The sequence below is a fragment of the Lacticaseibacillus suihuaensis genome (assembly GCF_054785075.1).
In genome coordinates this window covers 1-57,671 of the sequence record NZ_BAAGBJ010000005.1, presented here as the reverse complement: position 1 = coordinate 57,671, position 57,671 = coordinate 1, and the positions used below count along the sequence as shown (strand labels likewise).

Annotated in this window: 36 protein-coding genes (1 of these 36 running past the window's edge); 10 read left to right on the top strand and 26 right to left on the bottom strand. The window is 61.5% G+C overall.

Annotated features, from left to right (window positions below; translation table 11 throughout):
- The 7 genes from ACYVRZ_RS05895 to ACYVRZ_RS05865 all read right to left on the bottom strand — a co-directional run.
- Positions 1 to 469, bottom strand: partial view of a hypothetical protein gene (locus tag ACYVRZ_RS05895; protein ID WP_461225583.1) — the start only. 620 nt of this gene lie to the left of the window's left edge; the window shows 469 of its 1,089 coding nt (coding positions 1–469); it begins with the start codon at positions 467 to 469; its stop codon lies beyond the left edge, outside the window.
- Positions 462 to 1,355 (bottom strand): ATP-binding cassette domain-containing protein, encoded by an 894-nt coding sequence (locus ACYVRZ_RS05890; RefSeq protein ID WP_461225581.1) that lies wholly within the window; start codon positions 1,353 to 1,355, stop codon positions 462 to 464. Before ACYVRZ_RS05890 ends, ACYVRZ_RS05895 begins: the two co-directional genes overlap by 8 nt.
- On the bottom strand, positions 1,352 to 1,720 hold the full coding sequence (locus tag ACYVRZ_RS05885; protein WP_461225579.1) for a GntR family transcriptional regulator: 369 nt from the start codon (positions 1,718 to 1,720) through the stop codon (positions 1,352 to 1,354). The genes ACYVRZ_RS05890 and ACYVRZ_RS05885 overlap by 4 nt, the downstream gene beginning before the upstream one ends.
- Before the next feature lie 1,126 nt (positions 1,721 to 2,846).
- Positions 2,847 to 3,098 (bottom strand): Veg family protein, encoded by a 252-nt coding sequence (locus tag ACYVRZ_RS05880; protein ID WP_262315595.1) that lies wholly within the window; start codon positions 3,096 to 3,098, stop codon positions 2,847 to 2,849.
- A 134-nt stretch (positions 3,099 to 3,232) separates the two neighbouring features.
- Positions 3,233 to 4,111, bottom strand: coding sequence for a 16S rRNA (adenine(1518)-N(6)/adenine(1519)-N(6))-dimethyltransferase RsmA (gene rsmA / locus ACYVRZ_RS05875; RefSeq protein WP_461225577.1), 879 nt, complete (start codon positions 4,109 to 4,111; stop codon positions 3,233 to 3,235).
- The gene (gene rnmV, locus ACYVRZ_RS05870; RefSeq protein WP_461225575.1) at positions 4,104 to 4,670 is read right to left on the bottom strand and encodes a ribonuclease M5; all 567 of its coding nucleotides are present in this window, start codon (positions 4,668 to 4,670) and stop codon (positions 4,104 to 4,106) included. Before rnmV ends, rsmA begins: the two co-directional genes overlap by 8 nt.
- 174 nt (positions 4,671 to 4,844) lie before the next feature.
- The gene (locus tag ACYVRZ_RS05865; RefSeq protein WP_461225573.1) at positions 4,845 to 5,615 is read right to left on the bottom strand and encodes a TatD family hydrolase; all 771 of its coding nucleotides are present in this window, start codon (positions 5,613 to 5,615) and stop codon (positions 4,845 to 4,847) included.
- A 500-nt stretch (positions 5,616 to 6,115) separates the two neighbouring features.
- On the opposite strand from ACYVRZ_RS05865, the gene ACYVRZ_RS05860 reads away from it, so the two are divergent.
- A complete protein-coding gene (locus tag ACYVRZ_RS05860; protein ID WP_461225571.1) occupies positions 6,116 to 6,349 on the top strand; it encodes a phosphoribosylaminoimidazole carboxylase in 234 nt (77 codons plus the stop codon).
- A gap of 156 nt (positions 6,350 to 6,505) precedes the next feature.
- On the opposite strand, the gene ACYVRZ_RS05855 is transcribed toward ACYVRZ_RS05860, so the two are convergent.
- From ACYVRZ_RS05855 to ACYVRZ_RS05835, 5 genes are all read right to left on the bottom strand, one after another.
- On the bottom strand, positions 6,506 to 11,143 hold the full coding sequence (locus ACYVRZ_RS05855) for a KxYKxGKxW signal peptide domain-containing protein (protein WP_461225569.1): 4,638 nt from the start codon (positions 11,141 to 11,143) through the stop codon (positions 6,506 to 6,508).
- Positions 11,144 to 11,392: 249 nt separating this feature from the next.
- A complete protein-coding gene (metG, locus tag ACYVRZ_RS05850) occupies positions 11,393 to 13,372 on the bottom strand; it encodes a methionine--tRNA ligase (RefSeq protein ID WP_461225567.1) in 1,980 nt (659 codons plus the stop codon).
- Between the two features lie 442 nt (positions 13,373 to 13,814).
- The gene (locus ACYVRZ_RS05845; protein WP_461225565.1) at positions 13,815 to 14,189 is read right to left on the bottom strand and encodes a nucleotide pyrophosphohydrolase; all 375 of its coding nucleotides are present in this window, start codon (positions 14,187 to 14,189) and stop codon (positions 13,815 to 13,817) included.
- Positions 14,190 to 14,214: 25 nt separating this feature from the next.
- Positions 14,215 to 15,033: a DUF72 domain-containing protein gene (locus tag ACYVRZ_RS05840; protein ID WP_461225807.1), complete on the bottom strand. Its 819-nt coding sequence runs from the start codon at positions 15,031 to 15,033 to the stop codon at positions 14,215 to 14,217.
- A 179-nt stretch (positions 15,034 to 15,212) separates the two neighbouring features.
- Positions 15,213 to 15,686 (bottom strand): NUDIX hydrolase, encoded by a 474-nt coding sequence (locus ACYVRZ_RS05835; protein ID WP_262315587.1) that lies wholly within the window; start codon positions 15,684 to 15,686, stop codon positions 15,213 to 15,215.
- Positions 15,687 to 15,830: 144 nt separating this feature from the next.
- Between ACYVRZ_RS05835 and ACYVRZ_RS05830 the strand changes: the two genes are divergently transcribed.
- The 5 genes from ACYVRZ_RS05830 (at position 15,831) to ACYVRZ_RS05810 (ending at position 23,459) form a co-directional block, all read left to right on the top strand.
- A complete protein-coding gene (locus tag ACYVRZ_RS05830; RefSeq protein WP_461225563.1) occupies positions 15,831 to 16,988 on the top strand; it encodes an ABC transporter ATP-binding protein in 1,158 nt (385 codons plus the stop codon).
- 595 nt (positions 16,989 to 17,583) lie between these two features.
- Positions 17,584 to 18,606: a pilin N-terminal domain-containing protein gene (locus ACYVRZ_RS05825; RefSeq protein WP_461225561.1), complete on the top strand. Its 1,023-nt coding sequence runs from the start codon at positions 17,584 to 17,586 to the stop codon at positions 18,604 to 18,606.
- Between the two features lie 12 nt (positions 18,607 to 18,618).
- Positions 18,619 to 21,735: a collagen binding domain-containing protein gene (locus ACYVRZ_RS05820; RefSeq protein WP_461225559.1), complete on the top strand. Its 3,117-nt coding sequence runs from the start codon at positions 18,619 to 18,621 to the stop codon at positions 21,733 to 21,735.
- 1 nt (position 21,736) lies between these two features.
- Positions 21,737 to 22,318, top strand: coding sequence for an LPXTG cell wall anchor domain-containing protein (locus tag ACYVRZ_RS05815; RefSeq protein WP_461225557.1), 582 nt, complete (start codon positions 21,737 to 21,739; stop codon positions 22,316 to 22,318).
- An 85-nt stretch (positions 22,319 to 22,403) separates the two neighbouring features.
- Positions 22,404 to 23,459, top strand: coding sequence for a class C sortase (locus ACYVRZ_RS05810; RefSeq protein ID WP_461225555.1), 1,056 nt, complete (start codon positions 22,404 to 22,406; stop codon positions 23,457 to 23,459).
- A gap of 179 nt (positions 23,460 to 23,638) precedes the next feature.
- On the opposite strand, the gene ACYVRZ_RS05805 is transcribed toward ACYVRZ_RS05810, so the two are convergent.
- The 4 genes from ACYVRZ_RS05805 to ACYVRZ_RS05790 form a co-directional block, all read right to left on the bottom strand.
- Positions 23,639 to 24,574 (bottom strand): LysR family transcriptional regulator, encoded by a 936-nt coding sequence (locus ACYVRZ_RS05805; RefSeq protein WP_461225553.1) that lies wholly within the window; start codon positions 24,572 to 24,574, stop codon positions 23,639 to 23,641.
- A gap of 109 nt (positions 24,575 to 24,683) precedes the next feature.
- Entirely contained in the window at positions 24,684 to 25,226 is a 543-nt protein-coding gene (locus tag ACYVRZ_RS05800; RefSeq protein WP_461225552.1) for a hypothetical protein, read from the bottom strand.
- A gap of 42 nt (positions 25,227 to 25,268) precedes the next feature.
- Complete coding sequence (locus ACYVRZ_RS05795; RefSeq protein WP_461225551.1) at positions 25,269 to 25,817, bottom strand: hypothetical protein; 549 nt, start codon at positions 25,815 to 25,817, stop codon at positions 25,269 to 25,271.
- A 17-nt stretch (positions 25,818 to 25,834) separates the two neighbouring features.
- The gene (locus tag ACYVRZ_RS05790) at positions 25,835 to 26,302 is read right to left on the bottom strand and encodes a hypothetical protein (RefSeq protein ID WP_461225550.1); all 468 of its coding nucleotides are present in this window, start codon (positions 26,300 to 26,302) and stop codon (positions 25,835 to 25,837) included.
- A 397-nt stretch (positions 26,303 to 26,699) separates the two neighbouring features.
- Here ACYVRZ_RS05790 and fba point away from each other — a divergent pair, with 397 nt between their 5' ends.
- Positions 26,700 to 27,581 (top strand): class II fructose-1,6-bisphosphate aldolase, encoded by an 882-nt coding sequence (gene fba / locus ACYVRZ_RS05785; RefSeq protein ID WP_225048003.1) that lies wholly within the window; start codon positions 26,700 to 26,702, stop codon positions 27,579 to 27,581.
- 225 nt (positions 27,582 to 27,806) lie between these two features.
- Here the strand turns inward: fba and ACYVRZ_RS05780 are convergent, their stop codons facing one another.
- Complete coding sequence (locus ACYVRZ_RS05780) at positions 27,807 to 38,630, bottom strand: mucin-binding protein (protein WP_461225549.1); 10,824 nt, start codon at positions 38,628 to 38,630, stop codon at positions 27,807 to 27,809.
- 366 nt (positions 38,631 to 38,996) lie between these two features.
- Here ACYVRZ_RS05780 and ACYVRZ_RS05775 point away from each other — a divergent pair, with 366 nt between their 5' ends.
- Positions 38,997 to 39,965, top strand: a complete 969-nt coding sequence (locus tag ACYVRZ_RS05775) for a DUF916 and DUF3324 domain-containing protein (protein WP_461225548.1) — start codon at positions 38,997 to 38,999, stop codon at positions 39,963 to 39,965.
- Positions 39,966 to 40,304: 339 nt separating this feature from the next.
- Here ACYVRZ_RS05775 and ACYVRZ_RS05770 read toward each other — a convergent pair whose 3' ends face one another.
- From ACYVRZ_RS05770 to ACYVRZ_RS05740, 7 genes are all read right to left on the bottom strand, one after another.
- Entirely contained in the window at positions 40,305 to 43,421 is a 3,117-nt protein-coding gene (locus tag ACYVRZ_RS05770) for a WxL domain-containing protein (RefSeq protein WP_461225547.1), read from the bottom strand.
- Complete coding sequence (locus ACYVRZ_RS05765; RefSeq protein WP_461225546.1) at positions 43,418 to 43,705, bottom strand: hypothetical protein; 288 nt, start codon at positions 43,703 to 43,705, stop codon at positions 43,418 to 43,420. Before ACYVRZ_RS05765 ends, ACYVRZ_RS05770 begins: the two co-directional genes overlap by 4 nt.
- A 247-nt stretch (positions 43,706 to 43,952) precedes the next feature.
- Entirely contained in the window at positions 43,953 to 44,711 is a 759-nt protein-coding gene (locus ACYVRZ_RS05760; protein WP_461225545.1) for a class A sortase, read from the bottom strand.
- The gene (locus tag ACYVRZ_RS05755) at positions 44,704 to 45,261 is read right to left on the bottom strand and encodes a DUF5067 domain-containing protein (RefSeq protein ID WP_461225544.1); all 558 of its coding nucleotides are present in this window, start codon (positions 45,259 to 45,261) and stop codon (positions 44,704 to 44,706) included. The genes ACYVRZ_RS05760 and ACYVRZ_RS05755 overlap by 8 nt, the downstream gene beginning before the upstream one ends.
- A 70-nt stretch (positions 45,262 to 45,331) precedes the next feature.
- Positions 45,332 to 45,745, bottom strand: coding sequence for an LPXTG cell wall anchor domain-containing protein (locus ACYVRZ_RS05750; RefSeq protein ID WP_461225543.1), 414 nt, complete (start codon positions 45,743 to 45,745; stop codon positions 45,332 to 45,334).
- The gene (locus ACYVRZ_RS05745) at positions 45,723 to 46,778 is read right to left on the bottom strand and encodes a DUF916 and DUF3324 domain-containing protein (RefSeq protein WP_461225542.1); all 1,056 of its coding nucleotides are present in this window, start codon (positions 46,776 to 46,778) and stop codon (positions 45,723 to 45,725) included. Before ACYVRZ_RS05745 ends, ACYVRZ_RS05750 begins: the two co-directional genes overlap by 23 nt.
- Before the next feature lie 95 nt (positions 46,779 to 46,873).
- Complete coding sequence (locus ACYVRZ_RS05740) at positions 46,874 to 47,719, bottom strand: WxL domain-containing protein (RefSeq protein ID WP_461225541.1); 846 nt, start codon at positions 47,717 to 47,719, stop codon at positions 46,874 to 46,876.
- An 863-nt stretch (positions 47,720 to 48,582) separates the two neighbouring features.
- Between ACYVRZ_RS05740 and ACYVRZ_RS05735 the strand changes: the two genes are divergently transcribed.
- Positions 48,583 to 49,689, top strand: coding sequence for an SLC13 family permease (locus tag ACYVRZ_RS05735; protein WP_461225540.1), 1,107 nt, complete (start codon positions 48,583 to 48,585; stop codon positions 49,687 to 49,689).
- Between the two features lie 208 nt (positions 49,690 to 49,897).
- Here ACYVRZ_RS05735 and ACYVRZ_RS05730 read toward each other — a convergent pair whose 3' ends face one another.
- Positions 49,898 to 50,701 carry a LysR family transcriptional regulator gene (locus tag ACYVRZ_RS05730; protein WP_461225539.1) on the bottom strand — a complete coding sequence of 268 codons (804 nt, stop codon included), beginning with the start codon at positions 50,699 to 50,701 and terminating at the stop codon, positions 49,898 to 49,900.
- Positions 50,702 to 50,810: 109 nt separating this feature from the next.
- On the opposite strand from ACYVRZ_RS05730, the gene ACYVRZ_RS05725 reads away from it, so the two are divergent.
- Positions 50,811 to 51,992 carry a YeiH family protein gene (locus ACYVRZ_RS05725; RefSeq protein WP_461225538.1) on the top strand — a complete coding sequence of 394 codons (1,182 nt, stop codon included), beginning with the start codon at positions 50,811 to 50,813 and terminating at the stop codon, positions 51,990 to 51,992.
- A gap of 748 nt (positions 51,993 to 52,740) precedes the next feature.
- On the opposite strand, the gene ACYVRZ_RS05720 is transcribed toward ACYVRZ_RS05725, so the two are convergent.
- On the bottom strand, positions 52,741 to 57,671 hold a 4,931-nt coding region (locus tag ACYVRZ_RS05720; RefSeq protein ID WP_461225537.1), incomplete at its 5' end, for a S8 family serine peptidase.

Genomic DNA, 57,671 nt, shown 5'->3' with positions numbered 1-57,671 from the left:
CAAGCACCGCGGCGGCGCCGAGGCCGACCTTGCCCCAGTAGAGCTTGCGGCGAGCGAAGCGGGTGCCGAGCACGAAGCGGTCGAACTTGCCGAAATGGTCCCAGCCGGCCAGCACCAGGCCGAACACGAAGGCGGCGAAGAGGTAAAGCGTGTTGACCCCGAGGTTACCGACGCTTTGCGGCAGCATCGGCGTGTGGTCGCCCTTGGGCAGCTCGTCTTGGTAGACGTTCAGCGTGTCTTGCACGAATTGCGCGTAAGACACCTCCTTGTAAACCTTGCCCTTGTTTTTGGCCAAGTCCTTGGCCAGTTCCTTGTTGTAGGTCTTTTGCGACACCATGTTGGTTCTGGCCTCGTGGTAGGATTCGACCGCGTCGGACACCATGGTGCCGGTGGTGATGGCCGCCACCGCGAACAGCGCCACGATCAACCAGCGGTAGCGCCGCCCGTACAACCTGAGAATTTCACGCATGTTCAAGCCCTCCTTGCATGTGGTCGAACTCGCTTCTGAACAGGTCGGTCAAGTCAAGCGGCCGCTGCTCCATGTAAACCGGCGCGAGGTCCCGCAGCTGGCGGTCCAGTGCGGCGGTGTAATCGACGAACAGCACCGTCACCACGCGGCCTTGCACGTTGAGAATGCGGCCGTTCTCGCGAATCAGGGCCGGCAGCTCGGGCGTTTTGAACACCAGCTGCAGCTTGACCGCCTTCTCCCGCACGTCCTCCAGCCGGTAGTCGTGGCTGATGGTGTGGCGCTTGAGAAAAAGGATCCGGTCGGCGATGCCGTCGAGCTCCTGCAGGTTGTGCGACGCGATCAACAGGCCGCGCTTGCCGTCGGCCACGGCGTCGACGACCAGCGAGACAATCGCCTCGCGAATGAACAGGTCCAGCCCGTCGAACGGCTCGTCCAGCATCACGAACGGCGCGTTGCTGCACAGGCTCAGCAGCACGACCACCACCGCCTGGTAGCCCTTGGACAGCTCGCGGAAGCGCTGTCTTGGTGCTAGGTCGTAATCGGCAGCCGCGGCGAAGAAGTGCTGGCGGTCAAAGCCCGGATAAGCCAGCGCGTAATCGGCCACGATGGCGGCCAGCGTGTTGCCAGCGAAAAACACCTGGCTGGGATCGATGTAAATCAGGTCGGCCCGCTGCCCCGGTGCGGTTGCGAGGTCCCGACCATCCACTGCGACGGTGCCGCCATCCGGCAGGTACTGATTGATCAGCGTTCGCATCAACGTGGTTTTGCCGGCCCCGTTCTCGCCGACCAACCCGATGATCTCACCCGGCTGCCAGGCGAACCCGACGTCTTGCAACACCGGCCGCCCGGCGATGCGCTTGGTCAAATGCTCAACCGTTAACTTCATGATTCATGCCCCATTTCTTCCATTACCCATTGTTGCACCGTCGCCTGGTCGACCCCGGCCGCCTGAATGGCGACCATCAAGGCGGCGAAGCGCTGGTGCAGCGCCGCCACCTCGGCCTGCTGCGGCGCCTTTTGCCCGGCCGCGATGAACGACCCCAGCCCCGGTCGGACCTCCACCACCCGGTCTGCCTCCAACTGCTTGTAGGCCTTGGCCACCGTGTTGGGGTTGAGCTGACTTCGCTTGGCCATCTCCCTCACCGACGGCAGCTTCTCGCCCGGTGCCAGGATGCCGGCCGTGACTTGTTGCTTGATCTGCAGCACCAGCCGCTGGTAGTAAGCGAGGTGCGTGAACCGCGCATCATCCATGAGACTGCCTCCTCGAACCGCTTTTGTATTACGTGTACTATTATACACAGTACACCAACGAAAACAAGCCCCGAGAAAAAAAGCGGCAGTCCGAGCTTAAAATTTGCCAGGTAACCGCTTACCTGATAAGCTAAACTCAAGTGATCACTAGGATAGGGGTCGGTGGCCGGCCACCGTGACAAACCCTTCTTCGGCGGCGATCCAGTGGCAAGCGCCACGCTACCTCACGCAGACCAGGCCCCAGCCCGGCCCCGTCATCGATGATATCAGTGGAACCCGTCGCATTAGAGTGGGCGGGAATCATTAATCGTAGTGGATAACCGGTTGCAGTGTTATCAAACGCCCAACTCCAAGTACGGAGGTAGCTGCGGGCGGGCGAGGCGGCCGGGACGCGTACCGGCCAGCACGACCAAACCATTCCGGCGGCCCGGAAGGTGTGCTGGCTCAGGCGGCGTAACCTGTTTGAGATTCAAAGCACGACCGCCTGCTCAGGCGTGTGGATGTCACCGCACGGCGCAGTCCTGAGTCAGGAGGGTACGACCCCAGCCCCCGCGAACCACAAGCGCGGCCTGGGACGGCGGCACCGCCAGGCAGATCTAGGTCTGCCAGCCGGTGCCGGACAGGTGCGGGACCTGGTTTTGGCCCCGGCGCGGCGCTGCAGCGTCGTGCTGGGGCAGGAGTCTGGCCACCCAACGCCTTGTCGACACCCACGTGACCACAACGCCCAGATCCGCTGATGGGGTACTTCCCGCCGGCGGATTTGGTGCGTCCTGAAATGGGGCATCGCGGTTGGGCCAACGCAAAGGGCGGCGCGAAGTCTTGTCAACTTCACGCCGCCCTGTCGTCATTCAACTCGGTTGGCCTGCTTCTGCCAGCAACGCAAGCTACTCGGTTCGCTAGCGCCTCCGGCCTGCGCTCTGGGCACGTCGCGCTGCGAAGCGCGACGCGGGAGCGGCCTGCTGCGCTCTGGGCATCGTCGAGCTGCGGCCGGCAACGCGAACTCGATTAGCTTGCGCCACGCCTCGAAGCATAACCCGCTTCGAGCCGTGGTGCAGCGCTACTCGGTTCGCTAACGACGCCGGCCTGCGCTCTGGGCACAAAAAAAGACGACACCCAGTTCGTCTTTCTAAGAAGCCTTTTCTTCGTCATCAAACTTGATCTGAATCGATTTGGTGAGGAGGTCTGCATAACTGTAGGATACCCGCTCGAAAGAATTCTCGTCTTGATCAAGGTCGACCACGAAAATTGCTGGGTAAGTTTCTTTGAGGGTTCCCTTGCGACGGGTCACTTTCTTGCGACCCGCTTGGGCAACGACGGTCAAATTCTCCCCGATTTTTTTATCGAGTTGTTGCTTGATGCTTGCTAATGTAATGGGCATGCACTTCACCTCTTACAAAAGATTATAGCACGAACACAAGAAATTTGCAATTATACCATTCAAAGTTCTTGTCTGCAACTCTTTGAACCGCGCTGTGACGCACTTTTAACCGATTTCTCATCAAAAAATGCGGCTCAGAGCCCGGCGGCGGCCAGGGCATCGGTCAAAGCGGCGAATGTGGCGATCGACAGCTGCTCCGCACGGTTGTTCGGGGCGACGTCAACAGCCGCCAAAGCCGCGGTGAGCTTGGCTTTGGTCACCTCGTCCTTACCGAAAAGATTGGTCAAATTATTCCACAAAGTTTTGCGTCTGGCGACAAAACTGCCGCGAACCAACTTGTCGAACGCCGCCTGGTCGGCCACCGCCACCAGCGGCTGCTCGCGCCGGCGCAGCGTGACGATCGCCGAGTCGACGTTCGGCGCCGGCACGAAGGCGGTGCGGCTGACGGTGAAGGCCACGGCGACGTCCATGTTCTGCTGGACGCCGATCGACAGGCTGCCGTAATCCTTGCTGTTGGGCTGGGCCGTCAGGCGAGCGGCCACCTCTTTTTGCATCATGACGGTGATGCTGGCGAAGTCGATCGGCGTGTCGATCAGGTGCATCAGAATCGGCGTCGTGATGTAGTACGGCAGGTTGGCGACGACCTTGACGCGATGCTGACCGTCAAAATGGTCGGCGATCAACGTCGCCAAGTCGGCCTTCAGCACGTCGGCCTCGACCACGTCGACGTTGGCGTAAGGCGCCAGGGTCTCGGCCAAAACCGGCAAAAGCCGCGGGTCGATCTCAAGCGCCAGCACCCGATGGGCGGCTTCGGCCAAAAACTCGGTCAACGCGCCGATGCCGGGGCCGATTTCGATCACGTCGTCGTCTTGCCCGACCTCACCGGCGGCCACGATGTTGGCCAGAATCTTGGGGTTGGTCAGGAAGTTTTGGCCGAGGCTCTTCTTGAAGCGAAAGCCGTGGCGGCGCAGGATGTCGTTGGTGCGAGCTGGGGTTGCGATGTGTTCAGGCATAAATGTCCTCCGAGTTGAGTTGGGCCAGCGCCTCGGCGAAGGCGGCCGGCGTGATCTGAAACTGCGCCAGGCGCTTTTGCAGCTGCTTGCCGTTGGTGTAGCCGATGTGCAAAAGCTCGCCGAGCCGCTCCCGGCGGTGGCGCGAGCCGGCGCCGCCGATCAGCCCGGCCACCAGCAGGTCGCCTTGGGGAATCAGCTCCGGCGCGTCGGTCTGCTCGGTCACCAGATGCGCCAGCGCCTTTTTCAAAGAAGCCGGCGTCGCGTGTTCCACGCCGAGCGACCCCTGCCCGTCCGGCACGGCCTCGCCACGGGGCAAAAAGGCGTGGGTGACGCCTGGCACCGCGCGGCTGATGGTCTTGCGAATTTTTTCCCCCGGAAAATCGGGATCGGTCAGCACGATCACCCCGCGGGTGGCCTGGGCCTTGGCGATCAGCGCCAGGGTCTCCTTGGAAATCGCGCTGCCGCGGGTCTCGATGGTGTCAATCGGCCCGAACGCCTCAAACAGGCGCTTGGTGTCGTCGCGGCCCTCGACCACGATCACTTGCTTGAATGCTGTCACGAAAAATCCTTTCCTGCGCCGGCTGGGCCGGTGCGTGTCCATGGGTGGTGGCGCGGCTGCGGCGGTGGTCTGCGGCCGCCAACGTGCGGTTGTGGCGACTATGGCTGCCGACTGCGGCGATGGTCTGCGGCTGCCGAACGACCGCCGCTGGCAAACGGCGGCGCCTGTGCCGGGCTACTTCAGCCCGAACACCCGATGCGCATTGGCCCGGGTGATCGCCGCGATGTGTTCCGGGGCGTCCTCGCGCCACTTGGCGACGGCCTCGACCACGTAGCGGGTGTAGCCCGGCTGGTTCGGCTTGCCGCGGTAGGGTACCGGCGTCAGGTACGGCGCATCGGTTTCGACCAGCAGCCGGTCTTCGGGGATCAGCTGAACGCTTTCGTGTTCCTCCGGCGCGTTTTTGAAGCTGACGATGCCGGAAAACGACACGTACATCCCCAGGTCCAGAAACTTCCGCGCCCATTCCCCATCGCCGGTGAAGCTGTGCATGATGCCGCCGAAGTCTTCGAGGTGAGCGGCCTTCAAAATGTCGTAGGTGTCTTCGAACGCGTCGCGCGAGTGAATCGACACCGGGATGTGCAGGTCACGCGCAATCGCCAGCTGCCGCCGAAAAACGCGGCGCTGAATCTCGCGGGGGCTGGTGTCCCAGTGGTAATCCAGGCCGATTTCGCCCAGCGCTACCGTTTTGGCCGAAGCCAGCTGCGTGATCATCAGGTCCTCGGCCGCCTGGGTGTAATCCTTGCTGGACTCAGGATGCCAGCCGACAATCGCGTAAAGGTTGGGAAAACGCGCGGCCAGTGCCATCGCGCCGGCGTTAAGCGCCGTGTCCGACCCCACAATGGCCATCTCGGTGACGCCCAGCGACGCGGCGGTTGCGACGTAGGCCGCCTCCTCCCCGGCGTAAGGCGTGTCGTTCAAATGCGTGTGTGAATCAAAGATCTCCATGTGACGTCGTCCTTTCCAATCATTCCTATCCAGTATACGCGGAGTTGAGGGGAGGAACAAACAGAGGGTGGAACCGAGCGTATTTAGCGAACCGGCTAGCGTAGGTCAGACGCTTGAAGCGGGCTTTGCTTCGAGTGTCTGACCTAGCTGGACGCGTTCGCGTTGCGCGGTGGAACCCGTTTAGAGGGTGGAAAAGCGCGATTTAGCGGGACGGGTAGCCTAGCGCTGGCGTTGGGGCGGGTTATGCCCCAGCGACGGTGCGTAGCTAGCCGCTCCCGCGTTGCGCTTTGGAACCCGTTTAGAGGGTGGAAAAGCGCGATTTAGCGGGACGGGTAGCCTGGCGCCGGCGTTGGGGCGGGTTATGCCCCAGGTTTCGCATCCCTGGCACAAGTCAGCTTGGTCACAATTCCGCTTCCGCCCAATTTTTTCACCTGCAACGACACCCACAGCTAACCAGTCTGATATAATGTATTCGTAAGAATTGATATGGAGGAGCATTCATGTCTACTGTTGATTTGATCGTGCGAGCTTACACGGACCTCGACCACCACAGCGTCATCGAGGTCATTTTCGCCAGCGCCGATCACGACCGGGCGGCGGCCAAGCTTGCCGAGCTGCGCCAGGGTAGCCCGGCGCATATCCACTACATGTCCTACACGGTGCCTTTGGACACCGACCTGACGGCGCTTGCCACCTACCCGATGTTCGAGACGGCGCCGAACAACATGCCGTAATCACGCGAAAAGCTGCCAGTGGCAGCTTTTTTTGATTGATGCAAAAACGCGGTGCGTCTACTGCGACGCACCGCGTTCCTCAGTTCAAAGCCAGTGTTTCATGTTTCGACCGGCGGTTCCAACCACCGGTCAACGTTGCTAATTCATTCTCGGCTACTACTTGCCGGCCAGGCGCTTGCGTTCGGCCAGCGCGGCCAGACCTAACAGGCTCAAAAGCCCAACACCGGCCAGTGCCAATGCACTGCGGGTGGTTTCGCCGGTTTGCGGCAGCTGCCCCGTTGCTTGGGCCGCTGCGGCCGCGGTTGGCGCCAGCGTGGCAGGGGTCGCCGCGCCGTTCCGCGGTCCGGTCACCGGCAGGCTGGCCGGGGTGGTCGAAGTCGCCGTCCCGGCGCCGGTGGTCGGCTGCTTGCCTGCGGTCAGCGGCGTCACCGCCGGCGTCGTCGTGCGGTGATCGTAGTAGCCGGTCTTCGTCACGCTTGGCGCAACGTCCGGCACCTGGTTTTGGACCCGAACGCCTGCGTCAAGCTCACCCGGAATCTGGTTGTTGTAGTAGTCTTCCCCCGTCACCGTTGGCGCAGCGTCCGGCACCTGGAATCGGGCCCGAACGCCTGCGTCAAGCTCACCCGGAAGCAGGTTGTTGTAGTAATCCTCCCCCGTCACCGTTGGCGCAGCATCCGGCACCTGGTTGCGAACCTGAACACCTGCGTCCAGTTCGCCTGGAACCTGATTATTGTAGTAATCTGCCTCGGTCACACTCGGCGCAACATCCGGTACCTGGGTCTTCTCGTAGACGTGAATGCCATCCGCCGGTTCGCCCGGGGTCTGGTTGTTATAGTAGGCTTCCTCGGTCACGCTCGGCGCAACGTCTGGCACTTGATCCTTCTCGTAGACGTGGATGCCATCCGCCGGTTCGCCTGGTGTCTGGTTGTTGTAGTAGTCTGCCTCGGTCACACTCGGCGCAACATCCGGTACCTGGGTCTTCTCGTAGACGTGAATGCCATCCGCCGGTTCGCCCGGGGTCTGGTTGTTATAGTAGGCTTCCTCGGTCACGCTCGGCGCAACGTCTGGCACTTGATCCTTCTCGTAGACGTGGATGCCATCTGCCGGCTGTCCTGGTGTCTGGTTGTTGTAGTAGTCTGCCTCGGTCACCGTTGGCGCAACATCCGGCACCTGGGCCTTCTTGTAGACATGGATGCCATCCGCCGGTGTACCCGGGGTCTGGTTGTTATAGTAGGCTTCCTCGGTCACCGTTGGCGCAACGTCCGGCACCTGCGTCTTCTTGTAGACGTGAACGCCATCTGCCGGTTTGCCCGGGGTCTGGTTGTTGTAGTAGTCTGCCTCGGTCACGCTCGGCGCAACGTCTGGCACCTGGGTCTTCTTGTAGACGCGGATGCCATCCGCTGGCTGTCCGGGTGTCAGGTTGTTGTAGTAGTCTTCCTCTGTCACCGTTGGCGCAACATCCGGTACCTGGGTCTTCTGGTAGACATGGACGCCGTCTGCCGGCTGTCCTGGCGTCAGGTTGTTGTAGTAGTCTTCCTCTGTCACACTCGGCGCAACATCCGGCACTTGGATCTTCTGGTAAACGCGAATGCCGTTACCCGGCGTCCCCGGAATCAATTTATTGTAGTAGTTCTCCTTCGTCACGCTCGGCGCAACGTCTGGCACCTGGGCCTTTTGGTAGGCGTGAACGCCGCCGCCTGGAAGGCCGGCAATCGGCGTCACCGCCTCGAACTTGACGACGAAGTACTGATCGGTGGCTGGGTCCTTGTCGAAGGTCGCGCCAACCGTGCCGTCGGCGACCAGGTTGTAGCCGTCGCTGATCAGTTTTTGGATGGTGGCGACGAACTGGGTGTGGGCCACCGCGCTGCCGCCGGCGCCTTCGATCTGCATGGGCGCCACCAGCGGGGCCCCGCCTTTGCCGACGAAGTAGACCGAGGCTTTTTGCACATCTGGGGTGTAGGTGACCGTGACCTCTGGTTGGATCAGTAGCGGCTGCATCGTGATGGTTTCGGAGTTCAGCTCCATCAAGTTCAGGGCAGGAATGTCTGCAACGTAACCCGGAATGACCGGCGAGGTGACATCCGGCAAATCCGCCTGGCGGTGCCACTTCAAAATCCACCCGCCAATCAAATCGACTTCCGGAATGTAGGTGAACGTGATTTCCCGGTCATCCAGCAGTTTTTCGTGCGTATCCGCCCGTTGGTAGTGAACGATCCGGTGCGTCGTGATGGCCTTATCCGGCTGAAGTGCGGTTGGGTGCTTGACCATCACCTGGTAGGTCTGCCCCGCCGCCACGTCAATGCTGGTGGTGTCGGGATCGACCAGCTGGTAAATGCTGGTGTCCAGGCCACCGTCGGCCAGGTCGATCTTGTATGTCCCTTCGTCGAAAATGGCGGAGCCAAGGTGTGCGGTCCCCACCGGTGCGGTTACGCCTGCCCCGTTATCGAAGACAAACTCGATGGTGTAAGGCTGCGCGTCGTACCGGATGACAATCGGCGGTAGATCCACTGACGGGGCCCAGCTCGTGTCTCCGTCTTGCGCCTCGATTTCCAAGAGATTCGGCTGCTCCGCCACCATCCCTGCGACCTGCGGATTCGGCCGGTCCAAAATGGGATTTTGCAGGTGATACATCACCACGGTGCCGGTCACCAGGTCGACCTCCTTGAAGTAGGTCTGGTCGATCACAAAGCCCGGTGCGACCTCGACGCTTTCGTCGTCGGCCCGGACGTAGCGAACCGGCCGGTGCGTCACCAACGGGTCGTCCGTCAGGAGTTGCGTCCGGTGCTTGACCTCAATCCGGTAGGTCTGATCGGCCGCCACCGTGATGCTCGTGGTGGCCGGGTCGCTCAGCTCGTACTGCGCCGGGTCCAGCCCGGCATCGGCCAGGTCGATCTGGTAGGTGCCGTCCTTGGCCTGACCGAGGTACGGCTTGCCCTCAACCACCTGGTGGCCGCGGTCGTTGGTGTAGAAGAATTCAATCGTGTAGGGATGGTTGTCGTACACCACCGTGACCTCCGGCGCGTCGTGCGGGATGCCGTTTTCATCGAGGTACGACACGGCCGCCAGCTCGGTGGTCGCCACGCCATCGATGGTCGAGATCGTGCCGGCAATTTGTTGGATGGGCCGCTCCTTTTGCCCCGTCTCGCCCATCGGGGTGTAGGTCGGGGCATACGTGCCGTTGTGGCGCTTGGAGCCGAAGTCGCGAACCAGGTCGGTGTCCGTGTCCCAGCCCAGGTTCCATTGTTGGTCGGGGGCGACGATGTTGCCATCCGCATCTTTAAAATGGACAACCTGCGTGAAAAGCACCGCACCCGTTTTGTGCCGGTGCCGCAGCTCAATGGTGATCTGGCTGCCGGCGGCCACTTCGCCGTCAATCACCTCGCCTTGGGCGGCCGTCCCGTCCTCGTTCAGCCCGTTGGCCTTGCCACCTTCCGCCGCAAAGCCGGCCGGGTCGTAGTCGTAAAGCGCCGCCAGCTCCGCAATCACACCGCCCATGGCCACCCCGTCGGCGCCGTAAGTCAGCATGTCCGGGCGGCTGAAAAAGCCCGTCGCGTGGCCGATGTAAGTGGCGACCTCGTCGCCGCCATTATCAAGGTCGATGAAGCGGTACCGCACGATGCCTGCCGCCGCGTCATCCGGGTCAATGGTCGGGGCCGCGTAGGTGAGCGTCTCTTTGTCCCCAACCCGGTGGTACGGCACGTAGATGTCCATGTCTCCAGTCGCGTAGTTGTGGCCGCCCATCCGCAGGTCGCCCGTCGGGTAGGTCGCCACGGCCGGGACCATCCCGTCAACCGTCGGCGACGTGACGGCCGGGAAAAGCGCCTTGGGTTCGTACCACACGCCTTCGTCTCTCGCCAGATCCCAGGTGACGGTGAATTCCTCGGTCACGACGGCGGGATCGGCCACAACCGGGTTATCTGCAAGCTTGCTGAACCCACCTGCTGCCACGAAATCGTAATCCGAGAAGTTGTCCCCGGCCTCGGCCGCAACGTAGTGAATCGTGGTGGTGACCACCAGCGGTTCGTCGAGCACCACGGTTTTGTCCTGCACCTGAACCTGGTACGTGCCAGCCGCCGCAACGTCGAGGCTGGTCGGCTGCGCATCGGCCAGCTCGTACTTCTCTGGATCCAAGCCGGCCGCCTTCAGGTCGACCTGGTAAGGCCCATCCGCCGCGTTGCCCTCGACGGTCGCCAAGACCGCGTTGTTACCGGTGTTCTTGGTCACGTTCACGTACTCGACGCGGTAAGACTGCGCCGCGTCGGTCGGCGGGTCACTCGGCTCGGCGGTCGCGGTCTCAGCGGCCACGGGCGCCGGCGCAGTGGTCGCAGTCACATCAGCCGAGGCAGCCGGGGCCTCGGTCGCGGCAGTCGCCCCTGTGGCGTCGCCGGCGGTGGTGCCGCTCACGCTGACCGTTGCACGCTCGGTTTCGCCTTGGGTTGCGGTCGCCTTCGTGGTGGTCTCGGTTCCGGTTGTGGTGGTTCCGGTTACGGTTGTGGCGGTTACGGCGGTCTCGGTTCCGGTCGCGGTTACCGCGTTCGGCGCCACCGCCGCGATGCCCTCGTCGCTGGCAGACGCGGCCGCACTGCCGGCCTCACCGGCGGTCGCCACCACGCTGCCAGTTGCGTCGGTGGTCGCCGCGGCCTGCACCGGCTGACCGCCGACCGCCAGCCCCAGCGTCACTGCCGCGATGCCGGCGATCACCCACTGGCCCCCAGCCTTGTACAACTTGAAGCGCAGCCGCCGCTGTGCCGTGGCCGCCATCATCTTTGCCCTGTCTTGCTCGTACTTTGCCATTCGTGTGCCTCCCAAATCCTCGTCGCTGCCCGTCTTAACGATTAACACCATTGCCTATATCAGAAAAATAATAGCATGTGACCACACCGGAAAAACGTCACGATTTGTAAATATTAATTGATGAAAATGTCCGTTTTCATTCGTCAGGATGCGTATTCACGCCTTGTTCAATTCATATTCTCAAATATTTTTTGGGTAAACCAAAAAAGCCACCGCAATCTGCGGTGGCTCTCGCGAGTCTGTGTTCGGTTAGCCGATCAGGCTGCCATTCTCCAGGTCAGCGGCGACGGTCAGCAGGGTGATGTGCCCTTCGCTGTCCTCGGCCGACAGCAGCATCCCCTCGCTCATTTCACCGCGCAGCTTGCGCGGCTTGAGGTTGACGACGGCCATGACCTTTTTGCCCTTCAGTTCTTCGAAGTGCGGGTAGTACTTGGCGATGCCGGAGAGAATCTGGCGGGTGCCTTCGTCGCCGGCGTCCAGCGTGAACTTCAGCAGCTTGTCGGCACCCTTGACCTTTTCGACGTTCAGGATCTCGGCGACGCGAATCTCCGACTTGTCGAAGGCGCCGAACTCGATTTCGTCCTTGCGGGTCGCCGGGTCAACCGTCGCCTGCTTCTTAGGCGGCTGCATCTGAGACTTGATGTAGGCGACTTCCTCCGCGGCGTCGAGCCGTGGGAAAATCGGCGTCCCCTTCTCGACGATCTTGGTGCCGGCCGGCAGGTGACCCCACTCGAGGGTTTCCTGGGCGGCGATGGCGGAATCCAGGCCCAGCTGGCCGAAGATCTGCTTCGGCGCGTGGGTCATGACCGGCTGGATCAACAGCGCAATCAGGCGCAGGCTTTCGGCCAGGTGGCCCATGACGCTGGCCAGCTCTGAGGCCTTGGCCGGGTCCTTGGCCAGGTTCCACGGCTCGGTTTCGTCGATGTACTTGTTGGCCCGGGCGATCAGCTTCCAGGTCGCGTCCATCGCGTCGGAGAACTGAAGCGCGGCCATTTTTTCGTGGTAAGCCGCGATGCTCGAGGCCGCGGTGGCCTCAAGGTCGGCGTCGAACGGCGTGGCCGCAACCTGCGACAGGTCAGGCAAAACGCCGCCGACGTACTTGTTGATCATCGCGATGGTCCGGTTCAGCAGGTTGCCCAAGTCGTTGGCCAGGTCGAAGTTGATCTTGTCGACGAAGTCCTCGGGCGTGAAAATGCCGTCGTTGCCGAACGGAATCGCCCGCATCAGGTAGTAGCGCAGCGCGTCGAGGCCGTAACGCTCGACCAGCATCTCCGGGTAGATGGCGTTGCCCTTGGACTTGCTCATCTTGCCGTCCTTCATCACCAGCCACCCGTGGCCGTAAATCTTCTTGGGAATCGGCAGCCCCAGCGCCATCAGGATGATCGGCCAGTAAATGGTGTGGAACCGCACGATTTCCTTGCCGATCAGCTGTAGGTCGGCCGGCCAGTACTTGTCGAACAGGTCGTGGTTGTCGGAGCCGTAGCCCAGCGCCGTGATGTAGTTGAGCAGCGCGTCGACCCACACGTAAACCACGTGCTTCGGGTTCTCCGGCACCGGAACGCCCCAGTTGAAGCTGGTGCGGCTCATCGCCAGGTCTTCCAGGCCCGGCTTGATGAAGTTGTTGAGCATCTCGTTTTTGCGCGAGGCCGGCTGAATGAAGTCGGGGTGGTCGGCGTAAAACTGCACGAGCCGGTCGGTGTACTTGCTCATACGGAAGAAGTAGGACTCCTCCTTGACCAGCTGCACCTCGTGACCGGACGGCGCCTTGCCGCCGATCACCTTACCAGCCGCATCGCGGTAAACCTCGGCCAGCTGCGGCTCGGTGAAGTACTCCTCGTCTTCCACCGAGTACCAGCCAGTGTATTCGCCCAGGTAGACATCGCCCTGCTTGATCAGACGTTCGACGATTTTCTGGACGGCCTTGACGTGTTCTTCATCGGTGGTACGGATGAACTTGTCGTTGGTGATCTCAAGCATTTTCCACAGCGCCTTGATCTGCGACACCATGCCGTCGACGTAGGCCTGCGGGGTGATGCCCAGCTTGTCGGCCTTTTGCTCGATTTTCAGCCCGTGCTCATCGGTTCCGGTCAGGAAAAAGACGTCGTAGCCCATCAGGCGCTTGTAACGCGCGATGACGTCTGCGGCGATGGTCGAGTAGGCGTTGCCGATGTGTAGCTTACCGCTTGGGTAATAAATCGGCGTCGTCACGTAGAACGTTGGTTTTGACATGGTTAATGTGCCTCCTGAAGCGACTTGAATTATTTTAGGGTACCCGCGACGTTCCGCGAGCCAAAAAAGTGCCTAAACTGGTATCAGTATACCATACAGAAGGCACTTGGGGAGCTGTTTAGAGGGCGGAGCTCGGCGGGTTTAGCGGGACGGGTAGCCTAGCGCTGGCGTTGAGGCGGGTTATGCCTCGGCGTCAGTGCGTAGCTAGCCGCTCCCGCGTTGCCGAACGGAGCCCATTTAGAGGGCGGAGGCGAGCGTTTAGCCGGCCGGCTAGCGTGGGACTGGCACTTGAAGCGGTCTTTGCTTCGAGTGCCAGTCCTAGCTAGACGCGGCGGCGATGCTCGGTGGAGCCTGTTTAGCCGGCTAAGCTCGGCGGGTTTAGCGGGACGGGTAGCCTAGCGCTACCAGTTGGCGCCGAGTGCCGGTGCAAGCTAGCCGCTCTTCAGCTGCGCTGGTCGCGGTGGCGCGGCGCGTTGATTACCTGCTTGGCCGCAATCAGCTTCAGCGGATCCAAGTCGAGCTTCGCACACATGTCGAAGACGAAAATCAAAACGTCAGCCAGCTCTTCGGCGACATGAGCCGTCTCTTGTTCGCTCAGCGGCTCGCCGACGTCCTTCCAGGTGAAAATCTCAAGCACCTCGGCGGCCTCGACGTTCAGGGCCGTCGCCAGGTTCTTCAGGTGGTGGGTCCAACCGCGTTCGTCGCGGTCCTTGACCAGCGCCGCCACCGTCGCGCGAATGGCCGGGGCGGAGGCGACGTCCAGGCGCAGCGCGGCGCCGTGGTGTTCAGGGTCCAGGTCGTGGAAGTCTTTGCTCATGGTTTTTCTCCTATTTTTTATCCTATTAGAATAAACTCAACTGGCTGGGACCCAGGCCGGTGAAATCAAGCCCCAGCAGGCGGCAAAACGTCTGCGCGTTGCCGGCCGCGTCGTGGTTCCCGTTGTTGTTGAAGCTGACGATCACCCGGCGGGAGGCGAGGCCCGTGGCCACCGCGCCGAGCTGCGTGAGCTCGGCTTCCGAGTAGTCGTAGGCGGTGCGAAGGTGGCGCAGCTCGGGCCGCCGCTCCAGCCAACCGGCCACGTTACGACCGTGCAGCCGCAAAATGGTCAGCTCAGGCGTCGTCGCGGCCGGCACCAGGGCGACGCTGCCGGCCGCGGTTTGCGGCTCGTCGACCACCACGTGGATCAGGTGCAGCTCCCGCATCAGGCTGAGGGTCTGCTCGCGGTACTCGGCCGCATACCAGCCGTTGTTGCGAAACTCCAGCGCCACCGGCAGGTCCGGGTAGAGCCGGCGAATCCGCCGCAGGTACCGCACGTTTTCAAGCGTCACCCCGAAGTACGGCGGCAGCTGAAACAGCACGGCGGCCAGCTGACCGGCCGCCGCAAGCGGCGCCAGAGAACGGCGCAGCGCGGTGAACTCGGCCACCAGCTCGTGTTCCGGGTCATCCTTGTGGCGGGTCATGTACTGCGTCGCCTTGACGATGAACTGAAAGCCGGCCGGCACCTGGGTCTGCCAGCGCTGCACCACCGCCTCGCTCGGCACGGCGTAGAAGCTTGAGTCGATCTCGACCACCGGAAAATGCCCCGCCAGCTCCCGCAGCGTCGACGCGCGACCCACGGCCAGGCTGGGGTGATCGGCGACGGCGGTCAACCCGACCAGAATCTCGGGTCGCGGCGCCGGCTGACCGGCGGCCGGCTGCGAATGCGAGCTGGACCTGGCCACTGCCGAATGCTCCGACGGTGGTTGCGACCCAGGCGAAGCCACTGCCGGCTGCAACTGCGACCCTAGCCCGGCTGCGGTCGGCCGTCTCAGCTCGCGGCCACGCGGCGCCTTTTCGCCGCTCACCCGCGGGGCCCCAGAATCTCGAGCCACTTGAAGTCCTGGCCCTCGAACCAGGCGTTGTAGACCAGGTCCTCGCCGGCCAGCACGTGCGGCAAAAGCGCCTTGAGGTCAGCGACCAGCCCGAGGTTGTCCGGCGCCTGCAGCCAGTCAAGCGGCCGCGTCGCCAGCAGGCCCTCGCGGGTGTCCTGAGCGGCCACCGCGGCCTTGGTGTGGGCGTAGTAAAGGTACAAGTCACCTTCGAGCTTGCCGTCGACGTGCCAATGCACTAGGCCGGCTGGGACCGTGTCGGCCAGCGCCAGCGCAACGCCGCTTTCCTCTTTCACCTCACGAACGGCGCCTTCAAGCGGCGTCTCGCCGGGCTCGACCTTGCCGCCCAGCCCGTTCCACAGGCCGCGGTACGGCGGCTTGCGTCGGTTGATCATCACGATGCCGGCGGGGGTCGCCACCAGCACAACTGTTAACTTCTGAACCATTTTTCTCACCTCGCTTGCAGTTTACCAGATTGGCGACTTTGGTCAATCCGCCAAAAAATGGCCGGCATCTTTGTTCACTTTGGCAAGGGAACGTGAACCGCTTACATTTATACTGAAATAGTAATCAAGATAGGAGTGTGTCAAATGGTAGAAATCGCACTGGACCACATTTACAAGCGTTACCCTGATGCTAAGGAAGGCGAAAAAGACGCCGTTATGGACTTCAACCTTCACGTTCGCGACAAGGAATTCATCGTGTTCGTCGGCCCTTCTGGCTGTGGTAAGTCCACGACCCTGCGCATGATCGCCGGCCTTGAAGACATTACCCAAGGCGACCTGAAGATCGACGGCAAGGTCATGAACGACGTTGCCCCTAAGGATCGCGACATCGCGATGGTCTTCCAGAACTACGCGCTGTACCCGCACATGACCGTTTTTGATAACATGGCCTTCGGGTTGAAGCTGCGCAAGTACGCCAAGGCTGACATCAAAAAGCGTGTCGACGAAGCGGCCGACATCTTGGGTCTGAAGGAATTCCTTGAAAGAAAGCCTGCCGACCTGTCCGGTGGTCAGCGTCAGCGTGTTGCGCTGGGCCGTGCCATCGTGCGTGATGCCCCAATCTTCCTGATGGACGAACCGCTGTCCAACTTGGATGCCAAGCTGCGTGTTTCCATGCGTGCCGAAATCGCCAAGCTGCACCAGCGCCTGAACACCACCACGATCTACGTTACCCACGACCAGACCGAAGCGATGACCATGGCGGACCGTGTTGTTGTTATGTCCGTTGGTAAGGTTCAGCAAATCGGGACCCCTGCCGAAGTTTACGACAACCCTCGCAACATGTTCGTTGCCGGGTTCATGGGCTCCCCTGCGATGAACTTCTTCAACGTCACCTACAAGGACGGCAAGATTTCCGATGGCCAAGGCCTCGAACTTTCCATTCCTGAAGGTCGTGCCAAGGTTCTGAACGACCGCGGCTACAACGGCAAGGAGATCACATTCGGGATTCGTCCTGAAGACATCCACGCCGAAGAAGCCTTCATCGAAACCTGGCCTGGCGCAACCGTTCACTGCGAAGTCGTCGTCTCCGAATTGATGGGTGCGACCTCCCAGCTCTACGCTCGCGTTGACGGCACCGAATTCGTCGCAACCGTTGATGCCCGTGACTTCCACAACCCTGGCGACAAGATCGACATGGGCTTTGACATCAACAAGGCACACTTCTTCGACAAGGAGACGACCAACGCAATCGTCACCAAGGAAGCTGAAGATGCCATGAACGCAGAACAGGCCAAGGCCTAACCACAAAGGTTCAGTATCCAAATCTGAGTGATAACCCCCAAACCAATTATCCAAACAACCCCCTTAAAACCCCGTCCGGTCGCCCCACCGGACGGGGTTTTCGTGTACCAGAGTGGAGCAAGGCGCAGTTAGCGGGACGGGTGTATCACGAATGACGGTAGATGACGATGGGCTCGAATTCGGCCACCGGACTTTCCACGCAGCCGCAATTACAGCTTGATTATGACAGCATAATTAGGCTGTAATTAAAAATCTAATACAAGCAAAATAGAATTAAAAATATTTTTAACTTTCTTTACCCCTAGTATTCCAACATTATTTTGGCGTGATCTGGGAATGCCGCAACCCAGCCAATGTTTGCTCAGTTAGCAACCGCGGAGGACGTATTCATGGCAACAGGCCGCTGGCGTAGTACGGCCTTGTGAACTCTGTCCCCAATTAGTCCCCCAGCATATTCATGGATTGAAACTCATATTCATAATTTTGTGACAACTTAGGCCATCAAGAGACTATGAAAGTGTGAATGAACTCGTTTTCAACCCATGGTAGACTACGGCTGACGTTAATGTGTAAAAAATTTTTAGGGGGAACTACGATGAAGAAGAATTGGGCAACACACGTGTGGCAGGCGCTGGGGGCGCTTGCGCTCGCTTTACCGCTCGCGGCGGCGCTGACCGCTCACCAACCGGTTCAGGCGGCAGATGACGAAACCACACCAACCACGCAGCACGTCATCCTGACCAAGTTCGGCTTTGCCAAGGAACAGGCGCCGGTGGAACACAGCACCACCCAGACGCCGGATCAGGCCCAAGGCGATTGGGCCAAGGACGCCACCCCGCTTGCCGGGGTCAAGTTCTCGGTTTACGATGTGACCGGCCAGTACTGGGCCGCTCCGGACAACTTCACGCCGAAGCGCAACGACAGCGATTTGGTGACCAAGACGCCGCTCAAAACTGATGACCAGGGGCAGCTTTCCCTGGACCTGAACGTTCACAGCGGTGATCACGCCGCCGTCTACCTGTTCCACGAAGAAGCCGGCCGCACCGGTTACGCGGATTCCAAGACACCTGATTTTTGGCTGAGCCTGCCGGCGGAGAAGGCCGCGGATGGGAATGTTTACGTCTATCCCAAGAACGAAAAGATCACCACACACTTCCACAAGTTCATCAAAAAGGACGGCCAGACCAACCAAGTGCTGAAAGGCGCCGAATTCAGCATCCAAGACGCCGCAGGTAAGCAGCTGCTGGTCACCGATGAAGACGGCGAGGCGCAGACCGAGCTGACCGGCTACATCGACGCGGAGGCCCAAAACTACAAGCTCAGCTGGGTCGCCAAGGGGACCACGTTCGTGACCGATGCGGCCGGCGAATTCGGTGTCGGCGGTCTGGAAGACACGACCACCACCTTCAAGGCCGTCGAAACCAAGGCCCCGGCCGGCTACGACACGGCCGAAGATACCGACTTCACCTTCGACGACCAAAGCACAGACATTCTCGATCAGCCAACCGGCCTGCTGCCACACACCGGTGGCGCCGGCATCATCGGGCTCTTAGCCATCGGGGCCGTCTTGATCGTGCTGACCGTCGTCGGCATCCGCAAGCGCCAGGCCCGGGCCTGACGGGACGGCGTCATGACTCCGCACAATGTCAGCCGAAGACTGACCGGTGTTTTGGCGTTCGTTCTGGTGCTGCAGGGACTCTTATGCGGGCTCACCCGGGCCGTCCCACTGGCGGCGGCCGAAGGTGGCCGCAATCTGGCGCCACTGGTGACCGATGGCACGATTATTGACCGGGTCGATCACACTTTTGTCGATGCCGATGGCCAGCCGGTCGCAGACACCGATGTCACACCCGCATCCAACCTGGCGCTGACCTATCACTGGTCCTTGCCCAATGGGCTCGTGCAGCCTGGCGACTACTTTCGCTTCACGCTACCAAGCGAGGTGCCGCCGTTCACCGCGGATGGTGATCTGCTGAGCACAACCGATCAGCCGCTCGGCCATTTCACCGTGCAAGACGGCGCGGTCACGCTGACCTTCGCTCAGGAGGCAGTGGGACTGAGCGACCTCGCCGGCGATTTTCACCTCACCTCGACCGGCCTGAGCTTCGATGAAACCGGCAGCCACGAAATTCTGGTGCCGGTCAGTCAAAATAAGGTCGTCAGTGTTCCGGTGACGGTCAAGCCGGCCCACGTCGCAGACCTCACCAAAACCGGACGGCAGGTCGGCACCTCTGCCAACATCGACTGGACGCTGGACGTCAATGCCGGGCTTAAGCACCTGGTCAATGGTCACCTGGCAGAACAGTTGCCGGCCAGCCTAGTTCTGACCGGCGTTGCGATTCAGGTCGCCGACGTGCTGCCGGACGGCTCACTTCACGCCACCGGCACCGCGCTTGAAGAAGGGGGCGACTTTCGCGTCGATGGGCAGCAGATCTACCTGCAAGGCGATTACGCCGACACCAACCACGCCTTTTTGGTCACCGTCCACACCCGCCTGGCCGACCCCACCCGGACCTACGACTACCAGCAGATTGAAAATCGCGCCGCCTTGTATTACGACGGCCAGGCCGACCCCAATCCGCCGACCGTCGGCGGTCAGGTGACCATGAACTACCGACCGCACGAAATGCTGACGAAGGTCTTCGCCGGTGGCAGCGACGAACGCTACAACTGGACCGTCACGTACAACGAACCCGGAACGTCTTTACCGGTCAACACCACCCTAATCGATACCCCGGGACCCGGTCAGGCCTTCACCCAGCGCGCCGACGATGTTCAGATCAGTCTCGCCGGCTGGGACACGGCCACCGACCTCAGTCCCCGGGAACCGTTGGTCCAAGGCCGCGACTACCGGATCGACTACTTCGACTCCCGGATGCGCATCACCCTGTTGCGAGCCATCGACCAACCGCTGCTTCTGACCTACGCCGTTACCGTGGCCAATCCCAGCACCGGCCAGCAGCTGGTCAACGACATCGAGGATAACCACGGCCACCGGGCTCACGGCGAAGGGACCATCAACGTGGCCACCGGTCCCAACTTGACCAAAACCGAGACGGGAGCCGATGATGCCGACCACACCGTGGATTGGGCAGTCGACCTGAATCCCCAACACCAGCAGCTGGTCAACTACACCCTGGCCGACACGCTGTTCGGCCGTGCCTCGGACAACCACTACCTCGACGTCGCCCCAATCAGCCTGATTGACGCAACGCTGCGACTGACCGATATGGATACCGGTCAGCAGCTGGTTGCCGGCCAGGATTTTGAGCTGACCCATGCGACCAACACCCCGCAGTTCGCCCTCGCCTTGATCGGCGCTTACGGCGAAACCTACGCTCACCTAAGGCTGACCTACACCACCCGCTACGACCAAGACGCGGTCAACACCGCCTGGGTGAACCGCGTCGATGGGCCGGATCTCACGGCCACGGCGGAGTATAACCCACCGCCGACCATCACCAACACCGACAACAAAACCGGATTTTGGCTGCAGGCCCGGGGCCAGCTGCGCTGGGAGGTCACGGTCAACACCGACCACCAGCGGTTGGCCGCAGCCTCTGTCACGGATGCCATTCCAGCCGATCAGACCTTCGTCGACGCGCTGGTTCTCACCCAGGACACGAACGGCAGCTACAGCCTCCCCGTCACGGCTGGCATTGCCATCAACCGACCCGCCGCCGGCAACAACCGGGTCCTGACGGTGTACTTGCCGGAAGGCGCGACCCAATCGTACCAAGTGGTGGTTTTGACCCGGCTGAGCGATCCGCTGGCCCAGAAGAACTACAAGAACACCGCCACCTACACCAACGGCGGTGAGCCCGAGACGCTGCCCAGCAACCCGGTGTGGCCCGGTAACGCCGGCACCATCATCGCCAAAACCGGCCAGCAGGACTCAAGCAACCAGGCCCAGGTCAACTGGTCGGTGCGGGTCAACGACGCCAATGCTCACCTTAAAAACGCGGTGGTCACAGACGTCGCCAGTCCCAATCAGCGTGTCGACCTCGCGTCGCTTCAGATTTACCCGTTCCAATACGACGACGCCAACAACAATAACGGCGCCACCCAAGTCGACTACGAACACCCGCTGACCCAAGGCCGCGACTACACCGCGGTCGCCAAGATCGACGGGCCGACCGGCGAAACCACCACGACCATCACCTTTTTGCATGAGCTGACGCAGCCTTATGTCATCGATTACGCGGCCACCATCGACTCGGACGCCCCGGTGGCCGAGCTGACCAACGGCGTTCGCATCGACGCCAATCGCGTGACCCAGGACAAAACCGACCAGCCGACCAAGGTCCAGGTGACAACCGTCGGCGGCTCCGCCAATGGCGTCAGCGGCAGCCTTGAGCTGACCAAACAGGATGCGGCCACTGGCAGCCAACTGGCTGGGGCCGAATTCGCCCTGACAGCGGTCGCCACCAATACCACCCGCACGGTGACCACCGACGCCTCGGGCCACGCTCGCTGGGCCAACCTCCGGGCCGGCCGCTACCGGCTGGTCGAGGTCAAGGCACCGACCGGCTACCAGATTGCGCCGGAATACACCGGTGAGGGCCGGAAGCTGGGCCTGTCGTTCACGCAGGATGCCCCCACCGTCACCCTCACAGTCAAAAATTCGCGCATCCTGCTGCCCCACACCGGCGGCCGGCTGCGTGGCGGCCTGATGATGATTGGTCTGCTCCTGCTGGCGTTGACTGGCCGGCAATTGGCCCGACGAACCCGCAAGGAGGTGGCCTGATTTGCACAAATGTTTTTGGCCGGCGCTGATCGCGCTGCTGCTGGCACTGGGCTTGGCCCCAAAGGCCCCGGTTCTCGCCAGTCAGGCCACCATCAACATTGGCGCCGCCAATCAGCGGGTGAGCGTCTACGATGTCACTCACGAGTTCTGGTCGCACCAGCCGCGCAACGCGAATCAACAAGCCTACTGGCAGTCCCGGCTGGCCGCTGCAGGACCGCACCAAGCCCCGCTTCTCACCGGCCTTACCCGGGCGGATGGCACCGCTCGCTTCACGCTTGATGCCCGTCGCGCCGGGTGCCAGGCGGTGTATCTGATCACCACTAGCGGTGGGATTCAAAACATCGTGGGGCTGATGCCGCAAGACGGTACCCCGCTTGACGCCTGGCCCAAGGCACTGTTAACACAGCCGACACCGCCGCAAGAAACCCCGCCGCGACCGACGCCACCACCCGGCCCAAACCTGCCGCAAACCGGCGAGATCACCCGCCGGCTGCTGTCGGTCTTGGGCGTTGCGATGATTACCCTGCTGCTGCGCGTCTCGCGCCGACGCTGCACCACCGATCCCCTCTCGCGTTTGCAATGAAGCCAAACACGGCCGCTACTCCAATGGCGGCCGTGTTTGTCCCCTAATTTCGTCCGTTCCCGTCGCTTGCCCAAGGAGGCCTGCCATGCCACGCCGTTCTTTGCTCGGCCCCATCGATGTGCTATTGCTCATCGGCCTGCTGGTCGGTGTCGGTTTCGTCGCCTATCCCTTCGTCAGCGACGCCTACGTTACCCAGCGCAACCAGGCGCTGCTCGGCCGCTACGCCCAACAAGAAACCCGCAGCAAGGCCCAAGCCGATGCAAGGCAGTTCGCCGACTTTCAGGCGCAAAACCGCAAGCTGGCGGCCGCCAACACGCAACCCGGGCTCGCCCGGTTCAGCGCCGCGGTGGCCGGCAATCACGGCATCGGCGCTACGCGTGACGACCGGCGACTGGCCAGCGAGACCATCGCCAGGCTGACCATCCCCGCCATCGACGCGGATCTCCCGGTTTTCGATCAAACCACCGACTGGCTGCTGCAGTTCGGGGCCTGCCGGCTGAACGGCTCGAGCTACCCCACCGGCGGCTCTGGCACCCACGCCGTCATCTCCGCTCACCGCGGGGTCCCCAACGCAACACTGTTCACCCACCTGCCCGAATTGCGCCACGGCGACCGCTTCTACCTCACCATCGCCGGTCACAAGCTGGCCTACCGCGTCACCGCGCGTCACGTCACCACCCCCAGCGACGTGCGCTACCTCAGGCGCCGGCCGGGCCGCGACCTAGTGACCTTGATCACCTGCACCCCTTACATGATCAACAGCCACCGGCTTTTGGTGACCGGCGAGCGAGTTCCTTACACCGCGGCCGATGCCCGGGCGGCCGCCGCCACCTCCCGCTTCAAGCGGCTGGTGCCTTGGCTGTGGGCAATCGGCGGCTGCGCCTTCGCCTGGCTGTACTGGCGCATCGCGCGGCTGTTGATGGTGACCCGGCGCGACTACACGCTGACGCTGCAGCTGGCCCCGGGCGCCGAACTGCGGCTTCGCACCGGCTGGTTCGGCCGCCGCCGCCGCGTCACGGCCGACGAGGCGGGAAGTGCGACGCTCACGCTGCCCGGCGCCACCTACCGCTTCCGCACCGCCACCGGTCGCCACCGCGCCTACGTGCGACGCATCCGCGACCAGGCGCTGACCGTGCGGTAGCCATGACCGTCTTGGCCGGCCGTTACCACCGCCTACCCCGCCGTGGCCAGGCTACCGCAGCCACCACGCTCCGTTGACCGCGGTCATCACCGACCGCATGACAAAACCGGCGCCACGCGACTTCCTCCGATGGGCAGAAGTCGCGTGGCGCCGGTTGTTTGTGGTCTCAAGCTTCAGGTTCAGTCTGCGTCGCCCGAATCACCCGCGGTCAGCGCCGCTGCGACGCTGTGAACCTCGGCAATCAGGCTTTGAATCTCCGGGCGGCGTTCGTGGCCCTTCTTGCAGGCGACGACCACCGGCAGGCTCATCAGCGCCGGGTCGATGGGAATGATGGCCGCCTGAGGGCTCAGCGTCAGCGGCCGGTCCACCGGCACCAAGGCCCAGGCGGTGCCGCGAGCCGCCAGCTGCTGAATCGTGTTGACGTTGAGCAGTTGAATCTGCGAGCGAAGCGGCACCTCGGCGCGTTCGAACAGCTGGCGCATGTACTGATCCAGCACCGACGTTGGGTCGTAGGTGACCACGGTGCGGTCGGTCAAAAAGCGCAGGTCGGCCAGCTCGGTGATGCGAGCCGGCAACCCGGTGGTGCGAGGCCCGACCAGCGCCATCGTTTTACGCGCAAACACATCGGTGAACACCGGCATGTGCAGCGCCGGCTCCACACCCAAGTAGGCGTCGCAGTGGCCATCGAGCATCTCCTTGAACACCGCCCAGGAGGTGTTCTCATGCACATCGAGGTGATAGCCGGCGCTGCGCTGGGCGAACGCCGCGATCAGCCCGACGATCGCTCGCACCGTCGAGGTCTCGCCGAACCCCACGGTCAGATTGCCTTCGCGGTGCTGGGCGATGGCGGCCATGTGCCAGGCCAGCTTGTCGGCGCTTTGCTCGAGGTTGTCCAGCCCGTCGAGGTAAAACCGCCCGGCGTAGGTCAGCGTCGCCGGCTTGCGGCTGCGGTCAACCAGCTGCACCCCGAGCTGCTTTTCGGTGTCTGCAATCAGGTGACTGATGTACGGCTGCGAGACCAGCAGGTGCTTGGCCGCGGCGGTCAGGCTCCCCAGCTCCGCCACCGCCTGCAGCACCGGCCGAATCTTCACCGTGTGTTCGTTCGCGATCCCCATGTCTTGTTCTCCCCCGTGTCAAGTTACATAACATCATTGTAATTTTGGAATAAGAAAGCGTCAACACGAAAAACGCCCTCGCCCGGGGGCAAGGACTGCAGGTGCCGAGTCACTCGGCGTTTCGCGCATCGATGCGGTAATCGATGGTGGCGCGGTAGTCACCGGCAATGATCTCGGTGGTCTGGCCGGTCGGGAACTTCATCGGCTCGCTCTTGAAATCAAAGTCGAACGTGCGGTAGCGGTTCGGCTCACCGGCCAGCTGCTGGCTGGTCGTCGTCTGCGTCGGCGTGTTGCCGGACACCGCCACGTAAACCGCAAAGTTTTGCTTCCAAGGCGTGGCCATCCGCCCCGCGGTGGCAGTCACGGACAGAACCGGGCTGGCGTAATTGGCCAACACATTCACCTTCTGGTTCGCGGTGAAGTTGGCGTAGGTGCCGATGCCTTGAACCCAGGTGCGGTGCAGCGACCCCGTCGCAGTAGCCCCGGCCGGGAATTCCATAGCCAGCATGGCCGGCGCCGTGGCCGTCAGCGTCCCTTGCGCGTTGATCTGGTCAACGCCGTTGCCGGTGGCGGCCCCGACGCCGCTCAGCGGGACGGTCGTCATTGCCAGGGCCGCCGCGGCCAGCAGCATGCCCCCGTACTTGATTGTCATAAGCCATCTCCTTTCCTGTCACACCGCAACCACTTGCCGGGGTTACGATTCGTCGTTTTCCACCGTGATGTGGTAATCAACCGTCGCACGGTAGTTACCGGCGATGATGTAGGCCGCATTCCCTGAGCGGAACGGCATTTTCTCACTCTTGAAGTTGAAGTTGTAGCTGGTCGACCAATTCGAACGCCCGGGTTTCGATACCGTTATCGCGGTTTCGGCCGCATCGGTCTCACCCTCCCCAACGTACATCGCAAAATTCTCTTTCCAAGGTGTGGTCATGCGGTTAACACGTGCCGTCACCGTCGTCACCGGCTGGTTGAAATTCGTCAGAACATACAGCTTCTGTGAGGCTTCGAAGTTCGCCTCGTACCGCTGCGCCAAAGGATCCCAAGTCCTGGTCACTGACCCCGTCGCCGTCGCCCCCACGTCAAAGGACATGTCGAGGTGGCCAGGCGCGGTGGCCGTTAAAGTGCCTCGCACGTCAATTTGTTTCACACCATTACCTTGGAGGGCCCCCACCGCACTCAGCGGCGCGGCCGTCAAAGCCAAGGCACCGGTTGCCAGCATGGTTGCTAATTTGGTTTTCATCATTGTTTTTTGGTCTCCTTTTACTGAATAATCAGCGTCACGGGGATCGTCATTGTGTTCATATCTTCTTTGGTCTCGGGGTGAACCACAACGGCGCGAACATCGACCTGGTGGGTCCCCTTCTTCAGGGCCACCTTGTAGTCGGTGACGGCGCCGCCCGGTTGGATCACCGAGCTGTGGTACAAGCGTTTCTTGTTCTGCCACAGCTCGTAGCGCAAGTTGTACTGGTTGCTGGTCAAGTTGCGCAGGGCCGTCGCCTTTTGCGTGGTCGTGTCGATGATCAGCTGCCGGGATTGCTGCAGGCGCATCATGTTGGCCGTCTGCTTCATCACCGGATCGGCCCCGACATCGACGTCTTCGGCCTTGGCTTCGACCTTGGCCTCATCCTTGGGCGCTGGGGGCTCACGCGCCAGCCAGATTCCGCCCAACGTCACTAACAGGACAAGCAGTGCGGCGATTCCCCATCGCCGTATGTGGTTCGGTGTCATCGCGAACTCACCTCCATGACTTCATGGTATCAAGACAGGAATCGCTGGTACAAATTAAAACATGATTGGTTATCTAGGTATTAATATTCGGCCGGGCAATCCGTGCCACCGCAAGGCGTGGCGGCGGCCTCGTCACCTCACGCCGCGGTGCTTGTTTCGCACCGCCGCAGTCGCCTCCGCACCGCCGCAAGTTCCCGCATCGCCCGAGTCTCGGTCGGGGCTCGCGGTTTTTGCAAACGCGCTTAGCATTCGGCCGTAACCGCTGCCAACCGCGTCGCATCAAGGCCCAGCGTGACGGCATTTTGGCCGGTCAAATTTAGGCGACAAATCCTGAAAATGTATGCTAGAATAGAGGAGTAAAAAAATTTGTTTTCATCTTTTAGGAGGAAAAACACTTATGCCATTAGTTAACGGCACCGAATTGTTCAAAGCTGCTCGTGCAGGTCACTACGCCATTGGTGCGTTCAACACCAACAACCTGGAATGGACCCGCGCCATTCTTAAGGGTGCGCAAGAGCTGAACGTTCCAGTTCTGATCCAGACTTCCATGGGCGCTGCCAAGTACATGGGCGGCTACGAACTGTGCAAGGGTCTGATCGAAGCCACGGTTAAGTCCATGGACATCACCGTTCCGGTTGTTATCCACCTGGACCACGGTAACTACGAAGCTGCTAAGGAAGCCATTGCGGCTGGTTACAACTCCGTAATGTTCGACGGCCACGACCTGCCATTCGATGAAAACCTCGAAAAGACCAAGGAAATCGTTGCCTTGGCTCACAGCAAGGGCATCTCCGTCGAAGCCGAAGTTGGTTCCATCGGCGGTGAAGAAGACGGCGTTGTTGGTGAAGGCGAACTGGCTTCCGTTGAAGAAGCTAAGCAGCTTGCCGCAACCGGCATCGACTTCCTGGCTGCCGGCATCGGCAACATCCACGGCCCATACCCTGACAACTGGAAGGGTCTGCACTTCGACCGTCTGCAGGAAATTGCTGACGCTGTCAAGCAGCCTCTTGTTCTGCACGGTGGCTCCGGCATTCCTCAGGACCAGGTTGAAAAGGCCATCTCCATGGGGATTGCTAAGCTCAACATCAACACCGAATGCCAGCTTGCCTTCGCCAAGGCAACTCGCGAATACATCGAAGCCGGCAAGGACAAGCAGGGCAAGGGTTACGACCCTCGCAAGCTGCTGGCACCTGGCACCCAGGCCATCACGGATACCTTCGAGGAAATCTGCGGCTGGATGGGCACCAAGTCCGTCAAGCTCGTTCCGGCCGAGATCTAATCGACCTCAGCAACTCGAAAAGCCGATCGCAACTGCGACCGGCTTTTTGTTTGCCCTGCCCCCGCTTTCAAAAGAGTGCCGTCTAAAATAAGCGGCCAAAAAGGCGGCTGCAGAAATTCTGCAACCGCCTCTTCACGCTGTTACGCCTGCCTTGTCAGCCAGCCGCAGGGCGTGAGTTGTAACATGTGCTAGCTTGCGCCACTCACCCCTTCAGGCGATTGGCCGTCAGTCCTGCTTGCGCCGCCGCTTGCCGGCCAGAGCCAGCAGGCCGCTCATCATCGCTAAACCGAGTGCGACCAGGCCGGTGTTGCGCTGCTCGCCCGTTTGCGGCAGGTTTTTGCCCGTTGTCGCGGTGGTCAGCGCCGCGGTCGGCGTGGTGTCGTCACTTCCGCCGGTAATCGGCAGGTGCGGCGCCGTGACATCGGTCGTCGGCGTCGTCGCCGTCCCCTTGCCAGGGGTAGTCGTCGTGTCGTCGCCGCCAGGATTGGTCGTATCGCCACCACCTGGGTTCGTGGTATCGCCACCGCCTGGGTTCGTCGTATCACCACCGCCTGGGTTCGTCGTATCACCACCGCCTGGGTTCGTCGTATCACCACCGCCTGGGTTTGTGGTATCGCCACCACCTGGGTTCGTGGTATCGCCACCACCTGGGTTCGTCGTATCGCCACCACCTGGGTTCGTCGTATCGCCACCACCTGGGTTCGTGGTATCGCCACCGCCTGGGTTCGTCGTATCACCACCACCAGGATTGGTCGTATCGCCACCACCTGGGTTCGTCGTATCACCACCGCCTGGGTTCGTCGTATCACCACCACCAGGATTGGTCGTGTCGCCACCGCCTGGGTTGGTCGTATCGCCACCACCAGGATTGGTCGTGTCGCCGCCACCAGGATTGGTCGTGTCGCCGCCTGGGTTCGTCGTATCGCCACCGCCTGGGTTCGTCGTGTCGCCACCACCAGGATTGGTGGTATCGCCGCCGCCTGGGTTCGTCGTATCGCCACCACCAGGATTGGTGGTATCGCCGCCGCCTGGGTTCGTGGTATCACCGCCACCTGGGTTCGTGGTATCACCGCCACCAGGATTGGTCGTGTCGCCACCGCCTGGGTTCGTCGTATCACCGCCACCTGGGTTCGTGGTATCGCCACCGCCTGGGTTCGTCGTGTCGCCACCACCTGGGTTCGTCGTATCACCGCCGCCTGGGTTCGTCGTGTCACCACCGCCTGGGTTCGTCGTGTCGCCACCACCAGGATTGGTGGTATCACCGCCACCTGGGTTCGTCGTGTCGCCGCCACCTGGGTTCGTCGTGTCACCACCGCCTGGGTTAGTGGTATCACCACCGCCTGGGTTCGTCGTGTCACCACCGCCTGGGTTCGTCGTGTCGCCGCCACCTGGGTTCGTGGTATCGCCACCGCCTGGGTTCGTCGTGTCACCACCGCCTGGGTTAGTAGTATCGCCACCGCCTGGGTTCGTCGTGTCGCCACCACCAGGATTTGTGGTATCACCGCCACCTGGGTTCGTCGTGTCACCACCACCAGGATTTGTGGTATCGCCACCGCCTGGGTTCGTCGTGTCACCACCACCAGGATTTGTGGTATCACCGCCACCTGGGTTCGTCGTGTCACCACCACCTGGGTTCGTCGTGTCACCACCACCTGGGTTCGTCGTGTCACCACCACCTGGGTTGGTGTCCGGACGGATCAGGACAATGTCGAAGCGCTGCTCAACCGCGTCGTCGTGATCGAACGTTGCGCCGGCCGCCTCGTTTTTCTGGACTTGGTAGCCGCTGGCGATGAACGCCGCGAGCAGCGTCGACCACTCGGCATCCGGAACCGCCGAATCGGAGGCGCCGGTTGCGTTCACGACGGCCAGCGTCACAATGCTTGGCGTGGAGAAAATGATTTGCGCCTTCTGCTGATCACCGGTGTAAGTCACCGTGACCGCAGTGTCGCTCGGTGTCGCGGTCGGAGCTGGAGCCAGCTGGGCCACCGTCGTCTGATCCGGAGTGTAACCCGCAATCGTCGGACTGGTAACGCCGGCGTAGGCGCCTTGCGCCGTCGCAACGGTTTGACCCGTCACAGCGTCAGTGGTCGTCAGCCAATCAACCGTCTGTGTCACCGGTGCCGGGGCGGTCGCCGCACCATTCACCACGTAGGTGATGGTGCGGGTCGTCGTCGCCGTGCCATGGGTGACCGCGTGGGTCAGGTGAATGATCACGTCATCAGCGCCTGGTTCGAAGGTTACCGAACCACTTGCCGCTTGACCATCGGCCAAAACGTACCCAGTTGGCACTTCTGCCGTCCAGTCTGCCTCGGTGTCGGTCGGACCACTCAGCGTTTCGGTGTCGCCGACCTGGAACTCGCCGTTCGCGTCGTCGACGTACTTCACGTTGACCGTCTGGGTATCGGCCTTGTAGGTCACCGTCACTGCGGTGTCCTTCAGGGCATCAACCGTTGTCGGCGCCAAAGTTGCCGCGTCGACACTCTTTGCATCCGGTGTGTAGCCGGCGATGGTCGGGGTGACAACTGCGGCGTAACCGTCCTGGGCCGTCGCAACGGTTTGACCCGTCACGTTGTCGGTCGAGGTGTTCCAGGTCACAACTTGCGCAACTGGCGCTGGCGTCTTGGTGCCAGCACCGGTGTAGGTGATGGTCCGAGTTGTCGTCGCCGTGCCGTGGGTGATGCCATGGGTCAGGTGGATGATCACATCATCGTTTGTTGCCGCGAAAGTTACCGTGCCGCTGGCAGCTTGACCATCGGCCAAAACGTACCCGGTCGGCACTTCTGCCGTCCAGTCTGCCTTGGTGTCGGTCGGACCACTCAGGGTGTCAGTGTCCCCGACCTGGGCCTCGTTGTTCGCGTCGTCGACGTACTTCACGTTGATCGTTTGGGTATCGGCCTTGTAGGTCACCGTCACTGCGGTGTCCTTCAGGGCGTCAACCGTTGTCGGCGCCAAAGTTGCCGCGTCGACACTCTTTGCATCCGGTGTGTAGCCGGCGATGGTCGGGGTCACAACTGCCGCATAGCCATCCTGGGCCGTCGCAACGGTTTGGCCCGTCACGTTGTCGGTCGAGGTGTTCCAGGTTACAACCTGGGCAACTGGCGCTGGCGTCTTGGTGCCAGCACCGGTGTAGGTGATGGTCCGGGTCGTCGTCGCCGTGCCGTGGGTGATGCCGTGGGTCAGGTGAATGATCACATCATCGTTTGTTGCCGCGAAAGTTACCGTGCCGCTGGCAGCTTGACCATCGGCCAAAACGTACCCGGTCGGCACTTCTGCCGTCCAGTCTGCCTTGGTGTCGGTCGGACCACTCAGGGTGTCGGTGTCCCCGACCTGAGACTCGCCGTTCGCGTCGTCTACGTATTTCACGTTGATTGTTTGGGTATCGGCCTTGTAGGTCATCGTCACTGTGGTGTCCTTCAGGGCGTCAACCGTTGTCGGTGCAAGTGTGGCGCCGTCAACGTTGGCCAGGTCCGGTGTGTAACCGGCGATGGTCGGGGTAACAGCCGCCGCATAACCATCCTGGGCCGTCGCAACGGTTTGGCCCGTCACGTTGTCAGTCGAGGTGTTCCAGGTCACAACCTGGGCAACTGACGCTGGCGTCTTCGTTCCAGCACCCTTGTAGGTGATGGTCCGGGTCGTCGTCGCCGTGCCGTGGGTGATGCCGTGGGTCAGGTGAATGATCACGTCGTCGGCGTCTGGTTCGAAGGTTACCGTACCGCTTGCGGCCTGGCCGTCAGCCAGAACGTAGCCTTCCGGAACCGTAGCCGTCCAGTTACCGGTGGTGTCGGTCTTACCACTCAGCATTTCGGTGTCGCCGACCTGAGACTCACCGTTCGCGTCGTCGACGTACTTCACGTTGATTGTCTGGGTATCGGCCTTGTAGGTCACCGCCACTGCGGTGTCCTTCAACGCGTCAACCGTCGTCGGGGCCAGCGTAGCCGCGTCGACACCCTTCGCATCCGGTGTGTAACCGGCGATGATCGGGGTAACAACCGCCGCATAACCATCCTGGGCCGTCGCAACGGTTTGGCCCGTCACGTTGTCGGTCGACGTGTTCCAAGTCACAACCTGGGCAACTGGCGCTGGCGTCTTGGTGCCAGCACCGGTGTAGGTGATGGTCCGAGTTGTCGTCGCCGTGCCGTGGGTGATGCCGTGGGTCAGGTGAATGATCACGTCGTCGGCGTCTGGTTCGAAGGTTACCGAACCACTTGCCGCTTGACCATCGGCCAAAACGTACCCGGTTGGCACTTCTGCCGTCCAGTCTGCCTTGGTATCGGTCGCACCGCTCAGGGTGTCGATGTCCCCGACCTGAGCTCCGTTGTTCGCGTCATCAACGTACTTCACGTTGACCGTTTGGGTATCGGCCTTGTAGGTCACCGTCACTGCGGTGTCCTTCAACGCGTCAACCGTCGTCGGCGCCAGTGCAGCCGCGTCGACACTTTTCGCATCCGGTGTGTAGCCGGCGATGGTCGGGGTCACAACCGCCGTGTAACCATCCTGGGCCGTCGCAACGGTTTGGCCCGTCACGTTATCGGTCGAGGTGTTCCAGGTCACATTTTGAACGACCGGCTTCGGCGTTGCGGCGCCACCACCCACATAGGTGATGGTCCGCTTGGTCGTCGCCGTGCCGTGCGTAACCTGGTGAACCAGGTGGATCTGGTAAATACTGAAATCGCTGGCCGGAATCTCGTAGGCAACCGTGTCGCCCTGACCGGCCGCCAGCAGGTAGCCGGCCGGCACGGTCACGTGGTAGGTGCCAGTCGTCGCGGTAGCGCCGCTGCGCTGATCGCGGTTCACAATCACCAGGTGCCCGTTCGTGGTGGCCGAATCATCGATGTACAGGAACTGCGCGAACTGCGTAGTGCCGGAGTAGGTCACCGTGGTGGTAACGTCAATTGGCTTGGTCGTGGTGCTGGTCAGTGCCATGCCAAAAGCGGTCGCCGCATCCGCGGTGTAGCCCGTGACGCTCGGTGAAGTCACCAAATCCAGCGCCGTTTTGTCCGGCGTGTAGGTCGTGACATGGGTCACATTATCGGTGGTCGCCTGCCAAGCCACGGTCTGGGTCTTCGGGGCGAGGCCGAGGTCCTTGCCATTGTCGGCTTGGTAAACCACGGTGTAAGTCGTTGTGACGGCGGCCGGTACCACGGTTTGGGCATGGGTCAGGTGGATCTCGAGCGGTGCGTTACCGGTGACAGCGAAGGTGTAATCGCCGCTTGCGGCCTGGCCGTCAGCCAGCTTGTACCCCAGCATCTGCCAATCCAGCCAGCCCGTGTGAGCCGCGGTCATCTCGGTGCCATCCGCGGTCCAGGTTACCGTCGCATCAGTGGCACCGCTCAAAGTGGCATCCGTGCCGACCTGCTTACCGGTGACATCATCGATAAAACGAACCGTGGCCTGTTGCGGGTCGGCGGTGTAGGTCACCGTCACGTCGGTGTCTTTCAACGCGTCAATCGTCGTCGGCGCCAGTGTGGCCGCGTCGACGCTGGCCAAATCGGCTGTGTAGCCGGCGATGGTCGGCGTCTCAACCGCCGCGTAGCCGTCCTGGGCCGTCGCGACCGTCTCGCCTGTCACGTTGTCGGTCGACGTGTTCCAGGTCACAACTTGCGCAACTGACGCCGGCGTCTTGGTGCCAGCACCGGTGTAGGTGATGGTCCGGGTCGTCGTCGTCGTGCCGTGGGTGATGGCGTGTGTCAGATGGATGATCACGTCGGCGTTTTGCGCCGCGAAGGTCACCGTGCCGCTGGCGGCCTGGCCGTCAGCCAGTACATAGCCTTCCGGAACCGTAGCCGTCCAGCCGGCCGTGGTGTCGGTGTTGCCACTCAACGTTGTGATTTCGCCGACCTGAGCGCCATTTTTGGCGTCATCGACGTACTTGACGTTGATTGCCTGAGTGCCGGCCGAGTAGGTCACCGTCACCGCGGTGTCTTTCAACGCGTCAACCGTCGTCGGGGCCAGCGTAGCCGCGTCGACACTCTTCGCATCCGGTGTGTAACCGGCGATGGTCGGGGTCACAACTGCCGCATAACCATCTTGCGCCGTCGCAACGGTTTGGCTCGTCACGTTGTCGGTCGAGGTGTTCCAGGTCACAATCTGGGCAACTGGCGCTGGCGTCTTCGTCCCCGCACCCTTGTAGGTGATGGTCCGGGTCGTCGTCGCCGTGCCGTGGGTGATACCGTGGGTCAGGTGGATGATTACATCGCCGGTCCCCGGCTCGAAGGTCACCGTGCCGCTGGCGGCCTGGCCATCAGCCAGAACATAGTTGGTCGGCACAGTCGCCGTCCAGTCGGCCGTGGTGTCGGTGTTGCCACTCAGCGTTTCGATTTCGCCGACCTGAGCGCCGTTTTTGGCGTCATCGACGTACTTGACGTTGATTGCCTGAGTGCCGGCCGAGTAGGTCACCGTCACGTCAGTATTCTTCAACGCGTCAATCGTCGTCGGCGCCAGTGTGGCCGCGTCGACGCTGGCCTTGTCGACTGTGTAACCGGCGATGGTCGGCGTCTCAACCGCCGCGTAGCCATCCTGGGCCGTCGCGACGGTTTCCTTGGTCACCAAGTCGGTCGAGGTGTTCCAGGTCACAACCTGGGCGACTGGTGCTGGCGTCTTCGTCCCCGCACCCTTGTAGGTGATGGTGCGGGTCGTCGTCGCCGTGCCGTGGGTGATGACGTGCTTCAGGTGAAACAGAACGACGCCAGGGGTTGGTGTCAGCTTCACGTTGTTGACGTCGTACGTGCCCGGGGCAAAGTAATAGCCATCGTGCCATTTTGCCACAACCTGTGTCGTCTCGCCGTTAAGGCCGGTCACGGTTTCGGTGTCACCAATCTGGGCGCCGTTTTCGTCGTCGTCGACGTACTTGATGAGGACCGTCACGGTGTCGGGAACATAGTTGAACACAGCCTGGGTGTTCTCTGGCTTGGTCGTCGTCGACTCGCCGGCCACACCACCGGCCAGCGTCTTGTTGCCATCAATCTTGTAACCCTTGACCTCCGGCGCGGTGTAAGCCGCGTAAGGTGTGCCCAGCGTGTAAGTCGTGACTCCGGTCTGGTTGTCCGTGACCACGTTCCAGGTCGCCGTCTGTGTGACCGTTGCCGGCGCGAGCGTCGGGTCGTTCGCGACGGTGAAGTCGATGGTGCGGGTGGTTTGCAGCGTATCAGTCGTGGTGGCGTGAATCAGGTGGATCGTCAGGTTGTCCGAATCATCCGCGGTGAGGGTGTAGGCGACCGTGCTGGCTTGACCCTTGGCCAAAACGTAGCCGCTCGGCACAACGGTCGTGTAGGTACCGGATTGGCCAACGATGCCGGAGGCCGCCTCAGGAACGGTTGAGACCGTATCCCCCGTGGTGTCATCCACGTAGGTCACAGCCAAAGAAGCTTCTTGATCCAGCTCGTACTGGGCGAAGTCGCCGTCGAAGTTATCAACAACGGTCTGGCCGAATGCGGCAACGCCGTCGTCTTCGCCGTCGACTAGGTGCAGCGAGTTGGCTCGCAGCACGTAGCCTTCCGGCAAAAGCGCGAGGTCAGCGGCCGACAGCGTGGCCGGGAAGTCGTCGTTGTCCAGCGTGTCGACCTTGTCCTTGAACGTTTTATCCAAGTTCGTCAGCGCGACGTACTGGTCTTTGCCCTCGGCGTCGACGTAATGCGCCCGGGCATAGATGGTCGATTCGCCGGTGATGGCGAGGCTTGCGGCCTTGTCGTAAACCGAAACCGTGTTGCCGGCCGTGTAAAGGGCCGTCGAGATGTAGCCGATGGTGAGTGCCTGATTCTTCATGTCAGCGACCGTGCCGACAATGGCGATACGGCCGGTGGTCGAAGCCTGTGGCAGGTCGCCGAGCACGATGATCAGCGAGCGAATCGCAGCCCAGTTGGTGACGCCATCGGCCTCAACGTACCCCGTCAGGTCCGGCGTGGTGCCACTCAGCGTTGAGCGACTGGTCGAGTACAGCACCTTGGCGCCGGTCAGCGGAACGGTAGAACCGTCCTGCAGGGTCAGCGCATCGGGCAGCTGCACGGAACCGGTGAGCTGGAACGTGTAAGTCGAGCCCTGGTCGTCGCCGACCTCGGGCAGATTAACCGCGACCGCGGCATCCGTGATGCCCTGGCCGGCCGTGTTCAACACGGCGGTGTAGAAGGTCATCGGGTTGGTGCTGTTCTTATCGATGGTCGCCGCGTCGGTCGGCGACAGGTCATCCCCCTGCGCGACGCTGGACTCGTACGTGCCTTCGATGGTTTCGATTTTCCAATCGAGGCCATCCGCATCAACTTCGATGGCATCCGCGTCACCCAGCGTCTCAGCCAGGTTCGTCACCTTGGTGTCCTGCATAATCGGGGTGTTCGGCGTAGTGACGTAAGCCCGCAAATGATAGTCGCCAGCCATCGCATCCGGCGCGTTGTGCATGACCACCTGCAAATTATACTCAGTCATCGTGGCCGTGTTGACCGATTCACCGGTCCCGGTGAAGTCGACCTTCACCACCGTGCTGCCGCCCTCAATTTCCGTCGTCGTAATCTTGGCATCCTGTGCGTAGTCCACCTCGTCAACGACAAAGGCACTCGGCACCACGAAGTAAAAAATCGGTTCGTAAATCAGATCCGTGGTCTGGCCACTATTGCCGGCCAAGGATACGTACATCTTGCTGCCCTGCCCCTGTCCCGGCGTGTTCGTCCCGGGATCACTCGGCCGTGAACCATACCCAATCACGTGAATCCAACCGGTCGGCTCAACCACCGTCTCGGTAAACTGCCCGGGCTTATTGCTTGCGTCGTCGATGCCAGGCGCATCCAAGGTAATGGTCGGGATCAGTTGAGCGCCAACTTGTACCGCGTCACCGTTATCATAGGTGGCCGACAGGTGCCCGTAGGCCGTGAAAAAGTCAGTCTGAGCCCCAGGTACCAGGTAGTCGGGCGTCAACACAGCGGTGCGAATTGTGCCCGTGCTGGTAATCGTCTCACCAGCCGCAACCGTGCCGGTCTCGGTAGAGCCATCGGCCAACGTCAGGACATAACCGTAGCTCTTAGTTCCCGGCATGTACCAATTGTAAGTCGCCGTGCCTGCCGGGGTCTGGATCTTGTTGACGTTCATGCCATCCGGAACGGTGATGGTGATGGTGGCGTCCGTCGTCGGTGCCGCACCGTCATAGGTAGCAGCCAGTCTGAACAAAGAGGCTGGGTCATTGGTCGGATCGGCGTCCAGAACCAGCTTTGCCTCGTTGCTGCTGGAGTTACCTTTGCCATCGTACTCAGCAACAGCGCTTTGATCCCCAGCAGCGGTACCCAGTAGCGTATCCGTCCAGGTCGCACCCGTGAAGGTCCACTTGGTCCCTGCCGAATCAACCTGCTGCACCATGACCACGGGACCGGCCGCCGTCAGGGTCTGATCATCGGTCGTCTGCGTCAAATCAAACTGCCCGGCAATCCGGTAAGGTGCTTGACCTTGGAAGTTCTGGCCCCCAGCACCCTTCGGCACAGTGATAATCACATCACTGCCTGCGCCGCCGGCCTGGGTGATGGTCGTGCCGTCATCAAAGGCGTTGACCGCTGCCGTTAAATCAGCGTTCAGAACAAAACCAGCCGGGGTCGGCACGGTGATGACGGTACCGTGGTTGACCGCGGAGTTGACCCGTTTCGAATCATTCGAGTCATCGAAGACCCCATCGTCTTCGTTAATCGCAAGCTCCCAGACATAGTCCACGTTCGGGAGAATTTTATCGATATTCGTTCCCGGGTGAATTCGGGTCGGCGACTTCACGTCGGCCGTCGGTGTGGCCGTGGCGGTCCAGCTGGCTTCGCCGGTCTGCACTCCGTTAACGTCAACGGTAGCGGTGTAATGACGGACACCAACAAAGTCGGCCGGCTTCTCCTGACCCGTGTAATTGCCCCGCAGATCGTAATAAATGATCTGTTGGAAGGTCCCGCCCTGCTTGAACGTCGTGGTAACAGTCCGGCTGCCGTCCGCATTTTTGACAGCGTTCGTACTACCGATATCAGGGGACTGGAAATCTGCGATTCGGTTGTACAGGAAGACCCCCGTGTCGGCTGGCAGCGTGACGGTGACCACGTCGCCCTGCTTGACGCTCATATCAACGGTGAAGTGGAACTCAGTCTGCCCGGACTGGTAGCCAACTTCTGTGGCGGAAGGCGTCAGCTTCGCCGTCGAGGCGTTCGACGGCGTGGTCCCGGTCGGTGCGGCCGCCGTCTGAGCCGGCTCAGATGCGACGCTTTGAGCCGAACGCTTGGTCGCGGTCGCTTCTTGAGAGGTCTCCTGCTCGGTTGAGGCCGCGTCCTCGGCACTACCGTCGGCCGCATTGCCGGATTCGGCAATGTCAGCGGTTGCATCCGTGCTGGTCGCACTCACACCGCTGGCCGCACCAGTGGTCGCGATACCGGCCGCATCAGTCGTCTCCGTCGCGTCACGCGAATCGACCGGCGCAACGCTTGGCGTCGCCTCGGTTGAACCTGTTGCTTCACTTGTGCCGGCAGTCTTGACCGCGGTCGTGCTTGCGGCGGTCACCCCTTGGGCGGCGGTTGCGACGGTCCGGTCGGCCACAGTCTGCCCGGTCACGGCACCGGTGGCCGTAGCCTTAACGCCGTTGTCAGCACCCGACTGCGTATCGCTCGGCTGTGCCACCGTCAGCGTTCCGGCCTTCACGTCGCTAGCCGCCAGCTTTTGGGCCGGGTTGGCCGCCTGCAAGGCAGCCAGGCCCTGGGTACTCAAAGTGGCGGTGTACTGGCCGTCCTGGCCTGCAACCGCAGTGGTCTGGAAATCTTCAGCTGTCCAGTCCGGGGCCACCAAGCCAGCGGCCAGGGTGACGTCGAAGACGTTGCCGGTCGCGCTGGTGCCTGTCAGATTCTGGATGGTGACCTGGGGCGTCGCCGTCTGAACCGCAGTGGTCTCAGCAGCGTGGACCGGGCTGGCCGGCCGCACGAAGCTAAGGCTCCCTGCAAAGAACAGAGAGATGCCCATGACTGCCCAGGCCTTACCAGATTTGAACATCTTGTAGTGACGTTTTTCCTGGTACGTCGCCCGAGCTAATTTAGCACGTTGTTCATTTCGTTGCATGTGACCCACTCCTCAGATTGGTCACACTCCCGAAAAACTGTTCCCCCAGTTAATGAACTTTATAGGTCCAGTTTAGTTGATTTCGCTCATTTTTCAAGATGATTATTGAAATATAATGCACATATTCTGGATCAGCGTCATCGCGGGTTGCCGGGCCGCGACGGAGGCCGGTGCATTAGCGTTAGAATAACACCGTAAGGCACAATTCTGCGACCGCGACCGGGGACAATCCGTTTTTCGCAACTCAGTCTTTCAAAAGCCGACCGGGCGTCGCACCGGCACCTGATTATGGGAATCATCACCTTGCCGTCGCAACTCGCCGGCCAGACTGGTAAACTGGAACCAAAGTCAAAGGAGACGCTTTTTATGAAACGATTGGCCAGTTTTTTGTTCCTGCTTGCCGCAGCGGTGCTGCTGTGGCCGGTCGCCACGGCTAAGGCCGCGACCTTCGCGGTGGCGCCGGTTTTTCCCAGCAACCAGATCGACCGGGCAAGCGGCTACCTCGACCTGCGGGTGACGCCGGGCAGCGAGCAGACGCTGCACATCAAGGTGCAAAACCAAACCGCGGCGTCGCACCGCTACCAGGTCGCCGTCAACCGCGCCGCCACCAGCGCCACCGGTGTGATCGATTACACCAGGCACGACTTGCCGGCGGCCAAGTCACTGGCCGTCAACATTGAGACGCTGCTGCCGGCGGTTCACACCGTCACCGTCGCGCCGCACAAGGTCGCCACCGTGGCGCTGCGGCTGACCGTCCCGCAGACGCCTTTCACCGGCATTCTGCTGGGCGGTATTCGGGTCCAGCAGGCCGATGGCGCCGACGCCGGCCAGGTCGCCTACGTGATCGGTCTGCAGTTGCGCCAGACCAAGTCGCTGCCGGCGGCCAAGCTGCGGCTGAACCAGGTCGCAGCCACCGCCAGCGGCAGCGGTGTGACCGTCGCCGCCAAGCTCGAAAACACCGCGGCAACCATCGTCAACGACCTGAGTGTCAAGGCGGCGGTCACCCGGGTCGGCGCGACCAAGGTGGTCCTTCACCGCCAGGCCAGCGGCTTGCGCATGGCACCCAACAGCGTCTTCGCCTTCCCGGTGGTGCTGACCCCAACGACACTGGCGGCCGGACGCTACGAGGCCGCCATCACGGCCAAGGCCGGCGCCAAAACCTGGCACTTCACCCGCCAGTTCAGCGTCAAGGCGGCGGTCACTCAGGCTGCGACCAGCAGCACCCAACCCGCGACGCACCGGGGCATCCCCTTGGCGCCGTGGCTGGTCGCCGGCCTGATTATCGTGCTGGCGGGACTGGCGCTTGGTGTGTTCTACCTGCTGAGCAACCGGTAGCGGCCGGCCGCGACCGATTGTGTGGGAGGAACTAGCCACGACCGGTTGTCGCTCACTACCGAGAGCCGCGGCTTGCTCGGTTGCTTCAGGGCCGCCGAGTCGAGCCGGCGTAATCGCTTGCGGCCGGTACTTGCGGCTCACCGGATTGCTTCGGGCGAGGTGGCCAGATCCGCGCGAATCCCAACCACTTTGTCGTCCGCTCGGGTTCCGAGTGAGGGGCGGTTCACAATATGAACGGCCTGAATGAAGCCGCCTTGTGAGCGACCACCCAGAACGTTCACAAGACGCAAAAACGGCACCTCTCGACTAATTCTCGAGAGGTGCCGTTTTGATTGCCGATCACGGCGCGACTTCGACCTGCCAGGTCATGTCGGCCGCGTAGTTGTCGCCGTTGCTGGTACCGGCGTTGGCCGGGAGGTTCAGGAACACGTTCTTGGCGTCCCAGAGCATCCGGTAGGTGCCGGCCGCACCCGCGAGGTTCTCCACCAGCGTCTGCTTGGTGCCGTCCAGCGGCACGGTTTGGTTGGCGGTGCCGGACAGGCCGGCGACCTTAGCGCCGGCGCTGGTCGCGTCACCCAGGTAGGTCGTCACGGCCCCGAGGCTGATGTCGGCGCCGGTCAGGTCCCCGCTGGTCGCCTCGGGCTTCATCGTGTTGCCGGTGACGCTCAGCCGCCAGCCGCCGGCGGTCGGTGCCTCGACGGTGGCGGCGAGAACGCCGCTGCCGCTGGTCGCACTGAGATCCGTCGGCAGGTTCGTGGCCAGCACGGTCGGCGGCGTGGTGCCGTTCCAGCCGGCGAGCTTGGTCGCGCCGGTTTTCAGGGCCTGGCGCTGCGCGTAAGGCACCATGACGGTCTGCCCGAAGTTCAGGTCCGTCGGGTGCGTGGTCAGGGTCGGCACCGTCTGGAGCTCCTGCTGGAGGGTGACCGTAATGCTGGACCCGACGTACATCTGGGAACTGTTAGTAACGGAACCATCCGTGCTGTCAAAGTTCATCACAATATTGCCATTTACAACTGTTGGATTCGAAGGCTTTTCGTAGCTGTTTGCAGACATCTTGTAGGAGAAAAATGGTCCGTATTCGAAATCAACTTGTCCTGCCAAGCCACTGTACCCAGTGAATGCCTGTGGTTGCGTCAACCGAACGTAATACTCCGTGAATGGCACAATTTTTCCGTTACCACCAAGTAACGTATCGGGATCTGGTAAAACAATTTCGCCATTGGCCGCATCACTTGTCACAAGGGCCTGGCCAATCGGTTTGGTCCGGGCCGCGTCTGAATAAAACGTCAACTGCAACTGAGCCCCTGGCAGACCGACTGTTTGATCATCAAGCGTGTGCCCCTGAATGATCAAAGTTTCACGCCGAAAAACAACGGCCAATCCCCCGTCGGGAACACTCACGTAACTAGAGTTGCTGGCATCGAGGTACCGATAGTCTTCGATTTTGTAAGGGTCAGTGCTAGTTGTCGTCTTGTAGGTCGAAAATCCTGGCTTACTGCCGCCAAATGTAAACTTAACCGTTCGTGGTAACGGGTTGGTAAAGCCAACCATACCGGCCTCAGTCGGGTCAGTTGGATTAGCATATTTCGCCTTTTGCCCGTCCACGGTCATGCGTACATCGTATGTCGTTCCGGCCGCAACGGCACCAGCGGTAGTACCAAATAGGCTAGCAATTTGAGCATCGGTGACGTCAAGAATACCATCGGCCTGTGCCGGAACAGTCAGCGCTTTACCGGTGCTGGTCGAGCCCATACCTAATAACTTAACAGAGGCGCCGGCCAGATGCTTTAGGCTACCAGCATTATAGGTTGGCGTATTCCCAATCGCCTCTGACGTTGACACGGAGTACTCCGTTTCAATCGTGTAGGTCTTCACCGCCGCTTGCTTGGTGTTGCCGACCACCAGCTGACCGTTGCTAATCGAGACACTGTCGACAGTGGTATCGAAGCTGCCAGTCGCCCCAACGGCGCTGACACCGGTGAAGCCCTTGCCCAGCTCCCACTTGGCGTAGTAAGTCTTGGTCGGCGCGGTCCAACCGCTTGGCGCCGTCGCCTTGAAGGAAACATACCGGGTCTGGGTCCCGAGCAAGGTGTTCGGAACGCTCCAGCTGGCCAGACCGGTGCTGGTGGCGGTCGTTTGGTCGCCGCCGGTCATGGCGTCGGTCGTGTTGTTCAACTCATTGAGCGTGAACTGTTCCCCGGGCACCACTTCTGTCGGGGTGGCCGCGTTGACCGCCTTGATCTGCATGGTTTTCTGGGCATCGGTCAGGCTGCTTAGCGGCGTCACGTAGACGTTCAGGGTCTCAAGGCGCGAGTCTGCCTTGGCGGCAACCGTTTTCGTCACACCAGTCGGTGCAGTCGAGGTGATTTTGCCCGTCGTTGAATCCAAGCCGATAGTGAACTTACCACCTGGCAGGTAGTACTGATCGCTGTTGGTGAAGCTCAGGCTCGACAGCGGCTGGTTGCCGTCGCCGGTCCCCACCCCCCAGTAAAAAGCGGAGCCCGTGGTGTAACCCTTAGGCTGAATTTCAGCGTCACCGCCAGCCGTTGTCTTAGCCTGCATGTCGGCGAACTCGGCGTCGACGTTTGCAACCGACGTATTCTTCACCGAATCAATCACGTTCAGCGACTTCACCTGGTAGAGCTTGAGGTATAAGGTCTTGCCGACCACCGTGTACTGCTGGAGGCCCTTGTTGGCCGAGCTCTTCGTGTTATTCCATAGAGGCATTCCTAAGCCATCCAAGCTGATAGTCGGGAGGACTGGCGTGTTAGGCATATAGTAATTCTTACTAAAAAGAGAGGTGTTTAGACGCGCATAAGACCCGGTGTTGCCAATGGTCCCACCCACAGAGGTCTTATAACTGATCAAAGTTGAACTCTGGAAGGGTATCATGCCGGAAAGCGTCGGTACGAGCGTTGGTACGCCAGCGACGTTACTGTAATAATCGGTGAAGAATCCTGCCGGGACCGCACCGTTGCCGGCCGTCACGCCACCACCGCTGAGCGATCCAAGGCCCATCGTATATTTCAACAGCGACATTGAATTGCTGGAGGCGTTATCGTACAAGGTTGCATACTGCATTGTCCCGTCGAGCCATCCTCGCGTGTAGTAGAAAAGCGGAAATTCAGAAAGTGTGTACGGGGCTCCATCAACGTCGTTACCGACCGACCGCGGAATGAACCGGTAGCCATCCGCCGACCGCGTCGGGTTCGCCATGCTGTAGGCCTCGCTTAGGCTCAGTGAACCGGCGGTGACGCCGCCAACCGAGGCCGCCAGTGTCGACTTGTTGTTGCTGGCATTTTGGGCAAAATGCCCGGCCGTCGCGCGAATCGCGTACGACACGGTGCCACTGGTCTTGTAAGTCACGGTCACCGTGCTGCCTGACAGCGTCATCGTGAGTTTCGCGTTATCCAGCGTCGTCATGGTGCTGTCGAAGGCGGTCAGTCCGGCCTTCAAGGTGTCGGTCGTCTCGTTAAGTTGGCAGCGCCGAGGTCATAGGTCACCGTGCGACCGACGCTGGCGTCGCTGTCAACGACCTTAACATTGACAGTCTGCCCAGCCACGTAGCTGTTGCTAGTCTTGTCCGTCGTGTCCATCTGGATGCTGCCCGGAATCGCCGCGGCGGTCAGCACAACTGGCACCGCACCGGCCAGGCTGCCTGCGACGGCCATCAAGGTGGCCAGCAGGGTGATCAGTCTGAGCCGCAGCGGCTTTTTAGTTTTCGCATGAAGATTGCGCATGGCGATTCCTCCCGTGGGTTTGTATAAGATAATCATAGCGCATCACCGGCGGCAATTGCCGCCAGCTTTGCTAAAAAGGCTTTGTGCATCCTGTTCATTCGAGTCGTTCATCCGGTGACCGACGTGTGGTCGGACATCCCGGCGAGTGTCGTCGGGCGGGGCCGTTGGGTCGGGGCGTTGGTTGGGGCCGTGAAGCGACCGCCGGACTCAACTGCTAACGCAGCTCTGCCAGATTGACAGCCACCAATCACTCGTTTTTCGCAATCGCCTTTTGCAGCGCTTGTGGGGCCTTGGCCACCGTGGTCTCACCGATCAGCCGGGTCTGGATGACCAGGCGGCCGGTGCCGTCATCGTCGCAGGTGACCAGGGTCAGCTCCGGCTGCTTGGTCGGATTCAACACCCCGACCTGGGTGGCGCGGATGTAGGTTCTCGCGTAGATCTGGTAGGCGTAGACGCGGGTCATGTCGGTGACGAAGACCTGGGTGCCGACGCGGGTGCGAACCAGCGGTCCGAACAGCAAGGCCTCGTCGGTGTGAACGTGGTGGCCGGCCAGCGCGTAGTTGCTGTGGCCCATCACCTGGTCGGCGGTGAGCGTTCCGGCGGCGAAGGCCAGCACGTTGTCGCCGACGCCCAGGGCAATCGGCAGGTTCATGCCGACATCCGGCACGACCAGCTTGCCGACGGCGGCCACGGCGTGTTGCGCCATCGCCGTCTGGCTCAGGCCGGCCAGAGACAGCGGCTTGACGCGAGCAAAATCATAGCTCGGCGTCGTAGTCGTCGTCTGGTGCTTGGCTTGCGTCACCGAGGCGGTGGTCACCGTCACGCGGTTGCGCCGAATCAGCGCCGCGGTCAGCTGGTCTTGAAACACATAGGTGGCAAGCGCCAGCCCGGCAGTCAGCAGCACCGAGGCCAGGGCCTGAACCCACCAGCGGCGCCGCGGCTTCTGCGAGCCGGTCGGCGTCACGACCGCACGTTTTGGGCTGGATCGGCGATTGTTCTTACTCATCGGTCGTCACCGCCTTCAGTCGCCAGGGCTGCAAGATGCGGTCCTGGCGGCCGTTAATCATCACGGTCACCGGCAGGTTCAGACGCTCCAGCCGATACGCGGCGATGACCTTGACCGTCTCGCCGGCCTTGAGCTTAATGCCGGCATTCTCGGCGTAGTTCTGCGCGAGCATGCTCAGCTGCCCGGACGCCAGCGTCGTGGTGGCCAACACGCCGGTCAGCCCCGTCTGAGTCTGCTGGAGAAACGTCACGGTGCTGTCCAGCACGTAAGACGGCAGTGCGGCGGCCCCACCGCGGTTGCGCAGGTGGTAGGACACCACCAGCGCCGGCCGGTTCAGGAAGTCGCGGCCGGTGCGGTAGCGCAGACCGGACAGCGCCAGCTGCGGCTCGCTGGCCGCGGCCGACTCCGTCGTGGTCTGGCCGACCGCGACGTGCTGCGGCCGGATGGCCCGGGCCGCATAGGCGGTGAAGCCCAGCCGCGCCAAGGCGACGACGGCCAGCACCACCACCGCGGCGGCGAGTATCCGATTGATCCAGCGCCAGGCTCGCATCAGCGGCCCCTCCCTCCTGTTATGGCCAAAAGAAGCGCCAAGACCTTGGCAGCCCGGCGCTTCTTCAGTTTCATTCAGCTAATGTTGCGTCGCGGCGCAGCGTCCAGCCGGCCAGGCCAAGGCCGACCAGCGCCAGGGCGATGACCGCCGCGGCTGGTAGCGTCACGCTGCCGGTTTGCGGCAGCCGCGTCTGCGTCGTGGCGGCCGTGGTCTTGGTCGCCGTCTGGGCGGTTTTGACCTTGGTCTTTTCGGCCTTGGTCGTGACCACCACGGTTGGCTCGGCTTTGTGGCCCGAGTTGCCGCTGGTCGTGCCACCGCCGCCGGTCAGCGGCAGGGTTGGATCCCGCGGGTTCAGGGCTTTGCCGGTGAATGTGACCGAGGCGGTGCCGGTGGCGTCATCTGCCGCTTGCACCTGGGTGGCGGCGAGCGGCGCGACAGCCAGCAGCAAGGCAACAATCAGCTTAAGCGCTAGGTGTCTCCTCATGCTCGTCTTCCTTCTTTCTGCGTTTCAGAAGTAGAATGATCAGCACGATCAAAAGAATCAGAATCAAGACCAGAATCAGGTAGACCCACCACGGAATGTGCATTTCCGCCAGCGTGTACTGGGCGGCTTGGATGGCCGAAACGTGGAAGTTCTTGGTGAACGTCCAGGTCCGGGCACTGAAGAACTGCTTGTCCGTGGAGCGGTAGGTCAGGTGCAGCGTGTAGTCACCAGGGGCGATGGCGCCAGCCCATGGCACTTGGACGGTCCAGTGGGAGTTCGGTGCCGCCGATGCCTTAGCCATGGTGAGTGACTTCAGCGTGCGATTTTGCCCCTGCTTGGTGACGCGAGCCTTAATCGTCCCGTTGGTCAGCAGGCTGGCGCGAAAATTCTGCAGTGTCGCGTTGACGCTGGTCTGCGAATCCGCACGGCCGGCCGACACGCTTTTCAGCCGCAGGTCGGCCTTTTGCGCCGTCCCGTTGGTCAGCTGAATCGCCATCACGTAGGCGTACTGGTTGCTGATACCCGACTTCGCGCTGCTTGCGACGACCGGCTGCACGTGCAGACCACCTAAGATGACGCCTTTGAACGCCTGCTTGGGCATGGTCAGCGGCATGTGGTACAGCGCCGTGGTGCGAGCCGGAATCGTGAGGTTGCGATAGGCCTTGGGAATCTTGATCAAGGTCGGCAACGGGTGAGCCAGCGTCGCGTCGTACTTGGTCGAGGCGTTGGTGTAGTCGGCTTGCGCGGCGTCGTTGGTCGTGGCGGCGGTGGCCGTCACCCGCACCTTCAGCGGCTTGCTGCCGGTGTTGGCCAGCTTGACCTGCAGCTCGGTCGATTGTCCCGGCTTCATCTTCAAGTTGAAGTAGGCGGCGTTCGTCCCAATCTGATACTTATTCGCGACCGGAATCACGGAAAGCGGCACTGACTTGACGCCTTCCGTTCCGCTGGCGGCGGACACCGACTGCGAGCCGAACAGCCCGACGCCGATGACAGCCGCAGCCGTCGCGATGATTTTTCCCCATTTGCTGATCATTATCCCCAAATACCTCGTCGTTGATGATTACCTCTTTAGATTGGCAAAATTAGTCTACCACTTTCGATGGTGCGGTGCTTAGTTCTGAACAGCGTTTAGTTTTCGCCCAGGGCGTGAAGATCGCCAGGCACGGCGCTCAGGGTCCAGGTCACGGTTGCGTTGGAATTACCGATGGTCTGGGAACCGGTCGGTACGTTCAGGCTCACGTCCTTGGTGTCCCAAACCTGCTGCAAAATCCCGGTGTCGGTGCTGGTTGCGTAGGTGTAAGCGGCACCGCCGGCCTTCAGCACGATGTTGGAGCTCAGGCTGGTGTTGGTCGGGTCAACGCTCCAGCTCTTGCCGTCGTCGGCGAGCTTCTGGCTCTTCGCGCTGTTCAGCGTGATGCTGGCACCGGTCAAAGAAGATGCGCCGTCGGTCGTCTTGAAGTCGCTCAGTTGAGCGCTCAGGTTCCAGGTGACTGGGGTTTCGGCGGTGACGTTGCCATCGGCGTCCTTGGTCACTTCAGCCGGCAGCAGGTTGGTTACCTGAGTGAAGATCGAGCGGCTGGTGGCGTCCGGGTCAGTCCCATCGTTGGAGATATCCGTGGTGGCCTCATTCTGAGAAACGGCGCGGTCGGTATCGGTGGAGGCCAGCAGGTTAATCTTCGTGTTGGTGGCCGAAGCCTCCTGAGTCCCGAAGTTCAGGCTGGTCGGAATTGCATCCAGCGTCAAGGCGCCGGTTTCGTTGGTCTTACCGGTATCGGTGGTGCCGGCAGGTGCCGTCGGCTTGATTGGGCCGGTGGTAGTGTTACGGGTGAAGGTCACGTAGGCGTGACCCGTTTCAGCGGCTGGGTTTTTTTGTGGATCAACTTCGGCAGCGGAAACGCTGTTGGCCGCCATGACACCGGTCAAGGCCAGGGTGGAGAACAGAGCAAGTGCGGTAAGTTTAACGTTCTTCTTCATAAGGAAATCCCTCCATGTTTGTGTATGTGAACCGGTTGGCGGCTCTGCAACATCTTTTCTACACTCTTAATTCTAGCGGCTGAACACCCCTAAAAAAATTCACATTTGAATAATCCGGTTTACGGGATTTGAAATTTTGAAAATTAATATCTGAATATTAACTATTAGTACTTTTGGCGGCCCCTGCCCATTCGCAGCCCGGTGAGATGGGGTTGGCAGTGACCATTTATATAGAAATAAAGTTGTCACCCCCGCTTCCCATGGTCTTGTGAAAGAAACCGCCTACCGCCTGAACTATCGCGTCTCCGGCGGCCAACAGACGGCAAAACGCCGACGCGGCGCGATTGCGGCAGCTGCGGCAACTGATCAATGCGCGATAAACTTTACACCTTTAACTTTTTGCGTCGCGAGCCGACGCGCTTTGGCCAAAGGACTTGAACTACCACCGCCTGTGCGGGTGCCGGACCGACCTCGACACAGTCACCCCTTCAAGGCGCCGAATCTCCGCCGGTCCCCGCCACCGCCGACCGGTTGCGCCAGCACATTCGGGGTCGTCCGGTCAACTTCGCCGCCTTCGTTCGGTCGAATAATCCTGTTGCTGTTTACGAATAAACGACATTGTAACAGGTTATTACGTGTTTTTTACACATCACCGCGTTTTGTAGAATACGGTTTCATAATTTTAATTTCAGAGACGAATGCCGGATTGACGGGTTTTTACCGCCGTTTCTTACCCACTTTTTTGACGTTTTTGCGATTGTTAGGCTGGCATGAGATTTACATAGCTTTTACACAAAAGCCGTTGTCAGCGCAACAGAATAAGCGCAAAATGGTACTGTTGAGTCATTTTGGAGAGTGTGAATATGACCGTAATCAGAAACATCGCAAGGGACCGGGTGCTCCAGATCACCGCGGCGCTTGCCGTGATCAGCCTGTTCTTTGCCAAGCCGAAGCTCGCGGACATCAATTTCTCGACGTTGTGGTCGATCCTGGCCATGATGACGATTATTCAGATCTTCGAGCACCTACATATCCTTGACTACTTCGCCTACCGCCTCACCACCAAGGCCCAAAACACACGCCAGCTGACCTGGCTGTTTTTGGGTTTGGCCGTCGTCGCTGGGATGTTTCTCACCAACGACGTCACGGTGATCACGCTGGTGCCACTGTACCTGCGCATCGCCAAGAAGTACGAGCTGCCCGAGGTCCTACCAGTCACGCTGATCGGCATGGCGGCGAACTTCGGTAGCGCGTTCACGCCTTTCGGGAACACGCACAACATTTTCCTCATGAACCACTACCAAATTAATGGTCTGCGCTTCTTCAGCTGGTCGATTCCGCTGCTGATTGCGAGCCTCGCCCTGCTGTTCGGCTTCAGCCTGTTCGTCAAAAAGCAGCCGATTCCGGCGGTGCCGTTCCGCGACATCCGTATCCAGGCCCGGCCGACCGTCGTCACCTGCATCGTCGCCTTGGTGATTTTCGCCGGGGTCTTCCACGTCTTGCCGTCTTGGGTCGGCGCGATTGCCGCCATCATTCTGGCCATCGCCCTGGCACCGAAAATCATGTGCGACGTCGATTACGCGATTGTCTTGACCTTCGCCGGCTTCTTCGTCATCGTCTCGGTGCTGCAGCAGATTCCCTGGGTCGTCAACCTCGTGTCCGGCCTGATGACCTCCGAGCACTCGGTGTTTTTGACGTCGATCATCTCCAGTCAGTTCATCAGCAACGTCCCGTCGACCGTCCTGATCGGCAAGTTCACCACGATGTCGGCGGCGCTGTTCCTCGGCTCCAACATCGGCGGCCTCGGCACCGTGATCGGCTCGATGAACAACCTGCTGGTTTACAAAGAATACACGAACTTCGGCAACCACAAGAATGGCAAGTTCTTCCTCGACTTCTTCGGCCTGAACATCATCGGCCTGATCGTCTTGACCGGCCTCGGCTGGTTGATTCTCGACTTCGTCTACTAGACCAAAACCACGGCCCCTCGCAGCGCGATTGCTGCAAGGGGCCGTGTTTGCGTCCCGGGTCTGCGGCCGCCTGGCCAGCGGCCTACCTTCAGTCCTAACCGGTGGCCGCCAGCCTGAACCGGTCGCCGCAGCCCGATTCGGCCGCCGCAGCCGGGCTAGCGCCTTACCTTCAGTCCAAACCGGCGGCCGCTAGCCTGGCCAGGCCGCGTCAGTCCGAGCAAGCGGCCGCCCAGGCGGTGATGGCCGCGGCCACCGGCGCCACGGCCGCATCGCCGCTGCGGGTCAGCAGGTAAAAGTGCCGCACAAAGTCGGGGCCAAGCGGCGTGGTTGGCAGGCCGGCGGCGGCGCGGCTGGACAGCAGCGAGCTGCCGAAGCCCTGCTGCAGCAAGGCGACGATGATCGCGTTGGAGGAGACGGTCAACTGCGGCCCTTGGACGTTGTGCTCGGCCAAGTACCGCGCGGTGTAGTAGGCGACGCCGGACTCCGGCTCCCGCACCAGGAAGGGCTCACCCGAGCCGGCCAGCACCAGCTGATCGGCCATCAAGGGGGTGCGGTCGAGGCCCGTCGTCACCAGCGGTTTTTCGATGAACCCCAGGTCGGCGTCGTGCTGCGCCACGGCGGTTTGGACCGCGTAGGAGTTGGCCATCGCCACGGAGAACCGCACCGCCGGGAACTGGGCGTAGAGACCGGGCAACAGGCCCGGCAACAGCGCCGTGGCGAAGGTGTGGGAGGCCGCCAGCCGCAGGTGCCGTACCGCGGGGCCGGCCGCCAGCGCCTCATGCACCTGGGCCCAGCTCGCCAGCATGTCGCTGGCTGCCTGGTAGAGCTGCGTGGCCGCCGGCGTCACGCCGAGCTGGCCGCGGCCGTTGCGGATGAACAGCACGGTGTTGAACTCCGCCTCTAGCTGCTTGATCTGCGCCGATACCGTCGGCTGGGCGATGAACAACAGCGCCGCGGCCTTGCTGAAGCTGCGGGTTTCGTACACCGTTTTGAACGTGGTCAGGTTTTTCATCCGGGACTCCTTGTTATCCGTTTTTGTGATTACTGATATTATAACAATGATATCCGCTGATATTAAATCCCGGGTATACTCGGGTCAAAACGCACCCGAAAGGAATCCCATGTCACGTCTCAAACAAGTTGCGACCGGCTTCACCCTGTCCTTCGCCGTCGCCCTGGCCGCGACCGGTCTCGCGCATTGGCTACCGCAGCTCGGCGGCGCCACGCTCGCCATTCTCCTCGGCATCGTCTTGGGCAACACCCTGTGCCGCAACCCGCGGCTTGGCACCGGCACCAAGCTGGCCGAAAGCCGCCTGCTCGAGTACTCGGTGGTGCTGCTCGGCCTGACCGTCACCTTCCAGACCATCGCTCACATGGGGTGGCGCGGCCTGGTCTACGTCCTCTTGATGATGACCATCGTGATCTGCGGCGCCTACCTGATCGGGCGGCGGCTGGGGTTTGGTGAAACCATGAGCCTGATGTTCGCCGGCGGCAATGCGGTGTGTGGCTCCAGCGCGATCGGCGCCATCGCCCCGGCCATCGGTGCCGACGACCGGGAGAAGGGCGAGGCGATCACGCTGGTCAACCTGCTGGGCACCGTGATGATGCTGACGCTGCCTTTTTTGGGCCAGGCGGTTTTCGGCCGCCACATCCTGGCGACCAGCGCGATGCTCGGCGGCACCCTGCAGTCGGTCGGCCAGGTGGTCGCCGGCGCCAGCCTCCTCAGCCCCCAGGTCGTGGCCTACGCGATGCTGTTCAAAATCACCCGCATCATCATGCTGGTCGTGGTGGTGACGCTGTTCACGCAGAAGGTGCGGCGAACGCAGGCGACCGCGACGGCAGCGGCAGCCGGGGCGATCCCGGTGGCCGCAACGACCGAGACGGCCGCAATGACCGAAACAGCCGCGATGACCGAGGCGGTCGGCAAAGGGTCAGAGGCTGCCATTGCCGCCAGTGGTCACGTGGCCGGCGCAACTGCCGCGACCGCACAACCGGCGCCAACCGAAGGATCGCCCTCGGCGGTTCCGGCCAAGGCCAAGCGCCGGCTACCGGTGCCGTGGTACGTGCTGGGCTTCTTGATTCTCTGCGTCCTCAACTCCGCGGTGACGCTGCCGCCGGTTTTGGCCAGCGGGGCGCATTTTGTCTCCACCTGGTTCGAGACCACGGCGCTGGCCGCCATCGGGCTGCGCCTGAACTTCGCCAACTTCATGCGCCAGGGCCGGCGCTTCCTGGCTTACGGCCTGAGCGTCGGCGCCTTGCAAACCGTCGCGGCCCTGACGCTGCTCAAGCTGCTGGCGGTGTAGCTGCCGCAGTAACTTCTCGCAACGCTCACAGATTCTTCACACGCGCCGGTTATTCTGGAACCATAGAAATAAGCCTGCCACTTACTTCTATCCCCAAACCCACTTTCTTCATATTCCAAACTCCTTACTCCTGCCCCCGCTGTGCCACCAGCCGGGGCTTTTTTGGCGCCTTGGTGACGTCAAAAAACCGCCGCAACTCAATCGTTGCGGCGGCCGCGCCGAAGCCACCGGACTCAGTGAAGCCGGTGGCCTTGGCTTATTTGGTTACGTTCCTGGCTTCGTCTTGCCAAAGTGGTCCGCCACCGCGCTCGTCGGGGCCGCAGCTACCTCGCGTTGCGAGTAGATCCTAACTTGGTGCGAGCGGTGGGTTGGTGAAATCCTATGCCCTGGTATCTCCTCCTAAGTTGAAGGGGTTGCACTAAAACTCTTGAGTTTGAAAGCCGTGTGGCAATACACTGCGGCTTGGCATGGGTTGGGTACTAGAGGCGCTTGCGCTCCGGATCGTTCCCCTATGCGGCAGAGGTGCCAGCGCTGCGGCCACAGCGTCGCCCCCGCACTTGAGCAATCGTTCGCGAGTAGCTTAACACTGGACCAATTTGGTGTCAACTCTTTTGACTCGCGTTTTTACAATCGTGGGTTCTGCGAGTTTTCGCGCGATTCAAGTCCAATCGGTCACCCTCGTAACCGACCGGACCAAAAAACACGGCCACCGCATTGCTGCGCTGGTCGTGCTTTGTTGTGACCTAGCTTACTTGGTCAGGTTCTGGAAGGCTGCCTTGACGGCCTTGGCGAAGGCGGCGAACTTCGCGCCGACCTTGGTCGTGGTGGTCTTGGTGTCCGTCGTCGCGGCCGGGGCCGTGGTGCCGGCCTTGGCGGCTGCGATGTCGGCCTTGAAGCCGATCAGCGCGTCGAACTGCGCCAGCTTGTCGGCAAGCGTCGTGGCCTTTTGACCGGCCGCTTTCGCGTTGTCGAGATCGCCGTAGTAGCTGCGGCCCGTCGCGGCATCCGTCGCGTTGCCAATGGCGACCGGCGTTGCCTGCTTGATGGCGGCAGTGAAGGCGTCAAGCGCGTTGTCAACGAACCCGCTCAGCTGCTTTTCGGCATCCTCTGGCGTAATTGCGCCGGAAGCGGCCTGAGCCTTCAGGTAGTCAACGTCGCCGTTGAACGTGCGGCCCGTCGCGGTGTCCTTGGTGTTGCCCAAGTCGGCCTTGGCGAAAGCTGCCTTGACCGTGGCGATATCGCCTTGGACGTAGGCGGCGCTGATGATCTGGTTCAGCGTGGTTTCGGCGTCTTCATCGGAGATGGAGCCGGCCTTGACTTGCGCTGCCAGGGCGTCGAGGTCGCCGTAGAACGTGCGGCCCGTGGCCGGGTTCGTGGTTTCGCCGAGCGTCGCGCCAAGCGCCTTCTTGGCCGCGTCAATCGCGGTCAGGACCGGACTGTCGGTATCAGTGTCCGTATCGGTATCCGTGTCGGTATCGGTGTCCGAATCGGTGTCCGTATCGGTATCCGTGTCGGTATCCGTGTTCGTCGTCGGCGCGGTGATGCCGTTGGCGGTGCGGTAGGCCTCAACCGCCTTGATCAGGTCGGCGAGCTGCGCCTTGGCCTGGGCCGGGGTCAGCTTGCTGATCTTCAGGTCAGCGGCCAGAGCGTTGAAGTCGCCGTTGAAGGTGTTGCCCGTTGCCGGGTTGATGGCCTCGCCGACGTCACTGGCGTCCTTCTTGGCCGCCGCGATTGCGTCCAGAACGCTCTGGATCGTGTCCGTGGTGGTCTCGGAACCCGTGTTGCCAGTTTCCGTGCCGGTGCCGGTTTCGGTGCCGGTCGTGGCTGGCTTGTCGTAGTAAACCGTGACGGTCTTTTCAACCTGGTTGCCCGTGGAGTCGGAAGCCGTGACCGTGAAGACGTTCTTGCCCTCGTTCAGCTTCTCAACTTCGGAGAACGGCTGGCTGGTGCCAGGCGTCTTGGTGTTCCAGTTGGCGCCACCGTAAGTCTGAACCACTTGGTTGCCGTTGATGTAGACTTCGAGGTAATCGAAGTTGTCCGTCGCGGTCCCGCTGATGGTGAAGGTGTCCTTGTCGGTGTGGATGTCGGTATCGGTGGCCTGATCCAGCGTCAGTTCCGGCGCAATGGAATCAAGAACGATGGAGACACGCTCCTGAACGGTTTCACCGGTCAGGGTGTTGCCGAATACGACGCTGAAGTCGTGCTTGCCCAGGGTGCCAACCTTCAGGTCAACGCTGAAGGACAGGTCGGACTTGACGTCGACGTGCTTGCCCTCGATTTCGAGGCTGGTCGTCGGGTGCTTGACATGGCCGGTCAGGTGGTAGGTGCCGGTTGCGGCATCGTAGGCCTTATCGTTGGTATCCATGTAGTTGGTCCCGAACTTAATCCCGTTGTCGAAGGTGACCGCGTTGGTCAAAGGCGTCGCATCGTAACTGGAGTTGACCGTGTAATCGAAGGAGTCCGTGTTCCCGTCGGCATCGGTCAGCGTGATGGTGATCGCGTTGTCGCCGAAGGTTACCGGCAGCTCGGTGTCGATGTTGTGGCTGGCGTCGATTGGCAGGTCGATGGCGTCTCCGCCGTTGATCGAAGCCGTGGCAGAAACCGTGTCGTCGGAGACGGTCCCGGCAGCCTTGACGGTCGCCTCGGAGGTCTGATCCGCCCCACCGTTAACGGTGAAGCTGCCAAGCTCAGGCGTGGTCAGTGCGACGTGAGCGTTGTAGCGGCCGAGCAGCTGCGTGTGAGCGGCGTCGGCGTAGAAGTTGAAGCTCGTATCGTAGTCGGCCAGGGCCGTGATTGGCATTGCGGCCATGAAGTCACCGTTGTCGTTATTGACAATCAGGTCCTGGGTGTCGCCGTTCTTATCGGTGTAAGTCCCGTAAACATCGCCGTCGTAGGTCCCCTGCATGAGGTAGTAGACCCCACCGGAGATGATTTGCAGTGCCTTGTTGGAGATGTTGATGGTCGACGGAATTGGGTTGGTCAAAACCAGACCGCTCCCGATTGCACCAGGCTTTTGGACGTTCGCGTTAACGTCATCCACGTAGTTCGTGGCGTTATCGGTCACGTACAGCTCGACGTTGTTGCGACCGCCGGCCAGCAGCTTGGCCTGCGCATCGGTCAAAGGTACCTTGATCTGCGTGTAGCCATCGGCGGTGGTGCCGGTCACTTCGTAGGTGTCGAAGTTGATCTCGCCGTTGATGCCGACGCCGGCCTGCTTGCTGATGTCCAGACCGGAGAAGTCATCCTTGACCTCACCCGTTGCGTAGTACTGGGTCTTGCCGTCAACGTTCTCAGAGGTCAGACCGATGTTGCGCAATTCCGGTGCCACGGAGTCAATCTTGAACGGCAGATCAAGCGTCTGGCGGCTGTCTTCGGACGCGCCGTCGCCAATCGCAGTAACGCGGTAGGTGTACTGGCCGTCTGGCACTTGCTCGTACTTGCCGGTCGTCTGGTTGAAGACGGTCCCGTCCCACTTCGGCAGGCTAACCGTGAGGTAGTAACCGCCGGTCTGGTAGTAGTACGACTTGGTTTCGTTGGTCGACTTAGACAGCGTGGTGACCACGTTGCCATCGGCATCCAGAATCTGGAAGGTCACGTCGGACGCATTGCGGAACGTGTAGGCCTCACCCTGAACGGTGGTGTAGTCGGCATCCGGGCTGAGCGAAATCGCAACCGCGTCTTGATCGACGGTCTCGGAATCGCCGGTGGTCCCCAGAATCGAGTTGCCACTGTACAGGAAGGTCGAGGAACCAAGCCCCAGGGCCTGGGCAGACTGGCCGTTGACCGGATCAAAAATCGGCTGGGCATCCCAGTTGCCGCGGAAGCCCATGTAAGGCAGGTTCGAAGTCGTGCCGTCGGAGCCGGTGAAGCCCATGAAACCTTCGATGTAGCGGTTCTGGCTCAGGACTTCAGGCAGGCTCAGCGTCAGGGTCACGGTCTTGGTGCCGTTGGCCGGCACGACGATGTCGTCGTTGGCGCGGATCGTCGCCCCGTAAACCTGGGTGTCGTACATCGTGCCATCGGTCTGATCGATCGCATCGGTGTATACGGCGTGGGTGCCGGTGGTCGGATCCAGCGTGTAGGTCAGATCCGTGGCCGTGCGGTTGGTGAAGGTGACGTTGAACTGGCGCTTGTTGCCACTGATGCTCTTGAGCTCAACGGCCGGGTAGCCGTTGTCGGACGCAACCGTCGACGGGTTGGTCTCGAGGCGTTCGATCGCGGCCTCGACGTCGACCATCCCGGCGCCTTGGCGACGTGGGGACTGGATCGCGTTGTCGTAGTTGTCGTCGAGGATTGGCTTGGCCGTGTTCATCTCGATGGTCTTGAACAGGCTGGCCGTTTCGGCGCCGCTCATCGCCTCGTACTGGGCGAAGAACGGGTTGTCGGCGTTGGTGATCGATTCCTTCAACAGGGCCTGGGTGCCGGCGATGAACGGTGAGGACATCGAGGTCCCGGACATGTTGATGTAGCCGTTGTTGTTTTGGGTCGACCAGATGTTACCACCAGGGCCCGTGATATCCGGCTTGAAGGACAGGTCGGAGGTCGGGCCGTAAGACGTGAAGTAAGACATCTTGTCGGCGTCGTAAGCCGCGTTGTGCGACTGACGCAGACCAAGCGAAACGCTGAACGTGTCATCTGTGTGACCGTCCGTCACAAAGTCGGCCAGCTTGTTACCCTGGGTCTGGGACAAGGAAATCGTCGGGATGCTGTCGTCGATGGACATGGAGGTCAAAGGCACATCGCCATCGGTGTTGTTGACGATGATCAAGCCGCTGGCACCGGCCGCAAGCGCGTTGGCCTGCTTTTCGGTGAAGGCCAGGTCGCCACGGGCAACCACCGCCACCTTGCCGGCGGCGTCGGCGGTGAACTCGTCGGGTGTCCCGAGGCCAAGCTTGCCATCGGCGTCACGCGCGACGAAGAACTTCTTGGAATCGAAGTCTTTTTGGGTAGCGCTGGTCGACATCTGGGTCAGCTCAGGCGTCACCACGTCGGTGTCGCCGTCCGTGATGCTGACGGAGTAGCCAACGGCGTCGGTGTTCTCGGCCGCGGCAACGGTCGTCGCGTTGCGGGCAACACCAGGGCCGCCGACCATTTCGGTGTCTTCGGTGTCGAAGTAGCTGGCGTTGGAGCCGTCGGTGGCGGAAGTACTGGAGCCGTCGTTACCGGCGGAAATGACCGCGGCGGTACCGGCGTCGATCGCGTTTTGAACCGCGGCCTGTTCCGGATCGTCAGCCATTTGGGTGCCAGAACCGGAACCCAGTGACATGTTCAGGACGTCGGCACCAATCTTGGCGGAGTCGTCGATCGCGGCCACAACGGTGTCGGAACCGGTCGTCGCCTCGGCGTCGGAGTTCGAGAACACCTTCATCGCCAGCAATTGGGCTTCAGGGGCCACGCCGACAACCGAGGTCGTCGGGTCGCCGGTCGTGCCGTTGGCGCCGATGATGCCGGCCACGTGCATGCCGTGCTGCTCTTCCGGATCGTCGTCGGCGATGTACTCGTTGGAGTCATCAGCGTAGTTGTACCCGTAAGGCACCTTGTCGGTCAGGAAACGGCCGTAGCCGACGGAGCTGGCAAAGGCGTTGGCGTCGTCTTGGGAAATCTTGGCCTTGGACGGGTCGCTCAGGCGCATGTCCTTGTGCGATGCGTCGATCCCGGTGTCGATGACGGAGACCACGG

Excerpts from the sequence above, each read along its gene's own strand:
- ACYVRZ_RS05890 (WP_461225581.1), bottom strand. The coding sequence starts at position 1,355 with ATGAAGTTAACGGTTGAGCATTTGACCAAGCGCATCGCCGGGCGGCCG.
- ACYVRZ_RS05885 (WP_461225579.1), bottom strand. The coding sequence starts at position 1,720 with ATGGATGATGCGCGGTTCACGCACCTCGCTTACTACCAGCGGCTGGTG.
- ACYVRZ_RS05880 (WP_262315595.1), bottom strand. The coding sequence starts at position 3,098 with ATGCCCATTACATTAGCAAGCATCAAGCAACAACTCGATAAAAAAATC.
- rsmA (WP_461225577.1), bottom strand. The coding sequence starts at position 4,111 with ATGCCTGAACACATCGCAACCCCAGCTCGCACCAACGACATCCTGCGC.
- ACYVRZ_RS05865 (WP_461225573.1), bottom strand. The coding sequence starts at position 5,615 with ATGGAGATCTTTGATTCACACACGCATTTGAACGACACGCCTTACGCC.
- ACYVRZ_RS05860 (WP_461225571.1), top strand. The coding sequence starts at position 6,116 with ATGTCTACTGTTGATTTGATCGTGCGAGCTTACACGGACCTCGACCAC.
- ACYVRZ_RS05855 (WP_461225569.1), bottom strand. The coding sequence starts at position 11,143 with ATGGCAAAGTACGAGCAAGACAGGGCAAAGATGATGGCGGCCACGGCA.
- metG (WP_461225567.1), bottom strand. The coding sequence starts at position 13,372 with ATGTCAAAACCAACGTTCTACGTGACGACGCCGATTTATTACCCAAGC.
- ACYVRZ_RS05845 (WP_461225565.1), bottom strand. The coding sequence starts at position 14,189 with ATGAGCAAAGACTTCCACGACCTGGACCCTGAACACCACGGCGCCGCG.
- ACYVRZ_RS05835 (WP_262315587.1), bottom strand. The coding sequence starts at position 15,686 with ATGGTTCAGAAGTTAACAGTTGTGCTGGTGGCGACCCCCGCCGGCATC.
- ACYVRZ_RS05830 (WP_461225563.1), top strand. The coding sequence starts at position 15,831 with ATGGTAGAAATCGCACTGGACCACATTTACAAGCGTTACCCTGATGCT.
- ACYVRZ_RS05825 (WP_461225561.1), top strand. The coding sequence starts at position 17,584 with ATGAAGAAGAATTGGGCAACACACGTGTGGCAGGCGCTGGGGGCGCTT.
- ACYVRZ_RS05820 (WP_461225559.1), top strand. The coding sequence starts at position 18,619 with ATGACTCCGCACAATGTCAGCCGAAGACTGACCGGTGTTTTGGCGTTC.
- ACYVRZ_RS05810 (WP_461225555.1), top strand. The coding sequence starts at position 22,404 with ATGCCACGCCGTTCTTTGCTCGGCCCCATCGATGTGCTATTGCTCATC.
- ACYVRZ_RS05805 (WP_461225553.1), bottom strand. The coding sequence starts at position 24,574 with ATGGGGATCGCGAACGAACACACGGTGAAGATTCGGCCGGTGCTGCAG.
- ACYVRZ_RS05800 (WP_461225552.1), bottom strand. The coding sequence starts at position 25,226 with ATGACAATCAAGTACGGGGGCATGCTGCTGGCCGCGGCGGCCCTGGCA.
- ACYVRZ_RS05795 (WP_461225551.1), bottom strand. The coding sequence starts at position 25,817 with ATGATGAAAACCAAATTAGCAACCATGCTGGCAACCGGTGCCTTGGCT.
- ACYVRZ_RS05790 (WP_461225550.1), bottom strand. The coding sequence starts at position 26,302 with ATGACACCGAACCACATACGGCGATGGGGAATCGCCGCACTGCTTGTC.
- fba (WP_225048003.1), top strand. The coding sequence starts at position 26,700 with ATGCCATTAGTTAACGGCACCGAATTGTTCAAAGCTGCTCGTGCAGGT.
- ACYVRZ_RS05780 (WP_461225549.1), bottom strand. The coding sequence starts at position 38,630 with ATGCAACGAAATGAACAACGTGCTAAATTAGCTCGGGCGACGTACCAG.
- ACYVRZ_RS05775 (WP_461225548.1), top strand. The coding sequence starts at position 38,997 with ATGAAACGATTGGCCAGTTTTTTGTTCCTGCTTGCCGCAGCGGTGCTG.
- ACYVRZ_RS05765 (WP_461225546.1), bottom strand. The coding sequence starts at position 43,705 with ATGCGCAATCTTCATGCGAAAACTAAAAAGCCGCTGCGGCTCAGACTG.
- ACYVRZ_RS05760 (WP_461225545.1), bottom strand. The coding sequence starts at position 44,711 with ATGAGTAAGAACAATCGCCGATCCAGCCCAAAACGTGCGGTCGTGACG.
- ACYVRZ_RS05755 (WP_461225544.1), bottom strand. The coding sequence starts at position 45,261 with ATGCGAGCCTGGCGCTGGATCAATCGGATACTCGCCGCCGCGGTGGTG.
- ACYVRZ_RS05750 (WP_461225543.1), bottom strand. The coding sequence starts at position 45,745 with ATGAGGAGACACCTAGCGCTTAAGCTGATTGTTGCCTTGCTGCTGGCT.
- ACYVRZ_RS05745 (WP_461225542.1), bottom strand. The coding sequence starts at position 46,778 with ATGATCAGCAAATGGGGAAAAATCATCGCGACGGCTGCGGCTGTCATC.
- ACYVRZ_RS05740 (WP_461225541.1), bottom strand. The coding sequence starts at position 47,719 with ATGAAGAAGAACGTTAAACTTACCGCACTTGCTCTGTTCTCCACCCTG.
- ACYVRZ_RS05735 (WP_461225540.1), top strand. The coding sequence starts at position 48,583 with ATGACCGTAATCAGAAACATCGCAAGGGACCGGGTGCTCCAGATCACC.
- ACYVRZ_RS05730 (WP_461225539.1), bottom strand. The coding sequence starts at position 50,701 with ATGAAAAACCTGACCACGTTCAAAACGGTGTACGAAACCCGCAGCTTC.
- ACYVRZ_RS05725 (WP_461225538.1), top strand. The coding sequence starts at position 50,811 with ATGTCACGTCTCAAACAAGTTGCGACCGGCTTCACCCTGTCCTTCGCC.